Source organism: Pseudomonas sp. FG35 (assembly GCF_057809295.1).
The window spans coordinates 1-56,593 of the sequence record NZ_JBMDJR010000007.1; the positions used below are offsets into that span (position 1 = coordinate 1).

General features: G+C 60.3%; 54 protein-coding genes and 4 tRNA genes (1 of these 58 cut by a window edge). 30 read left to right on the plus strand and 28 right to left on the minus strand.

The genetic code is table 11. From position 1 onward, the window contains the following. Positions 1–48: 48 nt before the first annotated feature. The 6 genes from msrQ to ACODTD_RS15075 form a co-directional block, all read right to left on the minus strand. Positions 49–672, minus strand: a complete 624-nt coding sequence (gene msrQ, locus ACODTD_RS15050) for a protein-methionine-sulfoxide reductase heme-binding subunit MsrQ (protein WP_221615868.1) — start codon at positions 670–672, stop codon at positions 49–51. Next, positions 672–1,685 (minus strand): protein-methionine-sulfoxide reductase catalytic subunit MsrP, encoded by a 1,014-nt coding sequence (msrP, locus tag ACODTD_RS15055; RefSeq protein ID WP_011335951.1) that lies wholly within the window; start codon positions 1,683–1,685, stop codon positions 672–674. Before msrP ends, msrQ begins: the two co-directional genes overlap by 1 nt. 62 nt (positions 1,686–1,747) lie before the next feature. Continuing rightward, positions 1,748–2,605: a CDP-diacylglycerol--serine O-phosphatidyltransferase gene (gene pssA, locus ACODTD_RS15060; protein ID WP_285357606.1), complete on the minus strand. Its 858-nt coding sequence runs from the start codon at positions 2,603–2,605 to the stop codon at positions 1,748–1,750. Positions 2,606–2,753: 148 nt separating this feature from the next. Then, positions 2,754–3,770, minus strand: coding sequence for a ketol-acid reductoisomerase (gene ilvC / locus ACODTD_RS15065; protein ID WP_007959661.1), 1,017 nt, complete (start codon positions 3,768–3,770; stop codon positions 2,754–2,756). A gap of 48 nt (positions 3,771–3,818) precedes the next feature. After that, positions 3,819–4,310 carry an acetolactate synthase small subunit gene (gene ilvN, locus ACODTD_RS15070; protein WP_003205610.1) on the minus strand — a complete coding sequence of 164 codons (492 nt, stop codon included), beginning with the start codon at positions 4,308–4,310 and terminating at the stop codon, positions 3,819–3,821. Positions 4,311–4,312: 2 nt separating this feature from the next. Further along, entirely contained in the window at positions 4,313–6,037 is a 1,725-nt protein-coding gene (locus ACODTD_RS15075) for an acetolactate synthase 3 large subunit (protein WP_011335952.1), read from the minus strand. Between the two features lie 400 nt (positions 6,038–6,437). On the opposite strand from ACODTD_RS15075, the gene ACODTD_RS15080 reads away from it, so the two are divergent. Further along, complete coding sequence (locus tag ACODTD_RS15080) at positions 6,438–6,854, plus strand: DUF4124 domain-containing protein (RefSeq protein ID WP_011335953.1); 417 nt, start codon at positions 6,438–6,440, stop codon at positions 6,852–6,854. An 18-nt stretch (positions 6,855–6,872) separates the two neighbouring features. Here the strand turns inward: ACODTD_RS15080 and ACODTD_RS15085 are convergent, their stop codons facing one another. The 3 genes from ACODTD_RS15085 to mrcB are packed head-to-tail and all read right to left on the minus strand — an operon-like array spanning position 6,873 to position 10,295. Continuing rightward, positions 6,873–7,208 carry a YqcC family protein gene (locus ACODTD_RS15085; protein WP_011335954.1) on the minus strand — a complete coding sequence of 112 codons (336 nt, stop codon included), beginning with the start codon at positions 7,206–7,208 and terminating at the stop codon, positions 6,873–6,875. Next, the gene (locus ACODTD_RS15090; RefSeq protein ID WP_011335955.1) at positions 7,208–7,954 is read right to left on the minus strand and encodes a tetratricopeptide repeat protein; all 747 of its coding nucleotides are present in this window, start codon (positions 7,952–7,954) and stop codon (positions 7,208–7,210) included. The genes ACODTD_RS15085 and ACODTD_RS15090 overlap by 1 nt, the downstream gene beginning before the upstream one ends. 16 nt (positions 7,955–7,970) lie before the next feature. After that, entirely contained in the window at positions 7,971–10,295 is a 2,325-nt protein-coding gene (gene mrcB, locus ACODTD_RS15095; RefSeq protein ID WP_011335956.1) for a penicillin-binding protein 1B, read from the minus strand. Positions 10,296–10,413: 118 nt separating this feature from the next. On the opposite strand from mrcB, the gene ACODTD_RS15100 reads away from it, so the two are divergent. The 4 genes from ACODTD_RS15100 to ACODTD_RS15115 all read left to right on the plus strand — a co-directional run bounded on the left by ACODTD_RS15100 (position 10,414) and on the right by ACODTD_RS15115 (position 13,705). Continuing rightward, positions 10,414–11,970 (plus strand): bifunctional aminoglycoside phosphotransferase/ATP-binding protein, encoded by a 1,557-nt coding sequence (locus tag ACODTD_RS15100; RefSeq protein ID WP_011335957.1) that lies wholly within the window; start codon positions 10,414–10,416, stop codon positions 11,968–11,970. 91 nt (positions 11,971–12,061) lie between these two features. Then, positions 12,062–12,406: a pentapeptide repeat-containing protein gene (locus ACODTD_RS15105; RefSeq protein WP_007959639.1), complete on the plus strand. Its 345-nt coding sequence runs from the start codon at positions 12,062–12,064 to the stop codon at positions 12,404–12,406. Positions 12,407–12,625: 219 nt separating this feature from the next. Then, positions 12,626–12,898, plus strand: coding sequence for a TfoX/Sxy family protein (locus ACODTD_RS15110; RefSeq protein ID WP_003228231.1), 273 nt, complete (start codon positions 12,626–12,628; stop codon positions 12,896–12,898). A gap of 15 nt (positions 12,899–12,913) precedes the next feature. Beyond that, positions 12,914–13,705, plus strand: coding sequence for a Crp/Fnr family transcriptional regulator (locus ACODTD_RS15115; protein WP_489104977.1), 792 nt, complete (start codon positions 12,914–12,916; stop codon positions 13,703–13,705). 226 nt (positions 13,706–13,931) lie between these two features. On the opposite strand, the gene ACODTD_RS15120 is transcribed toward ACODTD_RS15115, so the two are convergent. From ACODTD_RS15120 to ACODTD_RS15135, 4 genes are read right to left on the minus strand one after another with little or no spacing between them, the layout of a single operon-like run. Then, entirely contained in the window at positions 13,932–14,783 is an 852-nt protein-coding gene (locus ACODTD_RS15120; protein WP_285357608.1) for a ChaN family lipoprotein, read from the minus strand. Positions 14,784–14,805: 22 nt separating this feature from the next. Further along, positions 14,806–15,573, minus strand: coding sequence for a heme ABC transporter ATP-binding protein (locus ACODTD_RS15125; protein ID WP_285357609.1), 768 nt, complete (start codon positions 15,571–15,573; stop codon positions 14,806–14,808). Next, on the minus strand, positions 15,573–16,556 hold the full coding sequence (locus tag ACODTD_RS15130) for a FecCD family ABC transporter permease (protein ID WP_489105028.1): 984 nt from the start codon (positions 16,554–16,556) through the stop codon (positions 15,573–15,575). Before ACODTD_RS15130 ends, ACODTD_RS15125 begins: the two co-directional genes overlap by 1 nt. 50 nt (positions 16,557–16,606) lie before the next feature. Continuing rightward, positions 16,607–17,479, minus strand: coding sequence for a heme/hemin ABC transporter substrate-binding protein (locus ACODTD_RS15135; protein WP_285357610.1), 873 nt, complete (start codon positions 17,477–17,479; stop codon positions 16,607–16,609). Between the two features lie 162 nt (positions 17,480–17,641). Between ACODTD_RS15135 and ACODTD_RS15140 the strand changes: the two genes are divergently transcribed. After that, entirely contained in the window at positions 17,642–17,959 is a 318-nt protein-coding gene (locus ACODTD_RS15140; RefSeq protein WP_221615870.1) for a Rieske (2Fe-2S) protein, read from the plus strand. Here the strand turns inward: ACODTD_RS15140 and sfsA are convergent. Both sfsA and ACODTD_RS15150 read right to left on the minus strand, forming a co-directional pair. After that, positions 17,956–18,669: a DNA/RNA nuclease SfsA gene (sfsA, locus tag ACODTD_RS15145; RefSeq protein ID WP_011335964.1), complete on the minus strand. Its 714-nt coding sequence runs from the start codon at positions 18,667–18,669 to the stop codon at positions 17,956–17,958. The genes ACODTD_RS15140 and sfsA overlap by 4 nt on opposite strands. Next, the gene (locus ACODTD_RS15150; protein WP_011335965.1) at positions 18,669–19,841 is read right to left on the minus strand and encodes a pyridoxal phosphate-dependent aminotransferase; all 1,173 of its coding nucleotides are present in this window, start codon (positions 19,839–19,841) and stop codon (positions 18,669–18,671) included. Before ACODTD_RS15150 ends, sfsA begins: the two co-directional genes overlap by 1 nt. Before the next feature lie 334 nt (positions 19,842–20,175). On the opposite strand from ACODTD_RS15150, the gene dksA reads away from it, so the two are divergent. The 14 genes from dksA to ACODTD_RS15220 all read left to right on the plus strand — a co-directional run bounded on the left by dksA (position 20,176) and on the right by ACODTD_RS15220 (position 39,460). Then, positions 20,176–20,619: an RNA polymerase-binding protein DksA gene (dksA, locus tag ACODTD_RS15155; protein ID WP_007959616.1), complete on the plus strand. Its 444-nt coding sequence runs from the start codon at positions 20,176–20,178 to the stop codon at positions 20,617–20,619. Positions 20,620–20,702: 83 nt separating this feature from the next. Then, positions 20,703–21,599, plus strand: a complete 897-nt coding sequence (gluQRS, locus tag ACODTD_RS15160; RefSeq protein WP_011335966.1) for a tRNA glutamyl-Q(34) synthetase GluQRS — start codon at positions 20,703–20,705, stop codon at positions 21,597–21,599. A 77-nt stretch (positions 21,600–21,676) separates the two neighbouring features. Then, a complete protein-coding gene (locus ACODTD_RS15165; RefSeq protein WP_003176118.1) occupies positions 21,677–21,853 on the plus strand; it encodes a hypothetical protein in 177 nt (58 codons plus the stop codon). Next, the gene (locus ACODTD_RS15170) at positions 21,837–24,791 is read left to right on the plus strand and encodes a sensor histidine kinase (RefSeq protein WP_181457900.1); all 2,955 of its coding nucleotides are present in this window, start codon (positions 21,837–21,839) and stop codon (positions 24,789–24,791) included. Before ACODTD_RS15165 ends, ACODTD_RS15170 begins: the two co-directional genes overlap by 17 nt. Positions 24,792–24,813: 22 nt before the next feature. Next, a complete protein-coding gene (locus ACODTD_RS15175; protein WP_011335968.1) occupies positions 24,814–26,250 on the plus strand; it encodes a sigma-54-dependent transcriptional regulator in 1,437 nt (478 codons plus the stop codon). 734 nt (positions 26,251–26,984) lie between these two features. Continuing rightward, positions 26,985–28,385 (plus strand): polynucleotide adenylyltransferase PcnB, encoded by a 1,401-nt coding sequence (locus ACODTD_RS15180; RefSeq protein ID WP_007959609.1) that lies wholly within the window; start codon positions 26,985–26,987, stop codon positions 28,383–28,385. A 3-nt stretch (positions 28,386–28,388) separates the two neighbouring features. Then, positions 28,389–28,874 carry a 2-amino-4-hydroxy-6-hydroxymethyldihydropteridine diphosphokinase gene (gene folK, locus ACODTD_RS15185; RefSeq protein ID WP_221615871.1) on the plus strand — a complete coding sequence of 162 codons (486 nt, stop codon included), beginning with the start codon at positions 28,389–28,391 and terminating at the stop codon, positions 28,872–28,874. Between the two features lie 320 nt (positions 28,875–29,194). Then, positions 29,195–29,995, plus strand: a complete 801-nt coding sequence (panB, locus tag ACODTD_RS15190; RefSeq protein ID WP_011335970.1) for a 3-methyl-2-oxobutanoate hydroxymethyltransferase — start codon at positions 29,195–29,197, stop codon at positions 29,993–29,995. Further along, positions 29,992–30,852 carry a pantoate--beta-alanine ligase gene (panC, locus tag ACODTD_RS15195; protein WP_489104978.1) on the plus strand — a complete coding sequence of 287 codons (861 nt, stop codon included), beginning with the start codon at positions 29,992–29,994 and terminating at the stop codon, positions 30,850–30,852. Before panB ends, panC begins: the two co-directional genes overlap by 4 nt. 348 nt (positions 30,853–31,200) lie before the next feature. After that, positions 31,201–32,865: a glucose-6-phosphate isomerase gene (pgi, locus tag ACODTD_RS15200; protein ID WP_011335972.1), complete on the plus strand. Its 1,665-nt coding sequence runs from the start codon at positions 31,201–31,203 to the stop codon at positions 32,863–32,865. Positions 32,866–32,979: 114 nt separating this feature from the next. Then, entirely contained in the window at positions 32,980–34,917 is a 1,938-nt protein-coding gene (gene acs, locus ACODTD_RS15205; protein WP_201820505.1) for an acetate--CoA ligase, read from the plus strand. A gap of 145 nt (positions 34,918–35,062) precedes the next feature. Then, complete coding sequence (locus ACODTD_RS15210) at positions 35,063–36,079, plus strand: class I SAM-dependent rRNA methyltransferase (RefSeq protein ID WP_489104979.1); 1,017 nt, start codon at positions 35,063–35,065, stop codon at positions 36,077–36,079. A 133-nt stretch (positions 36,080–36,212) separates the two neighbouring features. Beyond that, positions 36,213–39,164, plus strand: coding sequence for a DUF748 domain-containing protein (locus ACODTD_RS15215; RefSeq protein WP_489104980.1), 2,952 nt, complete (start codon positions 36,213–36,215; stop codon positions 39,162–39,164). Next, positions 39,164–39,460 carry a DUF2845 domain-containing protein gene (locus ACODTD_RS15220; RefSeq protein ID WP_011335976.1) on the plus strand — a complete coding sequence of 99 codons (297 nt, stop codon included), beginning with the start codon at positions 39,164–39,166 and terminating at the stop codon, positions 39,458–39,460. Before ACODTD_RS15215 ends, ACODTD_RS15220 begins: the two co-directional genes overlap by 1 nt. Positions 39,461–39,626: 166 nt before the next feature. Here ACODTD_RS15220 and ACODTD_RS15225 read toward each other — a convergent pair whose 3' ends face one another. Further along, on the minus strand, positions 39,627–39,983 hold the full coding sequence (locus tag ACODTD_RS15225; protein ID WP_011335977.1) for a BON domain-containing protein: 357 nt from the start codon (positions 39,981–39,983) through the stop codon (positions 39,627–39,629). A 308-nt stretch (positions 39,984–40,291) separates the two neighbouring features. Continuing rightward, positions 40,292–40,708, minus strand: a complete 417-nt coding sequence (locus tag ACODTD_RS15230) for a pilin (RefSeq protein ID WP_011335978.1) — start codon at positions 40,706–40,708, stop codon at positions 40,292–40,294. 226 nt (positions 40,709–40,934) lie between these two features. On the opposite strand from ACODTD_RS15230, the gene pilB reads away from it, so the two are divergent. The 5 genes from pilB to yacG are packed head-to-tail and all read left to right on the plus strand — an operon-like array spanning position 40,935 to position 45,546. Next, positions 40,935–42,635: a type IV-A pilus assembly ATPase PilB gene (gene pilB, locus ACODTD_RS15235; RefSeq protein ID WP_011335979.1), complete on the plus strand. Its 1,701-nt coding sequence runs from the start codon at positions 40,935–40,937 to the stop codon at positions 42,633–42,635. Positions 42,636–42,637: 2 nt separating this feature from the next. Next, entirely contained in the window at positions 42,638–43,855 is a 1,218-nt protein-coding gene (locus ACODTD_RS15240; protein ID WP_011335980.1) for a type II secretion system F family protein, read from the plus strand. A gap of 1 nt (position 43,856) precedes the next feature. Next, positions 43,857–44,729, plus strand: a complete 873-nt coding sequence (locus ACODTD_RS15245) for a prepilin peptidase (RefSeq protein WP_011335981.1) — start codon at positions 43,857–43,859, stop codon at positions 44,727–44,729. Further along, the gene (gene coaE / locus ACODTD_RS15250; RefSeq protein WP_011335982.1) at positions 44,726–45,349 is read left to right on the plus strand and encodes a dephospho-CoA kinase; all 624 of its coding nucleotides are present in this window, start codon (positions 44,726–44,728) and stop codon (positions 45,347–45,349) included. The genes ACODTD_RS15245 and coaE overlap by 4 nt, the downstream gene beginning before the upstream one ends. Further along, positions 45,346–45,546, plus strand: a complete 201-nt coding sequence (gene yacG, locus ACODTD_RS15255; RefSeq protein WP_011335983.1) for a DNA gyrase inhibitor YacG — start codon at positions 45,346–45,348, stop codon at positions 45,544–45,546. The genes coaE and yacG overlap by 4 nt, the downstream gene beginning before the upstream one ends. Before the next feature lie 6 nt (positions 45,547–45,552). Here the strand turns inward: yacG and ACODTD_RS15260 are convergent, their stop codons facing one another. From ACODTD_RS15260 to ACODTD_RS15270, 3 genes are all read right to left on the minus strand, one after another. Next, positions 45,553–45,768, minus strand: a complete 216-nt coding sequence (locus ACODTD_RS15260) for a hypothetical protein (RefSeq protein ID WP_007959584.1) — start codon at positions 45,766–45,768, stop codon at positions 45,553–45,555. Between the two features lie 65 nt (positions 45,769–45,833). After that, positions 45,834–46,523 carry an energy-coupling factor ABC transporter permease gene (locus tag ACODTD_RS15265; protein WP_011335984.1) on the minus strand — a complete coding sequence of 230 codons (690 nt, stop codon included), beginning with the start codon at positions 46,521–46,523 and terminating at the stop codon, positions 45,834–45,836. Beyond that, the gene (locus ACODTD_RS15270; RefSeq protein WP_011335985.1) at positions 46,520–46,987 is read right to left on the minus strand and encodes a hypothetical protein; all 468 of its coding nucleotides are present in this window, start codon (positions 46,985–46,987) and stop codon (positions 46,520–46,522) included. The genes ACODTD_RS15265 and ACODTD_RS15270 overlap by 4 nt, the downstream gene beginning before the upstream one ends. A 130-nt stretch (positions 46,988–47,117) precedes the next feature. Here ACODTD_RS15270 and ACODTD_RS15275 point away from each other — a divergent pair, with 130 nt between their 5' ends. The 5 genes from ACODTD_RS15275 (at position 47,118) to ACODTD_RS15295 (ending at position 50,473) form a co-directional block, all read left to right on the plus strand. Then, entirely contained in the window at positions 47,118–47,744 is a 627-nt protein-coding gene (locus ACODTD_RS15275; protein WP_007959580.1) for a DUF1780 domain-containing protein, read from the plus strand. Continuing rightward, positions 47,741–48,268 (plus strand): MOSC domain-containing protein, encoded by a 528-nt coding sequence (locus tag ACODTD_RS15280; RefSeq protein ID WP_011335986.1) that lies wholly within the window; start codon positions 47,741–47,743, stop codon positions 48,266–48,268. The genes ACODTD_RS15275 and ACODTD_RS15280 overlap by 4 nt, the downstream gene beginning before the upstream one ends. A gap of 51 nt (positions 48,269–48,319) precedes the next feature. Next, positions 48,320–48,493, plus strand: coding sequence for a DUF3094 family protein (locus tag ACODTD_RS15285; protein WP_003228304.1), 174 nt, complete (start codon positions 48,320–48,322; stop codon positions 48,491–48,493). A 63-nt stretch (positions 48,494–48,556) separates the two neighbouring features. Further along, the gene (locus tag ACODTD_RS15290; protein WP_011335987.1) at positions 48,557–49,855 is read left to right on the plus strand and encodes an NAD(P)/FAD-dependent oxidoreductase; all 1,299 of its coding nucleotides are present in this window, start codon (positions 48,557–48,559) and stop codon (positions 49,853–49,855) included. Positions 49,856–50,065: 210 nt separating this feature from the next. After that, positions 50,066–50,473 (plus strand): HvfA family oxazolone/thioamide-modified RiPP metallophore, encoded by a 408-nt coding sequence (locus tag ACODTD_RS15295; RefSeq protein WP_007959573.1) that lies wholly within the window; start codon positions 50,066–50,068, stop codon positions 50,471–50,473. 73 nt (positions 50,474–50,546) lie between these two features. Here ACODTD_RS15295 and ACODTD_RS15300 read toward each other — a convergent pair whose 3' ends face one another. The 8 genes from ACODTD_RS15300 to rluD form a co-directional block, all read right to left on the minus strand. Continuing rightward, positions 50,547–52,172 (minus strand): methyl-accepting chemotaxis protein, encoded by a 1,626-nt coding sequence (locus ACODTD_RS15300; RefSeq protein WP_201820511.1) that lies wholly within the window; start codon positions 52,170–52,172, stop codon positions 50,547–50,549. A 160-nt stretch (positions 52,173–52,332) separates the two neighbouring features. Further along, positions 52,333–52,409: transfer RNA gene (locus ACODTD_RS15305), tRNA-Pro, on the minus strand. 96 nt (positions 52,410–52,505) lie between these two features. Beyond that, positions 52,506–52,581, minus strand: a tRNA-Lys gene (locus ACODTD_RS15310). 5 nt (positions 52,582–52,586) lie between these two features. Next, positions 52,587–52,663 (minus strand) — tRNA-Pro (locus tag ACODTD_RS15315). Positions 52,664–52,672: 9 nt separating this feature from the next. Next, positions 52,673–52,748 (minus strand) — tRNA-Asn (locus ACODTD_RS15320). A gap of 298 nt (positions 52,749–53,046) precedes the next feature. Then, positions 53,047–55,611, minus strand: coding sequence for an ATP-dependent chaperone ClpB (clpB, locus tag ACODTD_RS15325; RefSeq protein ID WP_489104981.1), 2,565 nt, complete (start codon positions 55,609–55,611; stop codon positions 53,047–53,049). A gap of 130 nt (positions 55,612–55,741) precedes the next feature. Next, on the minus strand, positions 55,742–56,464 hold the full coding sequence (pgeF, locus tag ACODTD_RS15330) for a peptidoglycan editing factor PgeF (protein WP_489104982.1): 723 nt from the start codon (positions 56,462–56,464) through the stop codon (positions 55,742–55,744). Beyond that, a protein-coding gene (gene rluD / locus ACODTD_RS15335; protein ID WP_011335991.1) for a 23S rRNA pseudouridine(1911/1915/1917) synthase RluD crosses the window boundary here: on the minus strand, positions 56,461–56,593 show its 3' end. Its footprint extends 830 nt past the window's final position; the window shows 133 of its 963 coding nt (coding positions 831–963); its start codon lies off the right edge, out of view; the stop codon is at positions 56,461–56,463. Before rluD ends, pgeF begins: the two co-directional genes overlap by 4 nt.

The window sequence follows — 56,593 nt, forward strand, 5'->3', positions numbered from 1 at the left end:
CGCCGGAAGTGGGGCGAATTATAGAGACTCAGAATCTGCCGTCAACCCTTAATTTCGCTTTTCCTGAAAAACCTGCTTTTTACCCATCAAACGCGGGATCCGGCGGGTCAAGGGAGGAATACGCAGCGCCAAAAGGAAAACACCTATAAAGGCATAGATTGCCCACTCCTTAAGATCAGCACGCACAATCCACAACATATGCAGCAGTCCCAACCCCAGAATCACGTACACCAGCCGGTGCAACTTTTTCCAGCGCGTACCCAAACGACGCTGACTATATCGGTTGGAGGTAACCGCCAATGCCAGTAGCCCCAGAAAACCCAGAGCACCCACAATAATGTATGGACGCTTACGTAACTCGACACCCAGTTGCGACCAGTCAAAACCGAGGATGAACGCCATATAGCTGCAAAGATGCAGAACCACATAGGCGAAACACCAGAGCCCCAACTGCCGACGCACAGCAATCCACCCGGCCCAGCCGGTAATTTTCTGCAGCGGCGTCATACTCAGGGTGATCAACAGCAACACCAATGTCCCAAGTCCCAGCCGATCAACCAGGACTTTCCCGGGATCAGGCCCAAGCAGATCCGCAAAGGCCTGATAGAACCACAACAGCGGCCAGATCGCCGCAGCCAGGAAAACACCTACGCGCCAGATCGGATATCGCATCAGTAGTTCTTCCGCAAATCGAGCCCTGTATATAAAGAAGCGACCTCGTCCGCATAACCGTTGAACATCTGCGTATCACGCACATTCGGTTTGAACAGACTGTTAGGCAGTCGCCGCTCCCGCGCTTGAGTCCAACGAGGATGGTCGACCGTGGGGTTCACATTCGCATAGAACCCGTACTCATCCGCCGCAATGCTTTGCCAGGTTGTCTTCGGCTGCTCGCTGACCAGACTGATCCGCACGATGGATTTGACGCTCTTGAAGCCATACTTCCACGGCACCACCAGACGCAACGGCGCACCGTTCTGGTTTGGCAATTCACGGCCATACATACCCACCGCCAGAATCGCCAAGGGATTCATCGCCTCATCCAGACGCAAGCCTTCTACATATGGCCAATCGATCAAGGCAAATCCCGAACGCTGTCCGGGCATGCTCTTCGGATCCTGCAAGGTTTCGAAGCGAATGTATTTGGCATTGGAAGTGGGCTCAACCTGCTTCAACAACGCCGAAATGGGGAAACCGATCCAGGGAATCACCATCGACCACGCCTCGACACAACGAAGGCGATAGATACGCTCCTCCAACTGGTACGGTTTCATGAAGTCTTCCAGGGCATAACGCCCCGGTTTACCGACCTCCCCGTCCACGACAACACTCCACGGTTCGGTTTTCAACGAACCGGCATTGGCCGCCGGGTCGCCCTTGTCGGTGCCGAATTCATAGAAGTTGTTGTAATGGGTCGCGTCTTTGAAAGGTGTGATCGCCTCATCCTTGACGCTCACCGCGCCCCATTTGACAGAGGGTAATTTCTCGTTGAACCAGGCGGGCGCCTTTCCGGCCTCGACATCGGCATAGCGGGCAGCCTCTTCGGCACTGGCCCAGCGCGGCAGACTGCTCATGGCCAAACCAGCCGCGGTCGCTCCGAGCAATTGCCGGCGAGAGAGATAAATGGATTCAGGCGTGACGTCCGACTCATGGCAATCGGACGCTTTGGGGACTTTGATCAGCATGGCAACTCCGCAGCTTTGGAGGACAGATGCACCATAGACTGCGGAGTATGAGGGAAATTACATCAATCGGCGTGTTTGTGACGACGAAGATGCAACAGATACTGCACCGGGCCCGAAGCGGCATAGGCGAGGAACACCAGCAGCAGAATGCGAGGCGGATCGCTGAACACCACAGCAAACACCAGCACCACTGCAAGGATCGCCACGAAAGGCACCCGCCCCTTCAGATCCAGCTCCTTGAAGCTGTTGTACTTGATGTTGCTGACCATCAGCATGCCGGCGGCCGCCACCATCAACGCGACCAAGAACGACATCTTCGAACCCTGGATCCCGTAATCGCTGAACGCCCAGACAATCCCCGCGACCACACCGGCAGCAGCCGGGCTGGCCAGGCCGATGAAGTAGCGCTTGTCGGCGGTACCCACCTGAGTGTTGAAGCGCGCCAGACGCAACGCCGCACCCGCCACATAGATGAAGGCAACCATCCAGCCGACCTTGCCCATGTCACCCAGCGCCCAGCCGAATGCCAGTAATGCCGGCGCGACACCAAAGGCGACCATGTCCGACAGCGAGTCGTACTCGGCGCCGAAGGCACTTTGGGTATTGGTCATGCGCGCTACGCGACCATCAAGACCGTCGAGCACCATGGCGACAAAAATCGCGATGGCGGCAAAGGCAAAGTACTTGCTCGCATTCGCCGAGTCACCGGCGCTCAACGCAGCCTGGGCACTCATCGAATTGATGATGGAATAGAACCCTGCGAACAGGTTCGCAGTGGTGAACAGATTTGGCAGAAGATAGATACCACGATGCCGGACTTTACGGCCTTCTGCGTCATGCCCTTCTTCGATGTGCTCATCGATGGGCAGCAGGCTTTCGGCGTCGGAAGCCTGGTTCGGCTCTTCGGGACGTTCGCTCATGGACAGTACCTTGCAACGGATTGGACATTTTCGACAGGTGTCTGGGACGACGGTTCGGCCACAAACGATGCAGCTTTATACCAGAACCGCACGCCCATACGAAAAAACGCGGCCGAGGCCGCGTTTTTTTCATACAAGGTTCGACGACTTAGTTTTTGGCTTTGTCGACGATCTTGTTGGCACCGATCCACGGCATCATGGAGCGCAGTTGCTCGCCGATGATTTCGATACCGTGAGCGGCGTTGTTACGACGCTTGGCGGTCATCGAAGGGTAGCCGGTTGCGCCTTCGCTGATGAACATTTTGGCGTATTCGCCGTCCTGAATACGTTTCAGGGCGTTGCGCATGGCCTGACGGGATTCGGCGTTGATCACTTCCGGACCCGTCACGTACTCGCCGTATTCAGCGTTGTTGGAGATCGAGTAGTTCATGTTGGCGATACCGCCTTCGTACATGAGGTCAACGATCAGTTTCAGTTCGTGCAGGCACTCGAAATAGGCCATTTCCGGCGCGTAGCCAGCTTCAACCAGGGTTTCGAAACCGGCTTTCACCAGCTCGACGGTACCGCCGCACAGAACGGCTTGTTCGCCGAACAGGTCGGTTTCGGTCTCGTCCTTGAAGGTAGTTTCGATGATGCCGGTACGACCGCCACCAACGCCAGCGGCGTAGGACAGCGCAACGTTCTTGGCGTTGCCCGAGGCGTCCTGGTAGATCGCGATCAGGTCAGGGATACCGCCGCCTTTCACGAACTCGGAACGCACGGTGTGGCCCGGGGCTTTTGGCGCGATCATGATCACGTCGAGGTCGGCACGCGGAACAACCTGGTTGTAGTGGATCGCGAAGCCGTGGGAGAAGGCCAGGGTGGCGCCTTTCTTGATGTTCGGCTCGATTTCGTTCTTGTACAGCTGGGACTGGAACTCGTCCGGGGTCAGGATCATGACCAGGTCGGCACCGGCAACAGCGGCAGCTACGTCGGTCACTTTCAGGCCGTGGGCTTCAGCCTTGGCAACGGTAGCCGAACCTTTACGCAGACCGACGGTAACGTCGACACCGGAATCTTTCAGGTTGCACGCCTGGGCGTGGCCTTGGGAGCCGTAACCGATAATGGCAACTTTCTTGCCCTGGATGATCGACAGGTCGCAGTCTTTATCGTAGAAAACTTTCATGAATTTCCCCTTTATATCCAGGCCGTTCAGGCCATTCGCTAATTTGGTTTAGATGCTGAGTACTTTGTCGCCGCGGGCAATACCGGTGACGCCACTGCGGACGGTCTCCAGAATCGATGCGGTGCCGATGGACTGAATGAAGCTGTCGAGCTTGTCGCTGGTACCGGTCAGTTGAACGGTATACACGCTGGCGCTGACGTCGACGATCTGTCCACGGTAAATATCGGTGGTGCGTTTGATCTCGGCGCGCTGAGCGCCAGTGGCCTTGACCTTGACCAGCATCAGTTCGCGCTCGATGTGAGCGCTTTCCGACAGGTCCACCAGCTTGACCACTTCGATCAGCTTGTTCAGGTTTTTGGTGATCTGCTCGATGATTTCATCGTGACCGACGGTGGTCAGCGTCAGACGCGACAGGGTCGGGTCTTCGGTTGGCGCCACGGTCAGGCTTTCGATGTTGTAGTTGCGCTGCGAGAACAGGCCGACTACGCGAGACAAAGCACCGGGTTCGTTTTCCAGAAGCAAGGAAATAATGTGCCGCATGATTAGGTACGCTCCGTCTTGCTCAGCCACATATCGCGCATGGAGCCGTCTTTGATCTGCATCGGATAGACGTGCTCGCTGGTGTCGACCGAAATGTCGATCACCACCAGGCGATCTTTCATGGCGAACGCCTCTTCCATCTTCGACTTCAAATCTTTCGATTCGGTGATGCGCACGCCGACGTGGCCATAGGCTTCAGCCAGCTTGACGAAGTCAGGCAAGGATTCCATGTAGGAGTGCGAGTGACGGCTGCCGTAACTCATGTCCTGCCACTGACGAACCATGCCCAGAACACCGTTGTTCAGGATGACGATCTTGACCGGCAAACCATATTGCAGGCAGGTCGACAGTTCCTGGATGTTCATCTGGATACTGCCTTCACCGGTGACGCACGCAACATCGGTGTCAGGGAAGCTCAAAGCGATACCCATCGCGGCCGGCAGACCAAAGCCCATCGTGCCCAGGCCACCGGAGTTGATCCAGCGGTTAGGCTTGTTGAACTTGTAGTACTGCGCAGCAAACATCTGGTGCTGGCCCACGTCCGAGGTCACAAAGGCATCGCCCTTGGTCACTTCGCACAGGGTCTCGATCACGGTCTGTGGCTTGATCTTGCTGCCGTCGCCCTTGTCGTAAGGGAACAGGCCACGATCACCGCGCCATTCATCAACCTGCTTCCACCAGCTGGCAACGGCTTCCTTGTTCGGGGTTTCGCCGATTTCCTTGAGGATCGCGACCATTTCGGTCAGGACGCTCTCCACCGGACCAACGATTGGCACGTCGGCCTTGATGGTCTTGGAAATCGAAGCCGGGTCGATGTCGATATGGATGATCTTGGCGTTCGGGCAAAACTTCGGCGCGCCGTTGATCACGCGATCGTCAAAACGCGCACCGACCGCCAGGATCACGTCGGCATGGTGCATCGCCAGGTTGGCGGTATAGCTGCCGTGCATGCCGAGCATGCCGATGAACTGACGATCAGTGCCAGGATAGGCACCCAGGCCCATCAAGGTATTGGTAACCGGCAGGTTGAGCATTTTTGCCAGTTCGGTCAGCGGCGCGGAGCCGTTGCCGAGGATCACGCCACCGCCGGAGTACAGCACGGGACGCTTGGCCGCCAGGAGCATTTCTGCCGCTTTGCGGATTTGCCCGGAGTGACCGCGAACGGCCGGGCTGTAGGAACGCAGTTTGGCTTTCTTCGGGAAGATGTATTCGAACTTCTCGGCCGGGTTGGTCATGTCTTTCGGGATATCGACCACGACCGGGCCCGGACGACCGGATTGCGCCAGGTAGAAGGCTTTCTTCATGACTTCCGGGATTTCCGAAGCGTGCTTGATCATGAAGCTGTGCTTCACGATCGGCCGTGAGATACCGATCATGTCGGTTTCCTGGAACGCATCGGTGCCGACCATGGTGCTTGGCACCTGACCGGAAATGATCACCATTGGAATCGAGTCCATATAGGCGGTGGCGATACCGGTGATGGCGTTTGTGGCGCCTGGACCGGAAGTCACCAATACCACGCCGGCTTTACCGGTGGCACGGGCGTAGCCGTCAGCCATATGGGTAGCCGCTTGTTCGTGGCGAACCAGGATGTGAGTCACTTCCGGCTCTTTGAACAGGGCATCGTAAACATGAAGGAGAGCACCACCCGGGTACCCGTAGATATATTTGACGCCTTCGTCACGCAAAAAGCGGACGAGCATCTCACCGCCAGATAAAAGCTCCACGTTGTTCACCTCTAAAACGCCAGAATACCGTCCACAAAAAAGCGAACGGGTCTTAATAGGTTTACTTCTCGGCAGAGCATGAGCGACGGTGGTCGCCGACTACGTCAGCACTGACTGAGCAAGTATTGGGATCGTCCCAAGTGTTGCGGGCCTTTCCCACCCAGCGCGAGGTAACGCGTTGCGGGTGTAACAGGTCGACGCGGATATGCGCCTCATGATCTGCCGAGAGGGTCTGCTTCTGGCAGTCCCTGTACAGCGGACTTTGGATTCTTCTGTTTCGCCCTCTGCAAGTCAAGCCGTCAATGTGCTTAATTGTGGGTAAGCACATGAGAACGCAAGAAAAAACCCGGAAACCGCTACTCTGTTAGCTTCAATTGCGCAGTTTTGCCAAGGAATCAGCATGCGAACGCTTCTCTTAACTCTGCTAATCAGCGTCAGCCCATGGTGTATGGCCGGTCAGATCTACAGATGGGTCGATGCCCAGGGGGTCACCCATTTCGATCAACAGCCACCACAAGGGCAGTCATCCACCGCCGTGAAGACGCCCTCCTCTACCGCACCCAAACCAGCGGCACTGCCTGGCAGCGGCGCGCTGGGCGATCAGAAAGCCATCGATGACAAGGTCAAGAAGCAAGTGGCGGAGCAGCAGAACCAACTCAAGGCATTTTGCGAACAGGCGCGAACGAATCTCGCGCAACTGCAGAACAATCCGCGCTTGAGGGAGGAAGTGGAGGGAGAATTGCGGCGGCTGAATGACGAGCAGCGCCAGCAACGTACTGAAGAGGCAAAGAAACAGATAGCGGAAAACTGCCAGTAACGACTGGCAGCTCCCGGTTCAGCGTGAAGCGGTGATCAGCAGGTCGAACTCTTTGAGCAACACCTGAAGCTGCCGATCCTTGCCCTGCAGATTGCGCTGGGCGAAGACCATCTCAGCCATTTCCTGAATGCCCGAGGCATTGGGCAATGGCAGATTCTGCTCAAGAATAATCTTCATCCGCGGCAGGAAGATCCATTGCAGCCACTGCTCGAAATCGAGGGTGTCGACCGAAAACGGCTCGACGCTGCTCAGGGCTTCGACCGAGGGCTGGACGTCATCCCACCAGCCCTGGGCGCGCAGTTCACGCTCGATCAACAGCAATTGATCGGCGACCTTGGAGAAACGACTGTCCATCACAGCGAAACCTTGGCCTTCTGACGGGCCAGAGTGGCGCCGGCGGAATCACCTTGCTTCTCACGTGCCTGAGCGATCAATTCCCACAGACTGGCCTGCAAGTCCGGACGACCATTGGCCATGGTCAGTGCGCGACGAGCGGTCTGCTCGGCTTGCGGCGCATCGCCCTGGGCCATGCGCACCTGCGCCAGACGGTAAAGCACTTGCGGCTCGCGCGGCGCTACACGCTGGGCGCGTTCCAGGCTGGAGGACGCACCATTGAGGTCGCCACCGGCCTGCTGCTGTTGCGCAGTGGTCAACAGTGCGAGAACCGGGCCGTCCAGCTGCTCATCGGCAGACAGACCGCCACCGCTGCTGGCCGAAGGAATGCCGCTCGGCGTCGAAGGCATGCTGTAACTGCCGGAGCTGATCGGCGCCGACTCGACCGGCGAAGGGTTATACGGCCCCGGCGTGATGCCACCGGACGCCGGGCCCGGAACGATTGGCGAAGTGCTGATCGGCGCCGAAGCCGCTGCGCCGCCCGGCACCATCACTACCACACCGGTATCGCCTTGCGGGATCGCCTGAGCCTGGGCCTGTGCAGGACGTTTCACCGTCGTTTGACGGAAACCGCCATTGGCCGAAATCCGCTCGCTGTTGGACACGGCGGTGCCGGAGTCCACAACCGGGATCGAACCACGCTGTACGGTGGAGCAGCCGCTGAGCAAAGCCACGGCGGTCACCGCTGGAATCAACCACTTGTTCACTTGAAACCCTCTTTGCTTAATTCATCCAGCCCTTGACCCAATCCATCACCGACTCGCCCGAGGCCGGGCTTTCGCCCGCGCAGGAGGCGCCGGGTGGCGGTTCGCTGCCGCGAATATACGGCATCTGCACGGCGCCCGGACAGTTGGCATCAGATCCCTGGCCGGTACGCGAATCGACCCAGGCCTGCACCACGTTATCCGGTTGCGGCATGTCCAGCGGCAGCGGATCGGCCTTGCGCATGAAGCTGGTCCAGACCTGCAACGCACCGGTGGCCCCGGTGAACGGCGTCTTGCCGTTGTCGTCGCGGCCGAGCCAGACCACCGCCAGCAGATCCTGGCTGAAGCCGGCGAACCAGCTGTCGCGCGAATCGTTACTGGTGCCGGTCTTGCCCGCCAGCGTCAGGGTTCTTGGCAACACGTTATAAACCGAACTGCCGGTGCCTTCACGCATGACCCGCTGCATGGCGTTCTGGATCAGATAGATCGAGGCCGGATCGAAACGCTGCTCGATCTGGAACGGATAACGCTTGAGCGGTTCGCCGTCGGCAGTCAGCACGCTGCGAATCCCGCGCATCGGCGTATTGAAACCACCGTTGGCAAGCGTTTGGTACATGGTCGCGACTTCAATCGGGGTCATTCCGCCCGCACCGAGCAGCATCGACGGGAACGCCGGAAACTCGCGGGTCACGCCCAGGCGACCCAGCGTCTTGAGGACATTCGGAACGCCAACCGCCAGACCGAGGCGCGAGGTCGACAGGTTGTAGGAATGTGCCAGCCCCTGATACAGGAACACCGTACCGTGGGAGCGGCGGTCATAGTTCTGCGGTTTCCAGACCTGACCATCCGCACCCTTGATTGAAAGCGGCTCGTCCGACAGCCAACTGGTCAACGTGTACTGGCTCGGCTTCTCCAGCGCCGTCAGATAAACCGCCGGTTTGATCAGCGAGCCAATCGGCCGCACCGCATCCAGTGCCCGGTTGAACCCGGCAAAACTCGCCTGACGGCTGCCGATCATGGCCTGGACTTCGCCGGTTTCCGGGTTGGTAACGACCATCGCCGCTTCCACGTCGTCGGAACCCTTGCGACCGGACAGGCGCTTGAAAGTGTCGTTGACCGACGCTTCGGCTTTCATCTGCAGAATCGGATCGAAGCTGGTGAAAATCCGCAGGCCTTCTTCGGTCAAGTCTTCGTCGCGGTAGTCTTCACGCAACTGGCGCTTGACCAGATCGATGAAACCCGGAAACGAACTGTCGGCCAGCTTGCCGCGCGTGGTTACGCCCAGCGGCATTTTCTTCGCGGCAGCCACTTGTTCGGCGGAAGCGACGCCCTGCTGTTCAAGCACGTCGAGCACCAGATTGCGTCGCTCCAGCGCCCGCTCCGGATTGCGGCGCGGGTTGTAATAGGACGGGCCTTTGACCATCCCGACCAACAGCGCGACCTGGTGCAGCTTCAGCTCGGACAAAGGCTGAGCAAAGAAGAACTGGCTGGCCAGACCGAAACCGTGCACCGCACGCTGACCGTCCTGACCGACAAAGACTTCGTTGAGGTAAGCCTCGAGGATTTCCTTTTTGTCGTAATGCAGCTCGAGCAGCATCGCCATCATCGCTTCGGTGAGCTTGCGGGTCAGGCTGCGTTCGTTGGTGAGGTAGAAGTTCTTGACCAGTTGCTGGGTCAGCGTACTGCCGCCCTGAGTCATCTTGCCGCCCGAAGTGTTGACCCAGACGGCGCGGGCAATCGATTTCGGCGATACGCCCCAGTGGCTGTAGAAATCCCGGTCTTCCACGGCGACCAGGGTTTCCAGCAGATACGGCGGCACCTGATCGAGCTTGATCAGAATCCGGTCTTCAAGGTTTTTCGGGTAGATACCGCCGATCATCAGCGGCTCCAGGCGCACCACGGAAAGCTTCGAACCGTTGGTCGCCGAGAGTTCGGCCACGTAATCGCCGGAGAAACGCACGCGCACCGGCTGCGGTTTCTCGAGGCCTTCATAGAACTGGAAGCCACGGGTGTTCAGATCAACCGTGTTGCCATTGACCGCCGCCGCGCCGGGACCGTTGCTCACAGCTTCGCGGCGATAGCCCAAGGCATCGAGTTCGGTGAGGAAATCGTCCTTGCTCAGCTTTTGTCCGACGAACAGCTCGAGCGGACGCGCGTATACCTTGGCCGGGATGGTCCAGCGCTTGCCGGAGAACTTCTCCTGCACCACCGCATCGAGGTAAACGGCGAAGCCGGCCAGCACCACAAGGCCGACCAGACTGAGTTTAAGGGCCCAGCCCAACCATGGGCGCAGGCCCCGGGAAGCTGGTTTTTTAGGGGTACGGGGGGATCGAGTACGAGTCATGGCGGCGGATTATACGCACTTTATTCATACTCAACAGGAGCGCTCCGAGGTTTGCGTCGGGCTGGCGAGCGGCCATAATGAGCGCCTTGAACTTCCCCCAGTCTCTGAAGGATCGTCCGTGAGCCAGTCCCTGATCGCTGCCCTGCAAAACCCGGCCCTCTACCCGCATCCCGTCGAAGGGTTCCAGGTCATCGAAACCCATATCTCGTGGGTACTGCTCACCGGTCCCTACGCCTATAAAGTGAAGAAACCGGTGAACTTCGGTTTCCTCGACTTCACCAGCCTCGAATCCCGTGAGCACTTCTGCGGTGAAGAGCTGCGCCTGAACCAGCGCCTGACCGAAGATTTGTATCTGGAAGTGATTCCAGTGACCGGCAGCGCCGAAGCCCCGCAACTGGGTGGCGACGGCCCGGCCATCGAGTACGTGCTGAAAATGCGTCAGTTCCCGCAGTCCGGCCTGCTCAGCACCCTGCAAGCCAACGGCGAGCTGACCACCGCGCACATCGACGCGATGGCCGAGCAAATCGCCCGCTTCCACCTCAACGCGCCGAAAGTCCCGGCCGAGCACGATGCCGGCACGCCTGAAAGCGTGATGGCGCCGGTACGCCAGAACTTCGAACAGATCCTGCCGTTCCTCAGCGACAAGAACGATCTGCTGCAACTCGACGCTCTGCAAGCATGGGCTGAAAGCAGCTTCGATCGCCTCAAGCCGCTGTTCGCCCAACGCAAGACCGACGGTTTCACTCGCGAATGCCACGGTGACATTCACCTGGGCAACGCCACGCTGATCGACGGCAAGGTCGTGATCTTCGACTGCATCGAATTCAACGAACCGTTCCGCTTCACCGACGTATGGGCCGACACCGGCTTCCTGGCGATGGACCTTGAAGACCGTGGCCTGAAATCCCTGGCCCGTCGTTTCATCAGCCAATACCTGGAACTGACCGGCGACTATCAAGGCCTGGAAGTGCTGAACTTCTACAAAGCGTACCGTGCGCTGGTGCGTGCGAAAGTCGCACTGTTCAGCATGCCGGCCGACGCGACACCGGTGCAGCGCGCCACCACCCTGCGCCAGTACCGCAACTACGCCAACCTGGCGGAAAGCTACAGCACCATTCCTTCGCGCTTCATGGCGATCACCCATGGCGTTTCCGCTGTCGGTAAAAGCCACGTTGCCATGCGTCTGGTCGAAGCACTGGGCGCGATCCGCCTGCGTTCCGATGTCGAGCGCAAGCGCCTGTTCGGTGAGCAAACCGTTGCCAATGATGTTCAGGCCGGGATCTACAGCACCGACGCCAGCACTGCAACCTATGCGCGTCTGCATGAAATTGCCGAAGTGATTTTGCACGCCGGTTTCCCGGTGGTGATCGATGCCACTTACCTCAAGCGCGAACAACGCGACAACGCCGCCAAAGTCGCTGAAGCCACTGGCACGCCTTTCCTGATCCTTGACTGCAACGCTCCGCAGGCAGTGATCGAGAGCTGGCTGGCGATTCGTCAGGCAGACAAAAAGGATCCGTCCGACGCGACCCTTGCCGTGATCGAAGCACAACAGGCCAACCGCGAAGCCCTGACGCCGGAAGAAATCCTGCGCAGCAAACGCGTGCAGACCAATGAGTCCGGCACCCTGGACACCGTTGTGGCGCAGATCCGCCAGCGCCTGCCAGGTCTGTAAGAAACTATTTCGGCCGTGAAGCCCTCGCCCGCTTCACGGCCGTCAAATAGTGGCACTATACTGGCGTCATAAAACCAACAGGTGATTTGACATGAGCCAGCCGAAACTTCTCGACACCCCGCTTTATGCCTTGCTGCACAAAGACGACATCACAGGTTTCAACAATGAACGCCCGAAAGACGGCCCGATCGACATGGTGGGCGGTGACTTTCGCGGCCTCGACCTGCGCGAACTGAACGCCGATGGCGTGGACTTCCGGGACGCCTACTTCCGTTCCGCCGACCTGCGCGGCATCGACTTTCGCAACGCTTCGCTGGAAGGCGCGAGCCTGGCTCATGCGCAGATCTCCGGGGCCTACTTCCCGCCGGAGCTGAGTGCGGACGAAATCCTGATGTCGATGAATTTCGGTACGCGCCTGCGTTATCGCACCCGCTGAGCCTCGCACTACCCAAACTCGTCCAGCGCCCCCGCTTTGCGCTGGACTGCGTGCCATTCGTAATCCTCCCTCGCCCTCCTCCCGTTATTCATCAGCAAAAACTGACGTTTCTTAGAAGCGTTTGCGTTGAATCCGACCAAACAACCACGCTTTTCCTACTGATGGCTACACTCCTGAGAAGCTCGCCCACGCACCATTCGGCCGTCGCAAGGAGGCTTGATGAATGATGAACTGCAACACCTGAAGAATCTTGGCAAGACGTCGGCGCAATGGCTGCATGCCGTGGGCATCCATAGCGCCTCGGATCTGCGTCGCCTGGGCGCGGTGGATGCCTACCGGGCCGTGCGCACTCGCGGGTTTCGGGCGTCGAAGGTGTTGTTGTACGCGATCGAAGGGGCGCTGATGGATGTGCACTGGAACGACATTCCCGCCGAACGCAAGGATGCTTTGAACAAGCAGCTCGAAGCCATTTCCTCTCGCCACAAGAACTGACGGGCACTGACCGCCATGTACCTGCTCGGGGAACAATCGGCCCAGGCCGATGCATTGATCAACCACTTGCAGAGCTTGCCTGCTCAATGGCTTGAAGGCCTGGTGCCGTGCGGGCCGGCCCTGGAACTGGAAGCCACGGATGATCTGTTGGCACGTTTGCCGGATGACCAGTTGTTCTTGCTCACACAAGGTGTCATCACTGGTCGACTGGATGGTCGTGGTCTTTTCTATTGGCATGAAGGAGATTTGATCGGCCTGCAACAGGGTCCGGAATGGGCGGATTGCACGCTGTACTCAGACAACCCGCTGACATTACTGCCCTATCGCCGAAGCGATTTGTTTCAACATGTGTATGGAGAAACCTCGCGCTCTGAGCAATTTCTGCGCTATCTGCTCGGACAAATGGCACTACTGGCGCACGCGGTAGCCGAGTTCAAGCCGCGTGAGTTTCGCAGCACCAATGGTTTCAAGCGGGTCGACGCCGGAGACATTCTGATCCGCGAGGGCGATGACGCCGACCATGTGTTCGTGATTATCGAAGGACACGCCGAAGCGTTTGTTAATGGGCACAAGGTAGGCGATGTGCCCAAGGATGAGATCTTCGGCGCAATGGCTGTATTCACTGGCGAACCGCGCAACGCAACGGTCATTGCCCGGGAAGCGAGCACGGTGATGCTGATTCCCGGCGATCAGTTTCTGAGCATGACCCGCACCAATCCGAAAATCGCCCACAGCCTGATCGAAAGCATGGCGCGGCGTATCGACCAGCTCAACAAGCAGCTCACGGGATTTAACAGCCAGACCTGACGCCGGTATTCACGGGGCGTTTACGCCATTGCCGGGACAAAACGACAGAAATGAAAAAACAGCAGTTGACTTGGTAATGAGAATCGCTATGATTATCACAACTGATCGCGAGATCAGTCGATATTCTGAAAAGCCCTTGGTTCGGACTCTCAGATTATCTCCTCATCAGGCTAATCACGGTTATTTGACCCGGTTTTTACCGGGTCTTTTTTTGCCTGTGGAAAAGTCATTTCTTGCCGAACTGCTTACGCATCTCGGCGCAATAATCCGGTTTCGGCTTGGTCGCTGTGAACCAGACATAATCAGCCATCGCCGCCGTAATCTGACTGCCCTGCTCCGCCAGCATCAGCACCGTCGGCGCCTCGGGCGCGCCCAGATCCAGCACATGCAGCGGCACCCCCACGTCCTTGCGCGCGTGATAAGCACCCGCCAACAACAAGGCAGGCGCGGGGGCCGCCAATAAACGCGATGCCATTCGCCGATCCCGTTGCTGCTGAACAGCCAGCATCGCCGGCATTTGTGCTGACGGCAGCAAGCCGCAGTGAGAATCGCCGATCTGCTCCAACAGCGTTTCTTTCACAAATTTAGCGTTGCTGCGCTCCCCGCTCAGAACCGGAGGATCGCGATAGAACGCGCGAATTTCGATGTTATCGAGGTTGGCTGCCAGCAACGGCCAGGATTGCGTCAGGGCGAACCGCACAATCGGGCCGTAGAGATTCCAGTCCCAACCGTCCTGCCAGGCCAATGCAGCAGGGAGATCGGCAGGTAGCGTTGCGGCATGGCGCACGTCATCAACCCGCGACTGTTGATCGGGCGTCAGCATTTCCAGCAGAAGACTGCCTTGGGGGCGCTTTTCTTCGAGGTTCTGCAACAACCACAATTGAAGGGCATGGTGATCGGCGTTGTCATGCTGCTCGCCAATAATCACCCGCGCCGGTCTGCTCAGTTGCGTCAGTAATTGCTGCGCCGTCAGACGCTCGCCGCTTCGCAAATCACGGATCTCGCCCACGACCGGCGGCGCCGCAACATGCTGGCAACCCGCAAGCCACAACACCGCCAACAGCAAAATCCCGCGCATACCCTCACCCTCGATGATGAAATCAGCGGGCGATGATCAGCGGATGCCCGCGCTCCGGGTGCGTTTGCACCAGCACTTCCAGACCGAAAACCGCCTTCAGCGATTCCGGGCGCAAGACCTGCTGCGGTGTATCCAGTGCGACCGGCCGGCCGCCCTCCAGCAGCAGGATGCGATCACAATAACGCGCCGCCAGATTCAGATCATGCAGGATCACCAGCACCGCCGCGCCGCGATCGGCAAATTCGCGCACCGCTTGCAGCGTCGTGTGTTGATGCAACGGATCGAGCATCGAGGTCGGCTCATCAAGCAGCAGAGTCTGCCCCGCCTGCCCCGGCCAAAGTTGCGCCAGCACCCGCGCCAGATGCACCCGCTGACGCTCGCCGCCGGACAAGGCCAGATAACTGCGGCCACTCAGGTGTCCGGCATCGGCGGCCCGTAATGCGGCAGCGACGATCTGGTCATCGCGCACCCGTCCGCTCTGATAAGGCAGACGCCCCATGCCGACCACTTCTTCGACAGGAAAGGCAAAGTCCAGCGTCGATACCTGTGGCAACACCGCCAGCCGCTGGGCACGCTGAGAACCACTCCAATGGCTCAAGGCCTCACCGTCCAGCAGCACTTCCCCGTCGCTGGCACTCAACTCTCCGCAAAGCGCACTGAGCAAGGTACTTTTACCGGCGCCGTTCGGCCCCAGTACACCCAGCACTTCTCCCGGTTCGAGTTGCAGGCTGACGTCGGCCAGAACGGTCTTGCGGCCACGGCGGATGTGCAGGTTGTGCGCACGCAGCATCAGACACGCCCTCGCAGCAACAGATAAAGGAAGAACGGCGCACCGATGAACGCGGTGACGATGCCAATCGGCAGCTCCGCCGGTGCCAGCGCCAGCCGCGCCACCAGATCAGCCAACAGCAACAGACTGGCTCCGGCCAGCACCGATGCCGGCAGCAACACCCGGTGATCCGGCCCCACGAGCAAGCGCACCAGATGTGGCACCACCAGCCCGACAAAACCGATCATGCCCGCCGCGGCCACTGCCGCACCGACGCCCAGCGCCGTGCAGAACACCAGCTCACGCTTGAGCCGTTCGACATCGATTCCCAGATGCCCGGCTTCCGATTCGCCGAGCAGCAACGCATTGAGCGCCTTCGCCCGACGTGGAAGCCAAAGCGCAACACCGGCGGTGATGATCAGCAGCGGCCACAACCGCGCGTAACTTGCGCCGTTGAGGCTGCCCAGGTTCCAGAACGTCAACGTGCGCAATGTCGCGTCGTCGGCCAGATAGGTAAACAGCCCCACTGCCGAACCGGCCAGCGCCGTCAGGGCAATCCCCGCCAGCAACATGGCCGCCACATTGGTCTGCCCGTTACGGCGGCCGAGTCGATAGACCAGCGCAGTTACGCCAAGGCCACCGAGAAACGCGCAAACCGACAGCAGATAAGGCCCGAACCACTCTGGCAGTCCGCCAAAAAACGAACCACCGACAATCGCCACCGCCGCGCCCAACGCCGCGCCGCTCGAGACGCCAACCAAACCTGGATCCGCCAGCGGATTGCGAAACAGCCCCTGCATCGCCACCCCGGACAGCGCCAGCACACCGCCAACTGCCAACCCGAGCAGCGTACGCGGCAGACGAATCTGCCCGAGAATCAGTTCAGACTGCTCCAGCCCGTCCGGCGCCAGCGGCACACCGATCATGCGCAGGGCAGCGCGCAAGGTATCGAACAACGGCAGACTCACCGGCCCCAACGCCAGCGACAGCCAGATCGCCAGCAGACACAGCAGGATCAGGCCGATGAACAAATCGCGGGGTTTGACCAGCGTGGTCATTGGCTGCTCTGGGCCGGATAGAAACCGTCAGACAGGGTCTTCAGCGCAGCCGGCAAACGCGGCCCGAGCCCGCCGACCAGCAGCGTCGGGTCCAGTTCCAGCACCCGGCCGGTCTTGGCGGCACGGCTGGAATTGAGGATCGGGTTTTCCTTGAACAGCGCCGCTTTCGCCGCCTCGCCGGTCAGCGCACGGTCAGCGAACACCAGCACTTCAGGATCGAGACTGGCCAGGGACTCCACGGAAAATGGCTTGTAACCGGTGTGGGTCGCAAGGTTATGCCCGCCCGCCTGTTGCAGCAGCCAATCGGCAGCGGTGTCTTTGCCGGCGATCAGCGGCTTGCCGCCGGCATGTCCGAGCAGCAACAGCACGCCCGGCGCTTTCTGTTGGGTCTGGGCCTGCGCTACACGAGCCTTTTGCGTATCGAGTTGCTGTTGATAACTTTGCAGCAATTGCGCGGCCTGGCTTTCGGCGCCCAGCAACTGCCCCAGATGAGTGACATTTTTCTCCAGTGTCGGCAGATCCGGCTGAGCCGAGAACAATTCCACCCGCACCTTGGCGCTGCGCACCTGCGAGATCACTGGCGGCGGGCCCATTTCTTCGGTGCCGATGAGGATGTCCGGTCGCAGGCTGAGAATGCCTTCGGCCGACAGGCTGCGCTGGTAGCCGATGCTCGGCAGCGACTTCAGGGACTGCGGATGCTGGCTGGTGGTGTCGACCCCCACCAGTTTGGCTTCACCCCCCAGTGCACTCACCCACTCCGACAAGGCGCCGCCAGCGCTGACCCAACGTTGCGGCAACTCGGCCGCTGCAGCCTGGTGGCTGACCCAAAGTCCGACACACAGCACGGCAACGCGGGTACTCAGGCGCATAGACAGCTTCCTTGAAAGGTTTTCCCGGGCATCGGAACGGCAGGCCAAGTATCCTCGGCAGCGCTCACCTCGCCACGGGCGAAGGCGGCCATTTGATAATTGTTTGCATTTGAACGTCAAGCTCGGACATATCCGGACACGAGCCGACACTTGAGGATAACCATGAAGTTTCTTTGCGCGGGTGCCGATCTGATTGAAGGCGGCAGTCGCGGTTTCGATATCGACGGGAAAAAACTGTTGGCCGTGCGCCGCGCGGGGCAGGCTTACGTCTATCTCAATCGCTGCCCACATCGGGGCGTCGGCCTGGAATGGCACACCGACCAGTTTCTCGACCCGAGCAACAGCCTGATCCAGTGCGCGACCCACGGCGCACTGTTTCTGATCGAGGACGGAGAATGCGTCGCCGGCCCCTGCACCGGGCAATCGCTGACGGCCATCCCTTGCCGTGAAGACGCGCAAGGGCTGTGGATCGATGTCTAACCGTTGAGCAGCACGTCCAGCCGCCGGTCGATCACCATCTCTTCATGGCTCAACCGCACGCCGTACGCCAGGACTTCGACCCCGCACGCCACCGCCTCACGCAGCGCAGCGGCGTAGGCGAAGTCGATTTCCTCGGCTGGACGCACCGCCTCGACTCCCGTGAGATTGACGCAGTACAACTGCACCGCACGAATCCCGTCCCGCGCCAGATGCGCCAGCTCACGCAAATGCTTGGCGCCGCGCTCTGTCACCGCATCGGGAAACGCCGCCACTGCCGTTCCGTCGAAACCCAGCGTGACACTCTTCACTTCCACGTAGGCCGGGCCCGTCGGATAGTCGAGGCGAAAATCGATCCGACTCTTTTCCTGTCCATACGCCACTTCGCGCTTGAGCCCGGTGAAACCGTTCAACTCATTGATGACACCCGCCTGCAAGGCTTCTTCGACCAGTGCGTTGGCGCGTCCGGTATTCACGCAAAACAGCCGGCCCTGCGGGGTTTCGCCGACTTCCCAGGTACCGGGCAGCTTGCGCTTCGGATCATTGGAGCGGCTGAACCAGACCTGCCCGCCCTCGACCTGGCAATTGAGCATCGAGCCGGTATTGGGGCAATGAATGGTCAGCAACTCGCCGCCAACGGTTTCGATATCGGCGAGAAAACGCTTGTAACGCCGGATCAACCGGCCTTCTTCAAGAGGAGGATGAAAGCGCATCAGCCTTGCCAGCTCTTCAAGCCACGGGCGATACGCTCTACCGCTTCCTGTAGGCGTGGGAGGTTTTGCGTGTAGGCAAAGCGCACGTGATGACCGGCCTGATAGCGACCGAAATCCAGCCCCGGCGTGAACGCGACATGTTCGGTTTCAAGGAAATGCCGGCAGAACGCGAAGGCATCGCCGCCGAACTGGCTGATATCGGCATACAAATAGAACGCACCTTCTGGCTCCACGGCAATGTTGAAGCCCAGCTCCCGCAGTGCCGGCAGCAGGAAGTCACGGCGACGGCCGAATTCGGCGCGGCGCTCTTCGAGAATCGCGATGGTGTCGGGCTCGAAACAGGCCAGCGCCGCATGTTGGGCCATGCTTGGCGCACTGATATAGAGGTTCTGCGCGAGTTTTTCCAGTTCACTGACCGCCGCATCCGGCGCCACCAGCCAGCCGAGACGCCATCCGGTCATGCCGAAATATTTGGAGAAACTGTTGAGGACAAAGGCGCTGTCGTCCACTTCCAGCACACTGGCGGCGTCGGTGCCGTAAGTCAGGCCGTGGTAGATCTCGTCCACCACCAGATGCCCGTGACGCGCCTTGATGGCTGTGGATAACCCGGACAGTTCATCGCGGGTCAGAATCGTACCGGTCGGGTTGGCCGGCGAAGCGACCAGCGCACCGACGCTGTCGTGATCCCAGTGGCGCGCCACCAGGTCCGGCGTCAGTTGATAACGCACGTCCGGGCCAACCGGCACAAGCTGCGCCGCGCCTTCGACCAAACGCAGAAAGTGTCGGTTGCAAGGGTAGCCGGGGTCGGCCAGCAGCCAGTGCTTGCCCGGATCCACCAGCAACGCGCTGGCCAGCAGTAACGCGCCGGAACCACCGGGGGTGATGAGAATCCGGCGCGGATCGATGTTCAGGCCGTAGCGCGTCTGATAGAAGCCGGAAATCGCCTCGCGCAGTTCGGGAATGCCACGGGCTGCGGTGTAACGGGTTTTCCCGGCTGTCAGGGCTTGCTGGCCGGCGCGGATGATCGGTTCGGCGGTAGTGAAGTCCGGTTCGCCGATTTCCAGGTGGATCACGTCGTGGCCGGCGGCCTGCAATTCATTGGCCCGCGCCAGCAACGCCATGACATGGAACGGTTCGATCGCACGACTGCGCGCACTGTAGGGCTGAGCCATTGGCCTTCCTTCAACGAGGGAAAAGAAACGATTCTACCCATCTGCCGGAACGAGCGAGAACCCGCAGCGGTCACAGCCACAAGAACACTGGACTGTAACGACCCGAGCGTACGCTCCAGGATTGACTAAAATCAGTGATTGAGCAGGTCTGCAACATCACCGGGCATGGCTTGGCAAACATTTGCAAGCCCCAACGGCCACGCGCTCGACATCCGGGAGTAGCGCGGGCCGAATTGATCTGGTAAGTTCGCCCGCTTGCAGCCGCAGGGCCGGCAGGTGTCGGTGATGGAGCAATCCTGCGCAATGGATTACAAGAGTAGAGGCGGTCCATTTCATGCCCACCCAAGCAAAGCAACAGGCAAGTCAGACACTCAGCGGTTTCGAACCCTACGTCCCGAAAGCGGGCGAAGAGTACATGGGCGCTCCAATGCGCGCGCACTTCACCAAGATCCTGACCAAGTGGAAACTGGACTTGATGCAGGAAGTCGACCGCACTGTTGATCACATGAAAGACGAAGCGGCCAACTTTCCTGATCCGGCCGACCGTGCCAGCCAGGAAGAAGAGTTCGCCCTAGAGCTGCGCGCCCGCGACCGCGAGCGCAAACTGATCAAGAAGATCGACAAGACCCTGCAACTGATCGAAGACGAAGAGTACGGCTGGTGCGACTCTTGCGGCATCGAGATCGGCGTCAAGCGCCTCGAGGCCCGTCCGACTGCCGACATGTGCGTCGACTGCAAGAACCTGGCGGAAATCAAGGAAAAGCAGGTCGGTAAATAATCCCGGCCTGAACGAAAAACGGAGCGTGCGAACGCTCCGTTTTTGTTTCTGCCATTTTTTACTCTTCAAGTAACATCGCCCTCATGACTGCCAACTCCTCCCCCGCCTACATTGGCCGCTTTGCCCCGACCCCCAGCGGGCACCTGCACTTCGGTTCGCTGGTTGCCGCCCTGGCCTCTTATCTGGACGCACGCTCGGTGGGCGGCCGCTGGCTGGTGCGCATGGAAGACCTCGATCCGCCTCGCGAAGAGCCGGGCGCGCAAGCGGCGATACTCAAGGCACTGGAAAGCTACGGTTTCGAATGGGACGGCGAAATGGTTCGCCAGAGCGATCGGCACGAAGCCTACGCGCAAGTGCTCGACAGCCTGTTCAATCACGGCCTCGCCTACGCCTGCACCTGCTCGCGCAAACAACTGGAGCCGTACCACGGCATTTATCCAGGACTGTGCCGCAATGCCGGCCACGGTCAGGAAGACGCCGCGATCCGTCTTCGCGTGCCAGAGCTCGAATACCACTTCATCGACCGGGTGCAGGGCGAATACCGCCAGCATCTGGGCCGCGACGTGGGTGATTTCGTGATCCGCCGCCGCGACGGCCTCTACGCCTACCAACTGGCGGTGGTGCTCGACGACGCCTGGCAGGGCATCACCGACATCGTGCGCGGCGCCGATCTGCTCGACTCCACGCCGCGCCAGCTCTATCTGCAGGAGTTGCTCGGCCTGCGCCAACCGCGCTATCTGCATCTGCCACTGATTACCCAGCCGGACGGCAACAAGCTCGGCAAGTCATACCGCTCGCCACCGCTTGAAGCCGATCAGGCCACGCCATTGCTGCTGCGGGCCTTGCGTGCACTGGGGCAAAACCCGGGGCACGAACTGGTCCACGCCTCGCCGCAGGAACTGTTGAACTGGGGCAGCGCCCACTGGGATGCCTTGAAAATCCCGCGCACACTGACCCTGCCCGAAGCGCAACTGCTGTGACGACACTTGCAGTGGCGCGCCCATCCGTTACCATCGCCGCACGTTTTCGGGCACGCGCATAAAAAAGAGAGGCCGGGATGTACATCTATCGCTTGGTCCTGCTTCTGGTCGTGGGGATCTATCTGTTTTCTCCCGCCATCATGGATTGGTGGATCGACGCTACGGGCGCCTGGTATCGCCCTTATCTGCTCTGGCTGATCCTGATTGTCGTGACCTTCATCCTGCAGAGCCAAAAAGATGCCGATGAGCTTTAGCCTGACCCAGATGCTGCTGATCAGCGCCGCCTACCTGGCCGCGTTGTTCGGCGTGGCCTGGATCAGTGAACGGGGCATGATCCCGCGGGCGATCATTCGCCATCCGTTGACCTACACCCTGTCGCTGGGGGTCTACGCCAGTGCATGGGCGTTCTACGGTACGGTGGGTCTGGCCTATCAGTACGGCTACGGTTTTCTGTCCAGTTATCTCGGGGTATCCGGCGCGTTTCTGCTGGCGCCGGTGCTGCTGTATCCGATCCTCAAGATCACCCGCACTTATCAACTGTCGTCGCTGGCAGACCTGTTCGCCTTTCGCTTTCGCAGCACCTGGGCCGGTGCGCTGACCACGATTTTCATGCTGATCGGCGTACTGCCGTTGCTGGCGTTGCAGATCCAGGCCGTGGCCGACTCCATCGGCATCCTCACCGGCGAACCGGTGCAGAATCGCGTGGCCCTGGCGTTCTGTGCGCTGATCATCCTGTTCACGATCTTCTTCGGCTCGCGCCACATCGCCACCCGTGAAAAGCACGAAGGGCTGGTATTCGCGATTGCCTTCGAATCGGTGATCAAACTGGCGGCCCTCGGCGGCGTTGGCCTCTACGCGCTGTACGGCGTATTCGACGGCCCGCAACAGCTTGAACTGTGGCTGCTGCAGAATCAGACCGCCCTCGCCGCTCTGCACACACCGTTGCAGGAAGGCCCGTGGCGCACGTTGCTGCTGGTGTTTTTCGCCTCGGCGATCGTGATGCCGCACATGTATCACATGACCTTCACCGAAAACCTCAACCCGCGCTCGCTGGTCAGCGCGAGCTGGGGCCTGCCGCTGTTCCTGCTGTTGATGAGCCTGGCCGTGCCGCTGATTCTCTGGGCCGGCCTGAAACTCGGCGCCACCACCAATCCGGAATACTTCACCCTCGGCATCGGTATCGCCGCCAACAGCAAGTCGCTGGCGTTGCTGGCCTATGTCGGCGGATTGTCGGCGGCCAGCGGCCTGATCATCGTCACCACGCTGGCGCTGTCGGGCATGGCCCTGAACCACCTAGTGCTGCCGCTCTACCAGCCACCGGCCGAGGGCAATATCTATCGCTGGCTGAAATGGACCCGCCGGGCGCTGATCGTCGCGATCATCATGGCCGGTTTCTGCTTCTACCTGATGCTCGGCGCCGAGCAGGACCTGGCCAACCTCGGCATCGTCGCCTTCGTCGCGACCCTGCAATTTCTGCCGGGCGTGCTGTCGGTGCTGTACTGGCCGACCGCCAATCGCCGCGGCTTTATCGCTGGTCTGCTGGCGGGGATCGTGGTGTGGGTCGTGACCATGCTGTTGCCGCTGGTCGGCAATCTGCAGGGTTTCTATATTCCGTTACTGAACATGATCTACGTACTGGACGACACCAGCTGGCACATGGCGGCCATCGCCTCGCTGGCGGCCAACGTCCTGATGTTCACCCTGATTTCGTTGTTCACCAATGCCAGCCCCGAAGAGGCCAGCGCCGCCGAAGCTTGCGCTGTGGATAACGTACGCCGTCCGCAGCGCCGCGAATTGCACGCCGCTTCTCCGCAGGAGTTCGCCACGCAACTGGCCAAGCCACTGGGTGCCAAGGCTGCGCAGAAAGAAGTCGAACAGGCCCTGCGCGACCTTTATCTGCCGTTCGACGAGCGCCGCCCCTATGCATTGCGCCGCCTGCGTGACCGGATCGAAGCCAACCTCTCCGGCCTGATGGGCCCGAGCGTCGCCCAGGACATGGTGGAAACCTTCCTGCCGTACAAGGCCGGCGGCGAAAACTACGTCACCGAAGACATCCATTTCATCGAAAGCCGCCTCGAGGATTACCACTCGCGCCTGACCGGTCTGGCGGCCGAGCTCGACGCCTTGCGCCGCTACCACCGCCAGACCCTGCAGGAACTGCCGATGGGCGTCTGCTCGCTGGCCAAGGATCAGGAGATCCTGATGTGGAACAAGGCCATGGAAGAACTGACCGGGATTGCCGCGCAACGGGTGGTCGGCTCGCGCCTGAGCACCATCGCCAATCCGTGGAAAGATCTGCTGCAAGGCTTCATCCACCTGCCCGACGAGCACTTGCACAAGCAGCACCTGGCCCTCGACGGCCAGACCCGCTGGCTGAACCTGCACAAGGCGGCCATCGACGAGCCGCTGGCACCGGGCAATAGCGGCCTGGTGCTGCTGGTGGAAGACCTGACCGAAACCCAGATGCTCGAAGACAAACTGGTGCATTCCGAGCGCCTGGCCAGCATCGGTCGCCTCGCGGCGGGTGTTGCCCACGAAATCGGCAACCCGATCACCGGTATCGCCTGTCTCGCGCAAAACCTGCGCGAAGAGCGCGAAGACGACGGTGAGCTGACGGAAATCAGCGGCCAGATCCTCGAACAGACCAAACGCGTGTCACGCATCGTCCAGTCGTTGATGAGTTTCGCCCACGCCGGCAGCCATCAGCACAGCGACGAGCCCGTCTGTCTGGCGGAAGTCGCCCAGGACGCCATCGGCCTGCTGGCCCTCAACCGGCGCAATTTCGAAGTGCAGTTCTACAACCTGTGCGATCCCGATCACTGGGTCGAAGGCGATCCGCAGCGGCTCGCCCAGGTGCTCATCAATCTGCTCTCCAACGCCCGTGACGCCTCGCCTGCCGGCAGTGCGGTGCGGGTCAAGAGCGAAGCCGGCGAACACACGGTCGATCTGATCGTCGAAGACGAAGGCAGCGGAATTCCGTCGAGCATCATGGATCGATTGTTCGAACCCTTCTTCACCACCAAGGATCCTGGCGAAGGCACCGGTCTGGGCCTTGCACTGGTCTATTCCATCGTTGAAGAGCATTATGGACAAATCACCATCGACAGCCCGGCTGATGTTCAGAGCCAGCGCGGCACCCGTATCCGGGTGACATTGCCGCGCCATGTCGAAGCGACGTCCGCTGTGAACTGAGACCGTCGAGAGTATCGAATCAATGCCGCACATTTTGATCGTCGAAGACGAAACCATTATCCGCTCCGCCTTGCGCCGCCTGCTGGAACGCAACCAGTACCAGGTCAGCGAAGCCGGTTCAGTGCAGGAAGCACAAGAACGCTTCAGTATTCCCACATTCGATCTGATCGTCAGCGACCTGCGTCTGCCGGGTGCTCCGGGCACCGAGCTGATCAAGCTCGGCCAGGGCACGCCGGTGCTGATCATGACCAGCTACGCCAGCCTGCGCTCGGCGGTCGACTCGATGAAGATGGGCGCGGTGGATTACATCGCCAAGCCTTTCGACCACGATGAAATGCTTCAGGCTGTCGCGCGGATCCTGCGCGATCGCCAGTCGGCGCCTGCTGCCGGCGAAGCAGCTCCCGCGAAATCGGCCAATGGCAGCGGCAAATCCGCCATCGACAACAGCAATGGCGAGATCGGCATCATCGGTTCGTGTCCGCCGATGCAGGATCTTTACGGCAAGATCCGTAAAGTCGCGCCGACCGATTCCAACGTATTGATCCAGGGTGAGTCCGGTACCGGTAAAGAGCTGGTGGCCCGTGCCCTGCACAACCTGTCGAAACGCGCCAAGGCACCGATGATCTCGGTGAACTGCGCCGCCATTCCGGAAAGCCTGATCGAGTCCGAACTGTTCGGCCACGAGAAAGGCGCGTTCACCGGTGCCAGCGCCGGTCGCGCCGGTCTGGTGGAAGCGGCGGACGGCGGCACGCTGTTCCTCGACGAAATTGGCGAGTTGCCACTGGAAGCTCAGGCTCGTTTGCTGCGTGTCTTGCAGGAAGGCGAAATTCGCCGGGTTGGCTCGGTTCAGTCGCAGAAAGTCGATGTCCGGTTGATCGCCGCGACCCACCGCGACCTCAAGAGCCTGGCGAAAATCGGCCAGTTCCGTGAAGACTTGTACTACCGCCTCCATGTGATCGCGTTGAAACTGCCGGCCCTGCGCGAGCGAGGCGCCGACGTCAACGAAATCGCCAATGCGTTCCTTGCTCGCCAGAGCGCACGCATCAACCGCACCGACCTGAAATTTGCCGCCGATGCCGAACAGGCGATCCGGCACTATTCCTGGCCGGGTAACGTACGGGAGCTGGAAAACGCCGTCGAGCGCGCCGTGATTCTGAGCGAAAGCCCGGAAATCTCTGCCGACCTGCTGGGCATCGACATCGAGCTGGGTGATCTGGAGGACGACGAATTCATCGGCCTGCCGGCGCAACCGGCCGGTAACGCCAGCAACAGCAGCCACGAGCCGACCGAAGACCTATCACTGGAAGACTACTTCCAGCATTTCGTGCTCGAGCATCAGGATCACATGACCGAGACCGAACTGGCGCGCAAACTGGGCGTCAGCCGCAAATGCCTGTGGGAGCGTCGTCAGCGTCTGGGCATTCCACGGCGCAAGACCGGGGTCGCCAGCGAGAGCTGAACGTTACCTGTCGAGTGTGCGGGTTACCGTTGAAGAGGTGAAAAAACTGTTACCTCAGTCTTTTCACGTAACAGAAGCCGGGGTTATCGGTAACGAAACCCCGGCTTTTTTTTGGCCTGCGAAAACGGTTATATCGACCTAACCCCTTGTTTTATTGGGGCTCGCAAAAGTTGGCACGGCACCTGCTATATGTTTGGTACAAGAACAATAACAAGCAATGCACAAGACAATAAAAATAAGACGAATCGACTCACGCACAATAAAAACAAGACGGCGAGAGGCGCAGCTAACTGATTCTTTTGGAGAGGCGTTGTATTTGGGGCTAGCCCCACGACCAGGCCGAGAACAACAAAAACTGTCTTAAGACAGAGCCTGTACTGGTTGGATCGCAAGATCACTGCAACACAGCGACCAAAGCAATCCGTTTGCTCTTGGCTCCCGATTGGGAGGGTCATGAAGGAAAAGCTTCATGGCGAGGGCACTCAACAAAAACAAGAAGCCCGAATCAATAATAAAAAGAGCACGCAACTACTTCTTGGGGAGCTTCGGCTCCCCTTGTAGTTTCTTCTTTCCGGCAAATCCCCCCTTCTGACGCATCCCCACCCCCTCTAGCCTGCGGCTTGCAGCGCAAAACGGCAGCGTCCTACACCATCCCTCGACTAAATGCTAGAATCCCGGCCCATCATGCGGTCATTCTCTGGTATGGCCGAACATTCCTTCAAACAGTGCATCCCATGCTGAAGAAGCTGTTCCAGTCATTCCGAACTCCCCTGCGTCGTACGCAACACATCCGTAGCACGCCTGAAGTCCTCAACAGCGGCCAACATTCGCTGCAGAAGGCGCAATTCAGCCGTTACGCGGTTAACATCGTCGAACGTCTGCAGGGCGCCGGCTACCAGGCCTACCTGGTTGGCGGTTGTGTGCGAGACATGCTGCTGGGCATCACGCCCAAAGACTTCGACGTCGCCACCAGCGCCACCCCCGAGCAGGTTCGTGCCGAATTCCGCAACGCGCGGATCATCGGCCGCCGCTTCAAGCTGGTACACATCCATTTCGGTCGCGAAATCATCGAAGTCGCGACCTTCCGCGCCAATCACCCGCAAAACGAAGACGACGAAGACAGCAACCAGTCTTCGCGCAACGAGAGCGGGCGCATTCTGCGTGACAACGTCTACGGCACCCTGGAAGAAGACGCGCAACGCCGCGACTTCACCATCAACGCCCTGTATTACGATCCGGTCAGCGAGCGCATCCTCGACTACGCCAACGGCGTGCACGACATCCGCAATCACCTGATCCGTCTGATCGGCGACCCGAAGCAGCGTTACCAGGAAGACCCGGTGCGGATGCTGCGGGCCGTGCGTTTTGCCGCCAAGCTCAATTTCGGTATCGAGAAGCACACCGTCCAGCCAATCCGCGAACTGGCGCCGATGCTGCGCGAGATCCCGTCGGCCCGCCTGTTCGAGGAAGTGCTCAAGCTGTTCCTCTCCGGTCACGGTGCCATCACCTTCGAGATGCTGGTCGACCTGCAACTGTTCGCCCCGCTGTTCCCGGCCAGTGCCGATGCGCTGGAACACAACCCGGAATACACCCACACGCTGATCAGCGAAGCACTGACCAACACCGATCTGCGGATCAAGCAGAACAAACCGGTGACCCCGGCGTTCCTGTTCGCCGCGCTGCTGTGGCCTGCCCTGCCGGCCCGCGTGTTGCGTCTGCAAGAGCGTGGCATGCCGCCGATTCCGGCGATGCAGGAAGGCGCTCACGAACTGATCGCCGAACAGTGCCAACGCATTGCGATTCCAAAACGTTTCACCATGCCGATCCGCGAAATCTGGGACATGCAGGAACGCCTGCCACGCCGCAGCGGCAAACGCGCCGATCTGCTGCTGGACAATCCGCGCTTCCGCGCCGGCTACGACTTCCTGCTGCTGCGTGAAAGCGCCGGAGAGCAGACCGATGGCCTGGGCGAATGGTGGACCGATTATCAGGACGCCAACGACAGCGAACGTCGCGACATGATCCGCGACCTCAGCGGCAAGGGTGATGACGCCAGTGGCGCACCGCGCAAACGTCGCCGCAGCAGCGGTTCCAAGCGCAAACGTGCCGGCGCACCGAGCGCCACGGGCGAATAAGGCATGGAACGCATCTACATTGGCATGGGCAGCAACCTGGCTGACCCGGCCGAACAATTGCGCAGCGCGGTCGACGCACTGAAGCAATTGCCCGACACCGAACTGGTCGGTGTATCTGCCTTCTACCAAAGCGACTCGCTGCTGCCGGGCCAACCGCGTTACACCAACGCGGTTGCCGCGCTCGACAGCGCGCTCGCCCCGCTGGATCTGCTCGATGCCTTGCAGGCGATCGAAAACGATCAGGGCCGCGAACGCCTGGAGCGCTGGGGCCCGCGCACGCTGGATCTGGACATTCTGCTGTTCGGTGATCGCCTGATCGACGAGCCGCGCCTCAAAGTCCCGCATTACCACATGCAGGAACGCGCGTTCGTTCTCTATCCCCTGGCCGAACTGGCTCCCGATGATCTGCGTCTGGCCGATGGCCGCACCCTTGCCGATCTTCTCGCAGCCTGCCCGTTCGTCGGCCTCGAACGCCTCTCTCACGCCTGACAAAAACCGCTGATGCGGGAGCTCATCGGCTCCCGCATTTTGCGTTCTTGTAGGACAAAAAACCCGCAGATCAGGCCCGCCGGCCCGCTGAATCGCATCAGTAACGACGGTAACACTCCCCTCGTAACAATGCGGTAACACATGCAATTGACTTCCTGAGGCCTCATCACGACTATAGGCGTCCCGCTGCCGCCAACCCGGCATACAAGGGCGCAATCCAGGCCTTATAAGCACGACAAAAGAGCGTGCGCCTGAATAGATGACGAATCACGCGCGTTACTCGCAGTAGTTTCCAGAGCGCCTGAACGAGGATTTCTTACATGCCAGCCATCACCCTGACCACGCTCCAGAGCCTCAAGCAGAAAGGTGAAAAGATCACCATGCTGACCTGCTATGACGCGACCTTCGCCCACGCCTGCAATGAGGCCGGTGTCGAAGTGCTGCTGGTGGGCGACTCCCTCGGCATGGTCCTGCAGGGTCACGACAGCACCCTGCCGGTGACCACCGCAGAAATGGCCTACCACGTTGCCAGCGTCAAACGCGGCAACTCTGATGCCCTGATCCTGGCCGACCTGCCGTTCATGGCCAACGCCACCCTCGAGCAAACCATGACCAACAGTGCCCTGCTGATGCAGGCCGGCGCGCACATGGTCAAGGTCGAAGGCGCCTTGTGGCTGGCGGACTCGATCCGCCTGCTGGCCGAACGCGGCGTGCCGGTCTGCGCTCACATGGGCCTGACCCCGCAAGCCGTGAACATTCTCGGTGGCTATAAAGTGCAGGGTCGCAACGAGAACCAGGCACGCCAGATGCGCGCCGACGCGATCTCCCTGGAGCAGGCCGGCGCGGCCATGCTGCTGCTCGAATGCGTGCCGAGCGAACTGGCGGCTGAAATCACCCAGGCGGTGAAGATTCCGGTGATCGGCATTGGCGCCGGCAGCGACACCGACGGCCAGGTGCTGGTACTGCACGACATGCTCGGCCTGTCGATCAGCGGCCGTGTGCCAAAATTCGTGAAGAACTTCATGCAGGGTCAGGACAGCATCCAGTCCGCGCTGAAGGCTTACGTCAGTGAAGTCAAAGCCACCACTTTCCCCGGGATCGAACACGGATTCTCTGCATGAACACCGTCAAAACCGTACGTGAACTGCGCGCCGCCGTGGCGCGCGCCCGCAGTGAAGGCAAGCGCATCGGCTTCGTGCCGACCATGGGCAACCTGCACAGCGGCCACATTGCCCTGATCACCAAGGCCACCCAGCGCGTGGACTTCGTGGTCGCGAGCATTTTCGTCAACCCGCTGCAGTTCGGTGCCGGCGAAGACCTCGACAAATACCCGCGTACCCTGGCGGCGGATCAGGAAAAACTGCTGGAAGCCGGATGCGTTCTGCTGTTCGCCCCGACTGTCGAAGAAATGTATCCCGACGGCATGGCCGGGCAGACCCGGGTCAGCGTTCCGCAACTGTCCGAAGGCCTCTGCGGCGCCAGCCGTCCGGGGCACTTCGAAGGCGTGGCGACAGTGGTCAGCAAGCTGTTCAACATGGTCCAGCCGGACCTGGCGATCTTCGGCCAGAAAGACTTCCAGCAACTGGCGGTGATCCGCGCACTGGTGCACGACCTGAACATGCCGATCCAGATCATCGGCGAGCCGACCGTACGCGCCGCCGACGGTCTGGCGCTGTCCTCGCGCAACGGTTTCCTCAGTGAAGAAGAACGCGCCGTGGCGCCAGTGGTCTATCGCACCCTGAGCAGCATTGCCGAGTCGATCAAGCAGGGCGAACGCGACTTCCCTGCCCTGATCCAGGCGCAACGCCAGCAACTGGAAGCCGCCGGGCTGCGTCCGGATTATCTGGAAATCCGCCACGCCCTGACCCTGCGTCCGGCAACGGCGGAAGATCGTGATCTGGTGATTCTGGTCGCGGCATTTCTCGGCACCACCCGGTTGATCGACAACCTGCATCTGAATCTCGATACCCCCGCCTGAACACCGGCAGACGCTGTGGAGGCGACCCCGCTCCCACAGCGTCTGCACGCACTTCCAGACTGTATTGCTGAGCACCTGCCCATCGGGCAAACTGCCCGCCGTTCGACTCGACACCAATAGCAGGGACTGCTCGCATTACCCGCCGTTTGTCGGCCCCGTCTGTTATCAATGTTAAAAAAGTACCGAAAACAGGTCAGACAAAGCCAAGACAGATCGCGGCGCTGGGTTTACTGTATTCGCCCTGCGCCAAAGTAATCGTGTCGACGCAGTTGCCCCCTCGCCCAAACATGGCGGGGAGGTCTTTTCAGTGTTCAAAAGGCCGTTCAAGTAAAAAGGAAAACCGCAGCGATGGCGTACTACCGCACTCCTCATGACGTTACCGCTCTGCCTGCCTGGCAAGCGTTGAAAGATCACCGCCAAGCCATGCAGGATTTCAGCATGCGCGAAGCCTTCAACGCCGATCCGCAGCGCTTCAATCAGTTCACTCTCAGCAGCTGCGGACTGTTTCTCGACTATTCGAAGAATCTGATCAACGCCGAGACCCGCAACCTGCTGGTGGGTCTGGCCAATGAAGTCGATCTCAAAGGCGCGATCAAGGCGCTGTTCGACGGCGAAATCGTCAACTCCTCCGAAGGCCGCCCGGCACTGCACACCGCCCTGCGTCGCCCGGTCGGCGACAAGCTGTCGGTCAACGGTGTCAACGTGATGCCTGAGGTACACAAGGTGCTGAACCAGATCACCGATCTCGTGGGCCGCATCCACGACGGTCTGTGGCGCGGTTACACCGAGAAGCCGATCACTGACGTTGTGAACATCGGCATCGGCGGCTCGTTCCTCGGCCCCGAGCTGGTCTCCGAAGCCCTGCTGTCCTACGCCCAGAAAGGCGTGCGTTGCCATTACCTGGCAAACATCGACGGCAGCGAATTCCACGAGCTGACGCAAAAACTGCGCGCCGAGACCACGCTGTTCATCGTTTCGTCGAAATCGTTCAACACCCTCGAAACCCTGAAAAATGCCCAGGCCGCACGCGCCTGGTACCTGGCCCAGGGTGGTTCGGAAGCCGAGCTGTATCGCCACTTCATCGCCGTATCGAGCAACAATGCCGCCGCCGTGGCCTTCGGTATCCGCGAAGAAAACATCTTCCCGATGTGGGACTGGGTCGGCGGTCGTTACTCGCTGTGGTCGGCCATCGGCCTGCCAATCGCGCTGGCCATCGGCATGTCCAACTTCAAGGAACTGCTGTCCGGTGCCTACACCATGGACCAGCATTTCCAGAGCGCGCCGTTCGAACAGAACATGCCGGTGCTGCTGGCCCTGCTCGGCGTGTGGTACGGCAACTTCTGGGGCGCGCAAAGCCACGCGATCCTGCCGTACGACCACTACCTGCGTAACATCACCAAGCACTTGCAACAGCTGGACATGGAATCCAACGGCAAGAGCGTGCGTCAGGACGGCACCCCGGTGTCGACCGACACTGGCCCGGTGATCTGGGGCGGCGTCGGTTGCAACGGTCAGCACGCTTATCACCAGTTGCTGCACCAAGGGACCCAACTGATCCCGGCCGACTTCATCGTGCCGATCGTCAGCTTCAACCCGGTCTCCGACCACCATCAGTGGCTGTACGCCAACTGCCTGTCGCAGAGCCAGGCGCTGATGCTCGGCAAGACCCTGCCGGAAGCCGAAGCGGAACTGCGCGACAAGGGCATGAGCGAAGACCAGGTGCAGAAACTCGCACCGCACAAGGTGATCCCGGGCAACCGTCCGAGCAACACCCTGGTGGTCGAGCGCATCAGCCCGCGTCGTCTCGGCGCACTGGTGGCGATGTACGAACACAAAGTCTTCGTGCAAAGCGTGGTCTGGGGCATCAACGCCTTCGACCAGTGGGGCGTGGAGCTGGGCAAGGAACTGGGCAAGGGCGTGTACAACCGTCTGGTCGGCAGCGAAGAAACCGCCGCTGAAGACGCGTCCACCCAAGGCCTGATCAACTACTTCCGCGGCCGTCACCGCGGCTGATCCCGCCCTGAACACACCCCCTCGCCATGAGGGGGTGTTTGTTCACAGGTATTGAACCCTCTCCGCTCTCGGCGCATCTTTATCCTTGTCGCACAACAAGAATAAGGAACCGTCATGTTCGATATCAGCACGTTCCCCAAAGCCGATGCCGTCCGCCGGGCTGCACAGTTGAGTCAGGACGACTACCAGCGCCTGTACCGCGAATCCATTGAACACCCCAGCACCTTCTGGGCCGAACAGGCCACCCGCTTCCTCGACTGGAGCACGCCGTGGCAGACCGTCCAGCGCTATGACCTGAAGACCGGCGACGCCGCCTGGTTTGCCGGTGGCAAGCTGAACGTCAGCTACAACTGCATCGACCGCCATCTGGAAACGCGCGGCGATCAGACTGCCATCCTCTGGGAAGGCGACGACCCTGCCGAATCGACGCAAATCACCTACAGCAAACTCCATCACCACGTCTGCCGCCTGGCCAACGTGCTGAAAAGCCGTGGCGTAAAAAAAGGCGACCGGGTGTGCATCTACATGCCGATGATCCCCGAAGCGGCCTACGCCATGCTCGCCTGCGCACGGATCGGCGCGATTCACTCGGTAGTGTTTGGCGGTTTCTCCCCGGACTCATTGCGCGACCGCATTCTCGACGCCGACTGCCGCACCGTGATCACCGCCGACGAGGGCGTGCGCGGTGGCAAATTCGTGCCGCTGAAACAGAACGTCGACAAAGCCCTGCAGAGTTGTCCGAATGTCAGCACCGTCGTGGTGGTCGAGCGCACCCAGAACAAAGTCGACTGGGTCGAAGGCCGCGACCTCTGGTATCACCAGGCCGTGCGCGACGTCAGCGACGAATGCCCGCCGGAACCGATGGACGCAGAAGACCCGCTGTTCATCCTCTACACCTCCGGCAGCACCGGCAAACCCAAAGGCGTGCTGCACACCACCGGCGGTTACCTGCTGCAAGCGGCGATGACCTTCAAGTACGTCCTCGACTACCGCGATGGCGAAGTGTTCTGGTGCACCGCCGACGTCGGCTGGGTTACCGGCCACAGCTATATCGTCTACGGCCCGCTGGCCAACGGCGCCACCACACTGATCTTCGAAGGCGTGCCGAGCTACCCGAGCACTTCGCGGTTCTGGCAGGTGATCGACAAACACAAGGTCAACATCTTCTACACCGCCCCCACCGCCCTGCGCGCATTGATGCGTGAAGGCGCCGGGCCCTTGCAGGAAACGTCGCGACAAAGCCTCAGATTGCTCGGCAGTGTCGGTGAGCCGATCAACCCGGAAGCGTGGGAATGGTATTTCAACGTCGTAGGCGAACAGCGCTGCCCGATTGTCGATACGTGGTGGCAGACCGAAACCGGCGGCATCATGCTCAGCCCGTTGGTCAGCGCTCAGCAGATCAAACCAGGCTGCGCCACCCGGCCGATGTTCGGCGTGCAACCGGTGCTGCTCGATGAGCACGGCAAGGAAATCAAGGGCGCCGGCAGTGGCGTACTGGCGATCAAGTCGAGCTGGCCGGCGCAGATCCGCAGCGTTTACGGCGATCCGCAGCGCATGGTCGACACCTACTTCAAGCCCTACCCCGGTTACTACTTCACCGGCGACGGTGCCCGTCGTGACGAGGACGGCGATTACTGGATCACCGGGCGCATCGATGACGTGATCAATGTCTCCGGCCATCGCATCGGCACCGCCGAGGTGGAAAGTGCGTTGGTGCTGCACGACAGCATTGCAGAGGCCGCCGTGGTCGGTTATCCCCACGACGTCAAAGGTCAGGGGATTTATGCGTTCGTCACACCGATGAATGGCACCGAACCCAACGATGAGCTGAAGAAAGAACTGCTGGCCCACGTCAGCAAGGAAATCGGCAGCTTCGCCAAACCGGACCTGATCCAGTGGGCCCCGGCCCTGCCGAAGACCCGCTCGGGCAAGATCATGCGGCGGATCCTGCGCAAGATCGCCTGCAACGAGCTCGACAGCCTTGGCGACACCTCGACGCTGGCGGATCCGAGCGTGGTGCAGGGTTTGATCGATAAACGCTTGAACCAGTAAGGCTGCAAAAGCATCGCGGGCAGACTCGCTCCCTCAGGGACTTATGATCGACTGTGGGAGCGAGCCTGCTCACGATGGGACCCCCTCGATTGCCTGCCAAACTGCTAAACTCCCGCGCCCCGATTCTCTCCAGCAAGGCGCCCGCATGTCTTCCTTGAACCTGGCGCTGCGCGCCGCTCTCGATCAACGCCAGGATCTGCTCGCCGAGCTGCACAGTCAGGGCACCGACTGCTATCGGCTGTTCCACGGCAGCCAGGAAGGTGCCGGCGGCCTGACCATCGACCGCTACGGCCCGCAACTGATGGTGCAAAGTTTCCACCAGACCCTGGCGCGTGAAGACCTGCTGCAACTGCACACCATGGTCAACCAGACTCTTGGTCTGGAAACCCTGCTGGTCTACAACGACCGCTCCCGTGGCAACTCGCGGATCGATCGTGAAGACAGCGTCTACCGCGCCGACGACGCCGCGCTGGCCGATCTGGTCGGCCACGAATGGGGCCTGAACTATCGCGTGCGCGGACGTCACGCCGGGCAGGATCCGCTGCTGTTCCTCGACCTGCGCAACACCCGCGGCTGGGTCAAGGATCACGCCAAGGGTAAAAGTGTGCTCAATCTGTTCGCCTACACCTGCGGCGTCGGTCTCAGCGCAGCGGCCGGCGGTGCGCGCGAGGTGTGCAACCTGGATTTCGCCGAGGGCAATCTGGCGGTGGGGCGCGAGAACGGTCAGCTCAATCCGCAACTGCCGACCATGGAATTCATCCAGTCCGACTACTTCCCGGCGATCCGCCAACTGGCCGGCCTGCCGATCAGCCAGCGTCGCGGGCAGAAATTGCCGAGCTATCAGCGTCTCGAACAGCGCCAGTACGATCTGGTGCTGCTCGACCCACCCGCGTGGGCCAAGAGTGCGTTCGGCACCGTCGACCTGCTGCGCGATTATCAAAGCCTGCTCAAGCCGGCCCTGCTGACCACCGCAGAGAATGGCGTGCTGATCTGCTGCAACAACCTGGCGAAAGTCAGCATGGACGACTGGCGTGAACAGGTGCTGCGCTGCGCCGAAAAAGCCGGGCGGCCGGTGCGTGAATGGAGCGTGATGACGCCAGGTGCCGACTTCCCTTCGCGGGATCAACAACCGCCGTTGAAGACACTGATTCTGCAGCTCTGATCTTTGCCCCTGTAGGAGCAGTCTTCGGAGGCTCCTACAGAAATTGCAGACAAATCTGAACAATCCTGTCTCGCGCGATGTACTTCGGAACCGGAATCGCGTGCCATACTCCAAGGCACTCCGATTCAGACAGATGAAGCCGCACATGCCCAAAGGATTGATTCGCGCGATTGGCGCCCTGTTGACTGCTCTGGCCCTCTACAGCCTGCTGGGTTTCCTGATTTTGCCGGGCATTGCGCTCAGGGTGGTGAATCAGCAACTGGCCAACTACGCCACGGTGCCGGCTCATCTGCAGCGCATCGAACTCAACCCGTTCAGCCTTGAACTCACGCTGTGGGGCCTGGTGATCGGTGAGCCGGGCAAGGAACAGGTCGGCTTCGAACGGTTGTACGCCAACCTGCAACTCGACAGCCTGTGGACCAAAGCCCTGCATCTGTCCGACATCGAACTGGAAAAATCCAAAACCGAAATCCTGTTCGCCAAGGATGGTCAGCTCAACCTGCTCGGCCTGTTCAAGCTCCCCGCCAGCGAGCCCACCCCGGCCGATCCCGACGCCAAACCGTTTCCGCTGCGCATCGACCGGATCCAGCTGGCCGGCGGCAACCTGCATTTCGTGGATGCGCGCCCCAGCGAACCGATCGAATTTCTCTACGACAAGCTCGACTTCGAGCTGAAAAACCTCAGCACACTGCCCGAAGACAACGCCGACATGACCCTCGTCGCGATCGGCCCGGCCGGTGGGCAGATCGACTGGAAAGGCAACTTCAGCCTGATCCCGATCGCTTCCGAAGGCACCCTCAAGATCACCGACGGCCAGATGAAAGCCTTCTGGCCCTACGTGCGTGATGCCGTGCCACTGGTGCTGGAAAACGGGGTCGTCAGCCTGAGCACCGACTACAAGCTCAACCTGTCCAAGGAAACCGAACTGCTGCTGAACAACGTGGCGGTCAATATCGCGCCGTTCGCCATCAAGGCGCCGGACGGACGCCCGCTGGCGAAACTCGAGCGTCTCGACGTCAGCGACACCACGGTGGACCTGGCCAAGCAGCAAGTGGTGGTTGGCAAGATCCGCAGTCAGAAACTGGAAACCTGGGCAGCCCTGGAAGCGGACGGCCAACTGGATTGGCAAAAACTGTTCGCCAGCCAGCCGTCGAAACCCGCCGCAAAAGCTGCGGCGGAACCCAAAAGCACTCCGGCCGCCGCCGACTCGCCGAAACCCGAGCCGACCGCGCCGAGCAAACCGTGGCAAGTGCTGCTCAAGGACGTGCAACTGCGTGACTACAAAGTGCATCTGGCCGATCGTTCGGCGAAGCCCGAAGTCACTCTGGACCTCACCCCGCTGAACGTCGATCTGCAAAACTTCGACAGCCTCAACGGCTCACCTTTCAACCTCAAACTCGACACCGGCCTGGGCAAGCAAGGCAAGATCAGCGCCGACGGCGTGGTCAACCTGGCCCCGGTCACCGCGCAGCTCAACGTGAAAACCCAGGACATCGACCTGCGGGTCGCGCAGTCCTACATCAACCCGTTCATTCGTCTCGAACTGCGCAGCGGCATGCTCGGCAGCGACCTGAAAGTGAACCTGAAAAGCACTGACCCGCTGGCCCTCAGCGTCACCGGTCGTGCTCAGATCGATCAGTTGCACACCCTCGACACCCTGAAAACCCGCGACTTCCTCAAGTGGCAGCAAGTGGTGGTCGAAGGCCTGAACTATCAGCACGGCGACAGCCTGTCGATCGACAGGGTCAACCTGTTCCAGCCGTATGCACGGTTCATGATCAACGATGACCGCACCACCAACATCGACGACCTGCTGATCCCGCAGCAGGCCGACTCCGGGGCGAAGACCGCTGCGGCGAAACCGGCGAGCAATGACAAACCACTGGGCATTCACATCGGTGGCATCGCGATCAACGACGGCTCGGCCAACTTCGCCGACTTCAGCCTGACCCCCAACTTCGCCACCGCGATTCAGCAGCTCAACGGCCAGATCGGCACCATCGACAGCCGTCAGGCGAAACCGGCCAGCGTCGACATCAAGGGCAAGGTCGACCGCTATGCACCGGTGACCATCAAGGGCGCGGTCAACCCGTTCGATCCGATGGCCAGCCTCGACATCGCCACCAGTTTCAAACGGGTCGAACTGACCACCCTGACCCCCTACTCCGGCAAGTTCGCCGGCTACCGGATCCGCAAGGGCCGGCTCAACCTCGACCTGCATTACCTGATCACCAAAGGCCAGCTCAAGGCCGAGAACAAAGTGGTGGTCGAGCAGCTGCAACTGGGTGAGAAAGTCGACAGCCCGGATGCCGTGAGCCTGCCGCTGAAACTGGCTATCGCCCTGCTCAAGGACGTCGACGGCAAGATCTCCATCGAGCTGCCGGTCACCGGTGACCTGAACAACCCGCAATTCAGCGTGATGCCGATTGTCTGGCAGACCCTGCGCAACCTGATCGTCAAAGCCGCCGCCGCACCGTTCAAGCTGATTGGCGGTCTGGTCAGCGGTGGCGGCTCGGAAGACCTCGGCACCGTGTCCTTCGCACCGGGTTCCAGCGACCTGAGCAAAGACGCCGAAGCGGCGCTGGTGAAACTGTCGCAAGCGCTGAAGGAGCGTCCGGCCCTGCGCCTGGAAATCGAAGGCACTGCGGCAAAAAGCAGTGACGGTCCGTTGCTCGCAGAACAGCGCCTGGAACGTGAATACCAGTACAACTACTACAAGATGCTCCAGCGCCGCGGCGACAAGGTGCCGGCTCAGGCTTCGCTGATCCAGGTACCGGAAAACGAAAAAGGTCCGCTGCTTGAAGGCATCTATCGCACTCGCCTGAAAACCCAGCCACCGGCCGAGTGGAAGGATCTGGGCAAGGAAGAACGCACCGCGAAAATGCGCGCCGACGTGATCAAGTTCTGGAGCTCCAGCGACGTGCTGCTGCGCCAGCTCGGTCAGGACCGGGCCAGCAGCATCAAGGACTATCTGGTGGACAAGGGCCAACTGGCCGACGATCGCGTGTACTTCATCGACGCCAATCTCGGCGAAGCGGAGAGCGACGGCCGGGTGGTGACGCAAATGCATCTGGATGCCGAGTGATGAACCGAAACTGGCTGACTGCAATGGGGCTGGCGTTGATCGCCAGCCAGGCTGCGGCGTCCGATACCCTGCGCTGCGGCAGCCAGCTGGTAAGCCTTGGCGACCGTGCCAGCGAGGTGCTGCAAAAATGCGGTGAGCCGGTCAGTCGCGATCTGCTCGGTTACAAGCGCAGCGTCAACCGCCGGGAAGAGTTTCAGGTCGAGGAATGGACCTACGGCCCGAGCAACGGCATGTACCAATACCTGCGTTTTGAAGGCAATCGCCTGAAGCAGATCAACAGCAAACGCGGCAACTGACCTCCGCACTTTTTCCTCCCCAGAAATAGAACAGGCCCCGACATAAATGCCGGGGCCTGTAATGGCCACATTCCGTGTGGCCGGTCGCATGAACTCTAAAGTGCGGCAGACGTATTGCTCGGCCCGCCTGTCGCGTCTTCTCCCTGTCCAGGCGAGAAGTCTTGCCTTACTCGGCTTTCAGGCCGTCAGCGGAGACCGCTTTCACGCCTTTGATTTTCTTGGTGATGTTTACAGCAGTAGTTTTCTGAGCCTCGGTGATCGCGACATCAGAGGACAGGGAAACCACACCTTTGTTGGTTTCGACTTTGATGTCGGTACCAGGAATGCCTTTTTCGGTTACCAGATCGCTTTTCACTTTGGTAGTGATCCAGGTATCGGAAGTAGCTTCTTTCGCCTTGGTGACTTCACCGGCAGCCAGGGTCATTGGAGCCTGAGTAGTCTGAGTCGATTGAGCAAATGCACCGGAAGCCATGGTCAGGGTCAGCGCGGTAGCAGCAGCGGCAGTGATAGCGAACTTCTTCATACGAGTAACTCCTGTTTTTCTGGAAAGTCTGCTGGTTGTCTTGTCAGCAGGGTTACTGGAGATATTGCGAACGCTGTGCCAACTTTTAAAAATCAACTAAATCTTTACAAATCAACAACTTACAAATTAATAAAATCTCCGAAATCATGCAATTTGCATGACCCTGTGCAAAAAGACGTGCAAGTTACGGCTTTTCTGAAAGTTCCTAACTCGCTGAAATAATTGGAGCTTTTATTAAACCGTCAGCCAAAAAAAAGCCCCGCAGTGCGGGGCATTCTTTATAGAGCAGCAGCTTTAAGCAGTGTGGATCAAACGCCCGGGCAACTGGTGGTCGAATAGTCTTTCGAACCAGAGAACTTGCACGACCAACCTGCTGCCGCTGTACGGGTCAGGGTGACGGTTTGCCCCAACACAGGCGCCGGAGCGTTGAGCAAGGTGCAGGTGATGGTCCCTGTGCCGTCGGCAACTTTACCGCTCGCCGCCAGCGTGCAATTTTGTGTAGCAGTCGTACCTGCATTGACGTTAGTTATGCTCGGATCAGTAGAGCCGGCATTGATGACATCTTCGAAGTTGACCTTCAGCGCCGACGCTTCGGCAATCCCCGCCGTGACCTTGGCCCGCGCCTGATATTTGGAGTACTGCGGCAAGGCAATCGTCGCCAGAATCCCGATGATCGCCACAACGATCAGCAGCTCGATCAGAGTGAAACCTTGTTGTTTCTTCATAGACACGCTCCATGCATGAGTCGGAATCTCATGATCTGAAATTGACTCAGCACAGCCCGTGCCAAGCGCTCGCAGCCCCGGCCTGCTGGGCGTGACCCGGACTCCCTGCCGATTCCTACAACCCGTAACCGCACTATCTGACACTTTTTGTCACCTGCACCCCGCGTGTTTGGCGCTGTCACTTGACTAGGCTATAAGTCATGAACTGTCTGCATCCGGGATTCCCATGAATGACATCGCTCTGAGCGGTCTGGCCAAGCAATTGGTACAGGCCGAACTGCTCACGGAAAAAAGCGCCCAGCACGCCTGGCAGCAGGCCCAGCGCAATCGCCTGTCGCTGGTCAGCTATCTGGTACAAAACAAACTGGTGAAGAGCGCGCAGGTCGCCGAGATTGCCTCGGAGCACTTCGGCATGGCGTTCCTCGACCTCAACTGTCTCGACAGGGAAACCCAGCCCAAGGGTCTGGTCAGTGAAAAACTGGTGCGCCAGCACCATGCCCTGCCCCTGTGGCGTCGCGGCAACAAGCTGTTCGTGGGGATCTCCGACCCGAGCAATCATCAGGCGATCAACGACATCCAGTTCAGCACCGGGCTGAGCACCGAAGCCATTCTGGTCGAGGACGACAAGCTCACCGACGCCATCGAGAAATTCTTCGACACCCACGCCTCCGGCCTGGAAGACATGGCCGATGTCGACCTCGACGGGCTGGACGTCGAGTCCATCGATGACAGCAAGCAGGACGCCATCGGCGGGCTCGATGCCGACGATGCGCCGGTGGTGCGCTTCGTGCACAAGATGCTGCTGGACGCAATCAAGAGCGGCTCTTCCGACCTGCACTTCGAGCCTTACGAGAAAAACTACCGGGTGCGGGTGCGCACCGACGGCATCCTGCGCGAAGTGGCCAAGCCACCGATTCAATTGGCAGGACGCATCGCCGCACGCCTGAAGGTGATGGCCAGCCTCGACATCTCGGAGCGCCGCAAACCTCAGGACGGGCGCCTGAAGATGCGCCTGTCAAAGACCAAATCGATCGATTTCCGGGTCAACACCCTGCCAACCCTGTGGGGCGAAAAAGTGGTGATCCGGATCCTCGACCCCTCCAGCGCGCAGATCGGCATCGACGCCCTCGGTTATGAGCCGGAGCAGAAAGATCTGTACATGGCCGCCCTGAAACAGCCGCAAGGAATGATTCTGGTCACCGGCCCCACCGGTTCGGGCAAGACCGTTTCGCTGTACACCGGGCTGAATATCCTCAATACCGTCGACATCAACATCTCTACCGCTGAAGACCCGGTGGAGATCAACATGGAAGGCATCAACCAGGTCAACGTCAATCCGCGCCAAGGGATGGACTTTGCCCAGGCCCTGCGCTCGTTCCTGCGTCAGGATCCGGACGTGATCATGGTCGGCGAGATCCGTGACCTCGAGACCGCCGAGATCGCCATCAAAGCAGCGCAGACCGGTCACCTCGTGCTCTCCACGCTGCACACCAACAGCGCCGCCGAGACACTCACCCGCTTGCACAACATGGGCATTCCCGGCTTCAACATCGCCACGTCGGTGAGCCTGATCATCGCCCAGCGTCTGGCGCGAAAACTCTGCAGCCAATGCAAGAAAGCCATCGAGATTCCCCGCGAAACCTTGCTCAAGGAAGGCTTCCCCGAGGAACGCATCGGCAGTTTCACAATCTATGAGCCCGTCGGCTGCGATCACTGCAACGGCGGGTACAAGGGTCGCGTGGGGATTTATGAAGTGGTGAAGAACACTCCCGAGTTGCAACGGCTGATCATGGCCGAGGGCAACTCACTGGAAATCGATACCCGGATGCGCCGGGACGGCTTCAACGACCTGCGCACCTCGGGCCTGATCAAAGCCATGCAAGGCATCACCAGCCTTGAAGAAATCAACCGGGTCACCAAGGACTGAACATGGCCGTCAAGGCAGCGAAAATCAGTGTCTATGCCTGGGAAGGCACGGACCGCAAAGGCAGCAAGGTGACCGGCGAGCTGAGCGGCCAGAACCCCGCGCTGGTCAAGGCCCAATTGCGCAAGCAGGGCATCAACCCCGGCAAGGTGCGCAAGAAATCCGCCTCGTTGCTGAGCTTCGGCAAGCGCATCAAGGCCCAGGACATTGCCCTCTTCACCCGGCAGATGGCGACCATGATGAAGGCCGGCGTGCCGCTGTTGCAGTCGTTCGACATCATTGGCGAAGGCTTCGAAAACCCGGCCATGCGCAAGCTGGTCGACGAGGTGAAACAGGAGGTCGCCGCCGGTAACAGTTTCGCCGCCGCGCTGCGCAAGAAACCGCAATATTTCGACGAGTTGTACTGCAACCTGGTGGATGCCGGCGAGCAGTCCGGCGCCCTCGACACCCTGCTGGAGCGGGTCGCGACCTACAAAGAAAAGAGCGAAAGCCTCAAGGCCAAGATCAAGAAGGCCATGACCTACCCGTCGGCCGTGGTGCTGGTGGCAGCGGTGGTTACCGGGATTCTGCTGGTCAAGGTGGTGCCGCAGTTCCAGTCGGTGTTCTCTGGCTTCGGTGCCGAACTGCCAGCCTTCACGTTGATGGTGATCAGCCTGTCCGAATTCATGCAGCAATGGTGGTGGGCGATTCTCGGTTTGCTGGTGGCCAGTTTTTTCGGCACCCGCCATGCCCTGAAAAAATCCCAGGCGCTGCGCGACCGGCGTGACGCCTGGTTTCTCAAGCTGCCGCTGGTGGGCACATTGATGTACAAGTCCGCCGTGGCGCGGTTTGCCCGGACCCTGTCGACCACCTTCGCGGCCGGCGTGCCACTGGTGGAAGCACTGGATTCGGTGGCCGGGGCCACCGGCAACGTAGTGTTCAAGCGCGCCGTGTTGCGCATCCGTCAGGACGTTTCCACCGGCATGCAGCTGAATTTCTCGATGCGCTCCACCGGCATCTTTCCGAACATGGCGGTGCAGATGACCGCCATCGGCGAAGAGTCCGGCGCACTGGACGAGATGCTCGACAAGGTCGCAGGTTTCTATGAGGACGAGGTGGACAACATGGTCGACAACCTCACCAGCCTGATGGAGCCGTTCATCATGGTGGTGCTCGGGGTGATCGTCGGCGGTCTGGTGGTGGCGATGTACCTGCCGATCTTCCAACTCGGCTCAGCGATCTGACATGCCTATCGACGAACTCTTCAGCCTGTATCCGCTGGCCTTTGTCTTCACCGCCCTGCTGCTGGGGCTGGTGGTCGGCAGTTTCCTCAACGTGTTGATCTGGCGCCTGCCGAAAATGCTCGAGCGTGAATGGCGCCAGCAGGCTCACGATGTTTTGGGGCTGCCCGGTGAAGCACCGTTACCCACTTACAACCTGATGCTGCCGCACTCCCAATGCCCGCACTGTGGCCACCGGATCCGGGCCTGGGAAAACATTCCCGTGTTGAGTTACGTGTTTCTGCGCGGGCGCTGTTCAAGTTGCAGCGCACCGATCAGCAAGCGTTACCCGCTGACCGAACTGGCCTGCGGCCTGCTCTCGGCGTTCATCGCCTGGCACCTGGGTTTCGGCTGGCCGGCGTGCCTGCTGATCGTGCTGACCTGGGGCCTGTTGGCCATGAGCCTGATCGACACCGAACATCAATTGTTGCCCGACGTGCTGGTGCTGCCGCTGCTGTGGCTGGGGCTGATCGTCAACAGCTTCGAGCTGTTCGTGCCGCTGCACGATGCCCTGTGGGGCGCGGTGCTTGGGTACATGGCGCTGTGGTCGGTGTTCTGGCTGTTCAAACTGATCACCGGCAAGGACGGCATCGGTCACGGCGATTTCAAGCTGCTGGCGCTGCTCGGGGCCTGGGGCGGCTGGCAGATTCTGCCGCTGACCATCCTGCTGTCTTCGCTGGTGGGCGCCGTGCTCGGGGTGATTTTGCTCAAGCTGCGCGACCAGAAAACCTCGACGCCGATCCCCTTCGGCCCGTATCTGGCGATTGCCGGCTGGATTGCCTTGCTCTGGGGTGGTCAAATAACCGGCTTCTATTGGCAGTTTGTCGGTTTGAAATGAATACCCCTGTGGAAAAACCCTGGATTCTCGGCCTGACCGGCGGCATCGGCAGCGGCAAAAGCGCCGCCGCCCAGCACTTCATCGATCTTGGTATCCACGTGGTGGACGCTGATCACGCGGCGCGCTGGGTGGTCGAACCGGGCCGTCCGGCGCTGGCGAAGATCGCCGAACACTTCGGCCCCGACGTGTTGCAGGCCGACGGCACGCTGGATCGTGCAGCCCTGCGCAAACTGATCTTCGAGGTGCCGGAGCAACGGCGCTGGCTCGAAGCCTTATTGCATCCGTTGATCGCCGAAGAAATCGCCCATCACCTGGCGCTGGCAAAATCGCCTTATGCGATTCTGGTTTCGCCGCTGCTGATCGAATCCGGGCAATACGCGATGACCCAGCGAATTCTGGTAATCGACGCACCGCAACAACTGCAGATCGAACGCACCTTGCAGCGTGACCAGACCAGCGAACAGCAGGTCCAGGCGATCCTCAAAGCCCAGTCCAGCCGCGAAGACCGCATCAGCCGTGCCGACGATGTGGTGGTCAACGACCGCGACCTCGCTTGGCTGCACAGCGAGGTCGAGCGCCTGCATCACTTTTACCTGACTTTATCCGGAGGCCAATCATGAGCCAGACCCCAACCGTCAACTGCCCGACTTGCGGCGCGCCCGTGGAATTCACCCCGGAGAACAAATACCGTCCGTTCTGCTCGGACCGCTGCAAACTCATCGACCTCGGCGCCTGGGCGTCGGAAGAACACAAGATTCCGGTGGCCCCGGATGCCGAGGACGAACTGTTTTCCGGCGACTTCGACCCGCGTCACTGATCGCGCTCAGGGCCGCATGAAGCCGTAGTCCTGATCGTCGTCGAGGTTTTCCGCCAGAAAGCGCAACTCGTCGGCCAGGTCTTCGGCGTTGCGCACCGCCTTGCTCTGCTGCACCACCGCACTGAGCAAGGCGCGCAGGCTCAGGCCCGGATCGAACCCCACCTCCTGCGCCATCTCCAGACTCTGCCGGGTTTCCTGCCTCGCCCACTCGTACACGCTCATGCCGCTGCTCCTGAAGGGATTTGGCCGAGCATGAAATGCCGCGCGCAGAGTGGATTTGATGTGGATCAAGACTTGGGATCGTCGTCCTTCCACGGCGCCGAAAGGTAGCGGGTGCGGTTGAAGGTCTCCAGCCATTCCGGGCAGAACACCACCAACGCGCTGACCACCATGCCGTTGATGAAGGCTTCGGGAAATATCAGCAGCCACAGGTAACCGATGAAATCTTCCAGCCATTCCGGCATGGCAAAGAGGCCGTCGTACCAGAGCAAGGTCAGGCTCAGCGTCAGGCAGAACAACGCCGACAGCGCCGCGGCGAAAAAACCGGAACAGAAGATGTACACGAACGGATTGCGCGGCTGGGCGCGCTCGACCAGGATCGCCACGCACTCGGTGATCAGCACCGGCAACAGGATCAGCAAGGCGCCGTTGACCCCGACAGCCACCAGATCCTGACGCCCCAACAGCACCAGTCCCAGTTGCGCCACCAGTCCGCCGACGATCGCCAGCGGCCAGTCCAGCAGCAGCGTCACTGCCGTCATGCCAATGAAGTGGTAAGACACGCCGGTATCGAAATCCCTGCGTACCAGCCACAGCAGAAACAACGCGAACACCGTGCCGAACAGCAAGTGCTGACGGCGGCTGTCGCTGAACAGTTCGACCCACGGTGCGCGGCAGATCGCCCAAATCACCACTGGCAAGTAAACCAGCCACCCCAGTAGCAGGCTTGCGGACGACAGCAACTCGGCGCCGATCATGGGCGCGCCTGCTCCAGCGCCTCGCGCAGTTCCGCCACCTGGGTGTATTCGTGCCGGGCCAGCAAGCGCCCGTCCTTGAGCTGCAACCAGAGCACCGCACCTTCGGCCCCGGGGTAGCGAGAGGCCACGCGACTTTCGCGATCAAGCAGCACTCGATAGCTGTAGTCACGCATCGCCGGAACGGCGAACATCTTCGCGATCAGCGCCGGCATGCGCTGGATATCGGCGACAAACACCGCATGCCGCGCCTCCAGATAGCCCTTGGGCTGATCCGCCATGGCTTGCTTGAACAGTTTCGCGCCGTCCATGTCGCGCGCCACCAACAGCGTCGTAGTGGAGTTATCGAGAGTGAACGACTTATCGTACTGATCCAGCAGCGTCCAGGGTGCCAGCCGCTCGCCGATTTCCAGCGCATGGGCCCACAGCGGAACGACAGCGAACAACAACAGCCAGCGAAATTTCACATTCAGCCCCTTTCATTCGACGTTGATACACGGTGCCATCAGTCTACACCGCCCCTCCGGACTGCCTACTGATGCACTTTGCCGCGCGAACGCTTTCTGCTTGTCGCAATTGAACGCTAAGCTTGGGCCTATGGATGACTCAGATTATTTACGCCTGCTGACCATCGCGGCCGAGCAAGCCAACGCCTTTCTGTCCAATGCCCGCAAATGGGAGCGTGAGCGTTGGGTCTGCCAGCGCCTGCTGCAAGGCTTGAACATTCCTTATCGCGCCGACGAATTCGCCCCGGCCGGTGAGCCGCCGGACGTGCTGTTTCGCGACGCCAATTTCGAGGTGTTTTTCGTCCTCGACGAAGGTCGTCGGCTGAACGACGAATGGCGCGATGAGCTGCAACGTCGGCGCAGTGCGTTTTCCCTCAGCCAACTGGTGCGGCGTGAAGCCAAGCCGCGGCGGATTCCGGCCAATGAATTTCTGCTGAGACTGGCGCCGACCTTGCGCAAGAAAGCGCACAACTACAAGGAACGCGGCATGGATCTCGGCGAGCTGGACATCATTGCCTTCGCCAGCCTCAAGCGCGAAGTGCTCGACCTCAATAGCCACTTTCCGCCGCCCACCGAATACCTGCGTCAGGGCTGGCGCTCGTTGTCGCTGGTCGGGCCGACCTTTGCACGGGTGCTGTTCGCCCATCCCGACGCGCCGGACTTCCTGCGCGGCAATCTGGGGCGCAGTATCGTGTTCGATGTAGGGATCAGCCTGTGACGCCACTTCAACAATTGATCGCCGATGTTCCGCAGACCGGAAGCGTGCGCTGGATTGGCGTGCGCCCCGAATCACGGGGGCCGATGCTCGCGCTCGACGCCGTGGAAGCGCGGCTGGAAGCCGGGCTCACCGGCGACCACGCGCGGACCGGTGTGCGCAATGCGCGGCAGGTGACGCTGATTCAGTGGGAACATCTGGCCGTGATCAGCGGCCTGATGGGCCGGTCGGCCGAACAACCGGTCACGCCTGAAGATCTGCGGCGCAATCTCGTTATAAGCGGGATCAACCTGTTCAGCCTCAAGGGGCGGCGCTTTCGCATTGGTCAGGCAATTTTCGAAACCACAGGCTGGTGCCAGCCGTGTGCGCGTCTGCAAAACAACCTTGGCCCCGGAACGTTCCAGGCCGTGCGCGGGCATGGCGGAATCACCGCGCGAGTGTTACAAAGCGGGATCATTCGCCTCGGGGACAGTGTGTCTGTCGAACCGGTCCCGGACAGTGGCTATGCTGCGTTCAATCCCGGTTGAAAACCGCTGTAGCGTGTTCTCATTCAGTAACGTCTACCTGACGAGGCCTTTATGACCAGCCGCCTGAACCCCGAAGACCAGAAGCATGTCGAAGAGTACCTGCAGTTGTCCCAACACCGTGTCGAGCGCCGGCCATTCCGGCCGTGGATGCTCCTGGTGCTGGTGCTGGCAGTGACCATTGGTCTGGGCCTGTTGAGCCGTTTAATCAGTTACCTGACGCTATGAGCTGCATCGCGCTCGCTCGGGTAGCTGCACCGATTTCCTTTCAAAACCTTGCGAGCTATCCCTATGTCCCATCGTATTGTCATTGTCGGCGGCGGCGCCGGCGGTCTGGAGTTGGCTACCCGTCTGGGTAAGACCCTGGGCAAACGCGGCACCGCCAGCATCATGCTGGTCGACGCGAACCTCACGCACATCTGGAAACCGCTGCTGCACGAAGTGGCCGCCGGATCGCTGAACTCCTCCGAAGACGAACTCAACTATGTCGCCCAGGCCAAATGGAACCACTTCGAGTTTCAGCTGGGGCGCATGAGCGGGCTCGATCGTGAGCAGAAGAAGATCCAGCTGGCCGCCACCTACGACGAAAACGGCGTTGAGCTGGTGCCGGCGCGAGAAGTGCCCTATGACTCGCTGGTGATCGCGGTCGGCAGCACCACCAACGACTTCGGCACCCAAGGCGCCGCGCAACACTGCCTGTTCCTCGACACCCGCAAGCAGGCCGAGCGTTTCCACCAGCAACTGCTCAATCACTATCTGCGCGCTCACGCCGGGCAGACCGATGCGGTCCAGCAGATCAGCGTGGCCATCGTCGGCGCCGGCGCCACGGGCGTCGAACTGGCGGCAGAACTGCACAACGCCGCTCATGAGCTGGCCGCCTACGGTCTGGACCGGATCAAACCGGAAAACATGCACATCACCCTGATCGAAGCCGGGCCACGGGTGCTGCCAGCACTGCCTGAACGTATCAGCGGGCCGGTGCACAAGACTCTGGAGAAACTCGGGGTCAACGTGATGACCAACGCTTCGGTCAGCCAGGTCACCGCTGACAGCCTGATCACCGCCGATGGCAACGAGATCAAGGCCAGCCTGAAAGTCTGGGCCGCCGGGATCCGCGCGCCAGCGTTCCTCAAGGACATCGACGGGCTGGAAACCAACCGCATCAACCAGTTGCAAGTGCTGCCGACGCTGCAAACCACCCGCGATGAAAATATTTTCGCCTTCGGTGACTGCGCCGCCTGCCCGCAACCGGGCTCCGATCGCAACGTTCCACCACGGGCCCAGGCTGCGCACCAACAGGCGTCGCTGCTGGCCAAATCGCTGAAACTGCGGATCGAAGGCAAAACCTTGCCGGAGTACAAGTACACCGACTACGGCTCGCTGATTTCGCTGTCGCGTTTTTCGGCTGTGGGTAACTTGATGGGTAACCTGACCGGCAGCGTGATGCTCGAAGGCTGGCTGGCGCGGATGTTTTACGTGTCGCTGTACCGCATGCACCAGATGGCGCTGTACGGGCCGTTCCGCACGGCGATGCTGATGCTCGGCAGCAAGATCGGACGCGGCACCGAGCCGCGCCTGAAGCTGCACTGATGTAAAAACACCGTGGGGGCGGGCTCGCCCTCACGGTGTTTTGTTTTCTACTGTATCTGCCCCAGCTTTCCCCACCTTCGCTTACAAACGCCCCGCTCCTCGACACAGACGCGATACACCGCCACCGCTTAATGGCCACACCCGAGCACACCTGCTCCGGCTTGATCGCCCTTAACGTGTGGTTGCGCTGTGCAACCGAAGGAGAATGCAATGTCCCGTACTTCGAAAATCGGCAAAAACTCCCTTGGCCTGGTCGGTGCCGTACTGGCTGGCGGCCTGATGCTGTCCGGCTCGGTATTCGCCGCGCAACCGCTGGCCCAGGGCTACATGGTCGCTTCGGCCGAGACCTCGGTGAAAACCCCGGAAGGCAAATGCGGTGAAGGCAAATGCGGCGATGCGTCGATGGCCAAGACCGACACCGATGGCGACGGCAAGGTTTCGCGCGCCGAGTTTCTGAAAGTTGCTCCGAAGTCCGACTTCGACAAGATCGACACCAACCACGACGGTTTCATCGACGAGCAAGAGGCGTACAACAACGTCAAAGCCAACTTCGAAGCCAACGGCAAGAAAATGCCCAAAGGTCTGTTCGAACACCTGAAAGACCAGGACGGTGCCTGATTTCTCAGCCTGCCCGATAAAACAAAGCCGCGCTTTCTCTGACGAGAAGCGCGGCTTTTTCACGCCTGCACGATTACAGCTGGAAGCGTCGCACCATGCCTTGCAGGGCGTTGGCCAGTTGCGACAGTTCATGGCTCGACGCGTTGGTTTGATCGGCACCCGCCGCCGAGCGCACCGACAGATCGCGTATGTTCACCAGATTGCGATCCACTTCCCGCGCCACCTGCGCCTGTTCTTCGGCGGCGCTGGCGATCACCAGATTGCGCTCGTGGATTTCGTTTACCGAGGCCGTGATCGTCTGCAACGCTTCACCGGCCCGCTCCGCCAGCACCAGCGTAGTGGCCGCCCGCGAGGCACTGGCCTGCATCGACTCCAGCGCCAGGCTCGAACCGTTGCGCATGCCCTGCACCATCTGCTCGATTTCCTGGGTCGATTGCTGAGTGCGATAAGCCAGCGCCCGGACTTCATCGGCGACCACCGCAAACCCGCGTCCGCTCTCCCCGGCCCGCGCGGCTTCGATGGCGGCGTTGAGTGCCAGCAGGTTGGTCTGTTCGGCGATCGCCCGGATCACATCCAGCACTTTGCCGATGTCTTGCGACTGATTGGCCAGCGATTGCACCAACTCACCAGTGTGCTCGACTTCACTGGCCAGGGCGTTGATGGCGCCAGCAGTTTCACTGACCCGCTCCTGGCCCAACTGCGCCGACTCGCTGGACTGGCGGGTGGCGTCGGACGTCGACACCGCATTGCGAGCGACTTCCTCCACCGCTGTGGTCATCTCGTTGACCGCGGTGGCGGCTTGTTCGATTTCGTTGTTCTGCTGCTGCAGCCCTTGCGTGCTGTCGTGGGTCACCGCGCTCAGTTCGTCGGAAGCGGTCGCCAGTTGCGTGGCCGAGCCACTGATGCCCTGCAGGGTTTCGCGCAGGTTCTGCTGCATGGTCGCCAACGCCTTGAGCAGACGGCTGACCTCATCGTTGCCGTGAGTTTCGATCGGACGGGTCAGATCGCCTCTGGCGACGTGCTCAGCGGCGTCGACGGCGGCGCTCAGGGGGCGGACGATGCTGCGGGTCAGCAACATGGCCAAGGCGACGGTGGCCAGCGCCGCCAAAGCAATGAACAAGCTCACGATAGTGCGCGAGGTTTCGTAGTGGGCGGCAGAGTTCTGGCTTTCAGCGGCGACCTGACGGGCGAACAGGTCTGCCAGGTCATTGAGTTGTTTACCGGAGCCGTCGACCACGGTTTTCATGTCGACCAGCAGCAGCTTGGTCAGCTCGTCACGCTTGCCTTGCTCGGCGAGAGTGAATGACTGAGCGATCCCGGTACGGTAGGCGGCGAAGGTTTTCTTGAACTGATCGTACAACTGCTGACCTTCCGGGGTCGTCACCAGCCGGTCGTAAGCGGCGATTTTCTCGCTCAGTTCCTTGTCGCGGGTGTCCATCTGGCTCCGGTACGTGGCGATGTTGGCCGGATCCTGATCCAGCGCCATGCGCAGGGAGATGGTGCGAATGCGCAGCATGATCTCGCGAATCTCGTCACCGCCGCGAATGCTCGGCAGCCATTGCGTCTCCACTGCCACTTCGCTGTCGCGGATGCTCGACATCTGCCCCAGCGCAAACACCCCCAGCAATGCCACCAGCACCGCGATCAGGGCGAAGCCCAAGGCGGCACGGGGAGCAATATTCAACTGACGAAGCAACATGACGAACGCCCTTTTTCTTGTATTGGCAGAATTCAGGGGCGCTTGATGCGGCAGGCCCCTTTCGTTAGCGGGCTATCGGCAAGTTGTATGACGACTTGAATGAAACATTTCCGCAGGGCAAAAAAAATCCCCGTATCTTTCGATACGAGGATTTTTAATATGGTCGGGGTAGGGGGATTCGAACTCCCGACATCCTGCTCCCAAAGCAGGCGCGCTACCGGACTGCGCTATACCCCGGTAAAAAAAGGCGACCTTTCAAAGATCGCCTTCTTCGATCAGCGCTTTTGGCCTCTGATCTTAAGATTCGATCCCAGTGTTACCTGGTTTCAAAAATGGTGGGTCGTGTGGGATTCGAACCTACGACCAATTGGTTAAAAGCCAACTGCTCTACCAACTGAGCTAACGACCCAAAAATGGTCGGGGTAAGGGGATTCGAACTCCTGACATCCTGCTCCCAAAGCAGGCGCGCTACCGGACTGCGCTATACCCCGGTTTGAAATTGGCTCCGTGACCAGGACTCGAACCTGGGACCCAATGATTAACAGTCATTTGCTCTACCGACTGAGCTATCACGGAACTACATATTTCAATTTACAACGGTGAAACTTGCAGCTTTTAGACATCGTTTTCGCATCGCTGCGTTCGTGTGTCTGAGGCGCGCTATTCTACAACCTAGAACACCTCTGTCAACCCCCTAAATTGCTTTCAAGTTAATGATTTGCAACTTATTTCAGTTTTCTGCTCAGTGAGCTGAAACCGTGTTGGTGACTGACTGCGGGGCGCACTTTACAAGCCTTTTCCTTTGAGTTCAACAGCCTGGCGAAAAAAAAGGCCTCGCAGTGCGAGGCCTTCCTTACTTCACCACCGGCAGGTGTCAGTTGAACGTGATCTCGTCGTTCTGCACCACACCGGTTGCGGTCTCGCCCGGCATGAAGCGTCCCGACAGGATCAACTGCGCCAACGGGTTCTCGATCCAGCGCTGGATCGCCCGCTTCAGCGGCCGTGCGCCATAGACCGGGTCGTAACCGACGGCAATCAGCTTGTCCATTGCCTCAGGGCTCAGTTCCAGCTTCAGCTCGCGCTCGGCCAGACGGCTGCGCAGACGGCCCAGCTGGATCTCGGTGATGCCCGCGATCTGATCCCGCGCCAATGGCTCGAAAATTACCACTTCGTCGACCCGGTTGATGAACTCCGGACGGAAGTGGGTGGAAATCGCATCCATCACCGCTGCTCGTTGCGCTTCACGATCACCGACCAGTTCCTGGATCTGCATCGAACCGAGGTTGGAGGTCATGACGATCACGGTATTGCGGAAGTCCACCGTGCGGCCATGGCTGTCGGTCAGACGACCATCCTCCAACACTTGCAGCAGGATGTTGAACACGTCCGGATGCGCCTTCTCGACTTCGTCCAGCAGGATCACCGAGTAAGGCTTGCGCCGTACCGCTTCGGTCAGGTAACCACCCTCTTCGTAGCCGACGTAGCCCGGTGGTGCCCCGATCAACCGTGCCACGGAATGTTTCTCCATGAACTCGGACATGTCGATTCGCACCATCGCCTCTTCCGTATCGAAGAGGAATTCGGCCAGCGCCTTGCACAGCTCGGTTTTACCGACACCGGTCGGGCCGAGGAACATGAACGAACCGCTCGGGCGGTTCGGGTCGGACAACCCGGCGCGCGAACGCCGGACCGCGTTGGCTACTGCCACCACCGCTTCGTCCTGGCCGATCACGCGTTGGTGCAGCAGGCTTTCCATCTTCATCAGCTTGTCGCGTTCGCCTTCGAGCATTTTCGACACCGGAATACCGGTCCACTTCGAAACGACTTCGGCGATTTCCTCTTCGGTCACTTTGCTGCGCAGCAACTGGTTTTCGCTCTTGCCGTGCTGGTCGACCATTTGCAGGCTGCGTTCCAGATCCGGGATCACCCCATACTGCAACTCGGCCATGCGGTTCAGATCACCTTTACGGCGCGCGGCTTCCAGCTCCTGACGGGACTGTTCGATCTTCTGCTGAATCTGTGCAGAACCCTGGACCTCGGCTTTTTCCGAGTTCCAGATTTCTTCCAGATCCGAGTACTCACGTTCGTGGCGATCGATTTCTTCCTGGAGTTTCTCCAGACGTTTCTTCGCCGCGTCATCGCTCTCTTTCTTCAGCGCCTGGGATTCAACTTTCAACTGAATCAGGCGCCGCTCCAGACGATCCAGCACTTCCGGCTTGGAGTCGATCTCCATGCGGATGCGGCTGGCCGCTTCGTCGATCAGGTCGATCGCCTTGTCCGGCAGCTGTCGGTCAGTGATGTAGCGATGGCTGAGCTTGGCCGCCGCGATGATCGCGCCGTCGGTAATCGCCACCTTGTGGTGAACCTCGTAACGCTCCTTGAGGCCACGCAGGATCGCGATGGTGTCTTCTTCGCTCGGCTCGTCTACCAGCACTTTCTGGAAGCGTCGCTCGAGGGCCGCGTCCTTCTCTATATATTGGCGGTACTCGTTGAGCGTGGTCGCGCCGACGCAATGCAGCTCACCACGGGCCAGGGCCGGTTTGAGCATATTGCCGGCGTCCATCGAGCCTTCGCCCTTGCCGGCGCCGACCATGGTGTGCAGTTCGTCGATGAACAGAATGATCTGCCCTTCCTGCTTCGACAATTCGTTGAGCAGCGCTTTCAGGCGCTCTTCAAACTCGCCGCGATACTTGGCACCGGCAATCAGCGCACCCATATCGAGGGACAGCAGACGTTTGCCGCGCAGGCCATCCGGCACTTCACCATTGATGATGCGTTGCGCGAGACCTTCGGCAATCGCGGTTTTACCCACGCCAGGCTCGCCGATCAGCACGGGGTTGTTCTTGGTGCGGCGTTGCAGCACCTGAATGGTGCGACGGATCTCGTCGTCACGGCCGATCACCGGGTCAAGCTTGCCTTCTTCGGCGCGTTTGGTCAGGTCGACGGTGTACTTATCCAGTGCCTGACGCGACTCTTCGTGGTTGGCGTCGTTGACCGCCTCGCCACCGCGCAGGTTGTTGATTGCATTTTCCAGAGCCTTTTTGCTCACGCCCTGGCCGAGCAGCAACTTCCCGAGCTTGCTGTTCTCGTCCATCGCGGCGAGCAGCACCAGCTCGCTGGAAATGAACTGATCGCCCTTCTGCTGGGCCAGACGATCGGCCTGGTTGAGCAGACGCGCCAGATCCTGCGACATGTTGACGTCGCCGGTCGGATTCTGGATTTTCGGTAATTGATCGAGCTCTTTGGTCAGCTCTTTACGCAAGCTGTTGACGTCGAAGCCCACCTGCATCAACAGGGGTTTGATCGAACCACCCTGCTGTTCAAGCATGGCCTGCATCAAATGCGCCGGCTCGATGGCAGGATGATCGTGGCCAACAGCCAGGGATTGGGCATCGGACAAAGCCAACTGCAATTTGCTGGTTAAACGGTCTATACGCATGGGTCACCTTCCTTTTGAGCAGGCCGGACCTAAAAAACCATCCTGAATAAAGAAACCTGCCAGATACCGCTATAGATGCGGTCGATTCTGGAAGATTCAAGCGTCCGGGAGTTGATGCAGATCAGAGAGTTTAGCGGGTAAGCCAGACTAAAGAGGCGAAGCGACCAGTGCGAGGCGCACGGCGATAGGAAAAGAAGCGCGGATCGGTCACTGTACAGAAACCGCCACCATAAACAGCGGTGACACCGCAGACCGCCAGACGCAGCCGCGCCAGCTTATAGATGTCGGCCATGAACTTGCCGGCGTTGTGGCTCGGGACAAAGGCTGTCTCGGCCTCGGGCAATTGATTGATGAAGACTTCCCGGACTTCCGGACCGACTTCGAAGGCTTGCGGGCCGATGGCCGGGCCGAGCCAGACCAGAACGTCTTCGGCGGGCACATCCAGACTGTCGAGGGAGGCTTCCAGCACGCCGGCCGCCAATCCACGCCAACCGGCATGAGCCGCTGCCACGCGAGTACCGGCACGGTCGCAGAACAGTGCCGGCAGACAATCGGCGGTCATCGCTGCACAAGCGATACCGGGTGTTGCCGTCCAACTGGCATCCGCCGTGGCCACCACGGACGGATCAGCATGCGCCACGGCAATCCCGTGCACTTGCTGCAGCCAGGCAGGCTTTATAGAGAAGTGTTCGGTCAGACGCCGACGGTTTTCGGCAACAGCCTCCGGGCGGTCATCGACATGATCGCCCAGGTTGAGGCTGTCGAACGGCGCCTCGCTGACGCCGCCCCCGCGGGTGGTGACACAGGCCTTGACGCTGGCCGGCGCGGGCCAGTCCGGCGTCAGCCAGTTCATCCGACGAATGCCTCGCGATCCTGCTTGAGCAGGGTCAGCAGCCACACCAGATCTTCCGGCAGCGGCGATTCCCAGCTCATGCGCTCACCGGTGGTCGGGTGATCCAGCTCAAGGAACCGCGCATGCAGG

Excerpts from the sequence above, each read along its gene's own strand:
- ACODTD_RS15240 (WP_011335980.1), top strand. The coding sequence starts at position 42,638 with ATGGCCGTCAAGGCAGCGAAAATCAGTGTCTATGCCTGGGAAGGCACG.
- ilvC (WP_007959661.1), bottom strand. The coding sequence starts at position 3,770 with ATGAAAGTTTTCTACGATAAAGACTGCGACCTGTCGATCATCCAGGGC.
- ACODTD_RS15165 (WP_003176118.1), top strand. The coding sequence starts at position 21,677 with ATGTACATCTATCGCTTGGTCCTGCTTCTGGTCGTGGGGATCTATCTG.
- dksA (WP_007959616.1), top strand. The coding sequence starts at position 20,176 with ATGCCCACCCAAGCAAAGCAACAGGCAAGTCAGACACTCAGCGGTTTC.
- ACODTD_RS15300 (WP_201820511.1), bottom strand. The coding sequence starts at position 52,172 with ATGTTGCTTCGTCAGTTGAATATTGCTCCCCGTGCCGCCTTGGGCTTC.
- ACODTD_RS15085 (WP_011335954.1), bottom strand. The coding sequence starts at position 7,208 with ATGGACAGTCGTTTCTCCAAGGTCGCCGATCAATTGCTGTTGATCGAG.
- panC (WP_489104978.1), top strand. The coding sequence starts at position 29,992 with ATGAACACCGTCAAAACCGTACGTGAACTGCGCGCCGCCGTGGCGCGC.
- ACODTD_RS15265 (WP_011335984.1), bottom strand. The coding sequence starts at position 46,523 with ATGATCGGCGCCGAGTTGCTGTCGTCCGCAAGCCTGCTACTGGGGTGG.
- ACODTD_RS15140 (WP_221615870.1), top strand. The coding sequence starts at position 17,642 with ATGAAGTTTCTTTGCGCGGGTGCCGATCTGATTGAAGGCGGCAGTCGC.
- clpB (WP_489104981.1), bottom strand. The coding sequence starts at position 55,611 with ATGCGTATAGACCGTTTAACCAGCAAATTGCAGTTGGCTTTGTCCGAT.
- coaE (WP_011335982.1), top strand. The coding sequence starts at position 44,726 with ATGAATACCCCTGTGGAAAAACCCTGGATTCTCGGCCTGACCGGCGGC.
- ACODTD_RS15150 (WP_011335965.1), bottom strand. The coding sequence starts at position 19,841 with ATGGCTCAGCCCTACAGTGCGCGCAGTCGTGCGATCGAACCGTTCCAT.
- ilvN (WP_003205610.1), bottom strand. The coding sequence starts at position 4,310 with ATGCGGCACATTATTTCCTTGCTTCTGGAAAACGAACCCGGTGCTTTG.
- ACODTD_RS15115 (WP_489104977.1), top strand. The coding sequence starts at position 12,914 with ATGTACCTGCTCGGGGAACAATCGGCCCAGGCCGATGCATTGATCAAC.
- gluQRS (WP_011335966.1), top strand. The coding sequence starts at position 20,703 with ATGACTGCCAACTCCTCCCCCGCCTACATTGGCCGCTTTGCCCCGACC.
- ACODTD_RS15295 (WP_007959573.1), top strand. The coding sequence starts at position 50,066 with ATGTCCCGTACTTCGAAAATCGGCAAAAACTCCCTTGGCCTGGTCGGT.
- ACODTD_RS15135 (WP_285357610.1), bottom strand. The coding sequence starts at position 17,479 with ATGCGCCTGAGTACCCGCGTTGCCGTGCTGTGTGTCGGACTTTGGGTC.
- ACODTD_RS15170 (WP_181457900.1), top strand. The coding sequence starts at position 21,837 with ATGCCGATGAGCTTTAGCCTGACCCAGATGCTGCTGATCAGCGCCGCC.
- pgi (WP_011335972.1), top strand. The coding sequence starts at position 31,201 with ATGGCGTACTACCGCACTCCTCATGACGTTACCGCTCTGCCTGCCTGG.
- ACODTD_RS15210 (WP_489104979.1), top strand. The coding sequence starts at position 35,063 with ATGTCTTCCTTGAACCTGGCGCTGCGCGCCGCTCTCGATCAACGCCAG.
- ACODTD_RS15110 (WP_003228231.1), top strand. The coding sequence starts at position 12,626 with ATGAATGATGAACTGCAACACCTGAAGAATCTTGGCAAGACGTCGGCG.
- ACODTD_RS15230 (WP_011335978.1), bottom strand. The coding sequence starts at position 40,708 with ATGAAGAAACAACAAGGTTTCACTCTGATCGAGCTGCTGATCGTTGTG.
- ACODTD_RS15260 (WP_007959584.1), bottom strand. The coding sequence starts at position 45,768 with ATGAGCGTGTACGAGTGGGCGAGGCAGGAAACCCGGCAGAGTCTGGAG.
- sfsA (WP_011335964.1), bottom strand. The coding sequence starts at position 18,669 with ATGCGCTTTCATCCTCCTCTTGAAGAAGGCCGGTTGATCCGGCGTTAC.
- ACODTD_RS15120 (WP_285357608.1), bottom strand. The coding sequence starts at position 14,783 with ATGCGCGGGATTTTGCTGTTGGCGGTGTTGTGGCTTGCGGGTTGCCAG.
- acs (WP_201820505.1), top strand. The coding sequence starts at position 32,980 with ATGTTCGATATCAGCACGTTCCCCAAAGCCGATGCCGTCCGCCGGGCT.
- ACODTD_RS15275 (WP_007959580.1), top strand. The coding sequence starts at position 47,118 with ATGGATGACTCAGATTATTTACGCCTGCTGACCATCGCGGCCGAGCAA.
- msrP (WP_011335951.1), bottom strand. The coding sequence starts at position 1,685 with ATGCTGATCAAAGTCCCCAAAGCGTCCGATTGCCATGAGTCGGACGTC.
- pilB (WP_011335979.1), top strand. The coding sequence starts at position 40,935 with ATGAATGACATCGCTCTGAGCGGTCTGGCCAAGCAATTGGTACAGGCC.
- mrcB (WP_011335956.1), bottom strand. The coding sequence starts at position 10,295 with ATGACTCGTACTCGATCCCCCCGTACCCCTAAAAAACCAGCTTCCCGG.
- ACODTD_RS15290 (WP_011335987.1), top strand. The coding sequence starts at position 48,557 with ATGTCCCATCGTATTGTCATTGTCGGCGGCGGCGCCGGCGGTCTGGAG.
- ACODTD_RS15125 (WP_285357609.1), bottom strand. The coding sequence starts at position 15,573 with ATGCTGCGTGCGCACAACCTGCACATCCGCCGTGGCCGCAAGACCGTT.
- ACODTD_RS15245 (WP_011335981.1), top strand. The coding sequence starts at position 43,857 with ATGCCTATCGACGAACTCTTCAGCCTGTATCCGCTGGCCTTTGTCTTC.
- ACODTD_RS15215 (WP_489104980.1), top strand. The coding sequence starts at position 36,213 with ATGAAGCCGCACATGCCCAAAGGATTGATTCGCGCGATTGGCGCCCTG.
- ACODTD_RS15175 (WP_011335968.1), top strand. The coding sequence starts at position 24,814 with ATGCCGCACATTTTGATCGTCGAAGACGAAACCATTATCCGCTCCGCC.
- ACODTD_RS15080 (WP_011335953.1), top strand. The coding sequence starts at position 6,438 with ATGCGAACGCTTCTCTTAACTCTGCTAATCAGCGTCAGCCCATGGTGT.
- yacG (WP_011335983.1), top strand. The coding sequence starts at position 45,346 with ATGAGCCAGACCCCAACCGTCAACTGCCCGACTTGCGGCGCGCCCGTG.
- ACODTD_RS15220 (WP_011335976.1), top strand. The coding sequence starts at position 39,164 with ATGAACCGAAACTGGCTGACTGCAATGGGGCTGGCGTTGATCGCCAGC.
- folK (WP_221615871.1), top strand. The coding sequence starts at position 28,389 with ATGGAACGCATCTACATTGGCATGGGCAGCAACCTGGCTGACCCGGCC.
- ACODTD_RS15180 (WP_007959609.1), top strand. The coding sequence starts at position 26,985 with ATGCTGAAGAAGCTGTTCCAGTCATTCCGAACTCCCCTGCGTCGTACG.
- pssA (WP_285357606.1), bottom strand. The coding sequence starts at position 2,605 with ATGAGCGAACGTCCCGAAGAGCCGAACCAGGCTTCCGACGCCGAAAGC.
- pgeF (WP_489104982.1), bottom strand. The coding sequence starts at position 56,464 with ATGAACTGGCTGACGCCGGACTGGCCCGCGCCGGCCAGCGTCAAGGCC.
- msrQ (WP_221615868.1), bottom strand. The coding sequence starts at position 672 with ATGCGATATCCGATCTGGCGCGTAGGTGTTTTCCTGGCTGCGGCGATC.
- ACODTD_RS15225 (WP_011335977.1), bottom strand. The coding sequence starts at position 39,983 with ATGAAGAAGTTCGCTATCACTGCCGCTGCTGCTACCGCGCTGACCCTG.
- ACODTD_RS15285 (WP_003228304.1), top strand. The coding sequence starts at position 48,320 with ATGACCAGCCGCCTGAACCCCGAAGACCAGAAGCATGTCGAAGAGTAC.
- ACODTD_RS15105 (WP_007959639.1), top strand. The coding sequence starts at position 12,062 with ATGAGCCAGCCGAAACTTCTCGACACCCCGCTTTATGCCTTGCTGCAC.
- panB (WP_011335970.1), top strand. The coding sequence starts at position 29,195 with ATGCCAGCCATCACCCTGACCACGCTCCAGAGCCTCAAGCAGAAAGGT.